Source organism: Brachybacterium sp. GCM10030267 (assembly GCF_042666875.1).
GTDB lineage: Bacteria > Actinomycetota > Actinomycetes > Actinomycetales > Dermabacteraceae > Brachybacterium.
Window position 1 is genome coordinate 168,753 of the sequence record NZ_JBHTCX010000010.1, and the last position, 56,177, is coordinate 224,929.

Genomic DNA, 56,177 nt, shown 5'->3' on the forward strand with positions numbered 1-56,177 from the left:
GAGCAGGCCGGCGGGGCACCCGATGTGCTCGGGATGGCCCTGGTCTCCATCCTCGTCGCCACGCTCAGCTGGGAGATCATCACGTGGTGGTACGGGATGCCGTCCTCGACCTGGCACTCGTTCTACGGCGGCACCATCGGGGCCTCGCTCGCGATCGGCGCGGCCGCCGCCTGGGACCGGCTGGCGGCGATCCTCGTCGTCTCCGTGGTGGGCCCCGCGGTCGCCGCTCTCGCCGCCTATCTGCTGATGCACGGGATCCTCGCCCTGGGCAGGGGCGAGCGGCTGCGGATCGAGCACCTCCGCTTCGCCCAGACCGTCTCCGCCGGTGCGGTGGCCACCGGCCACGGGCTCAGCGACGCGCGCCTCCCCCTGGCCGTGGTCGTCGTCGCGACCTCCAGCGCCGGCCTGCACATCGGAGACTCCCTGGCCCTCATGCTGCCCGTGGCCGTCGCCGTGGCAGCCGGCACGCTCATGGGCGGCCATCGGATCATCCGCACCATCGGCCGGCGCCTGACCGATCTCTCCACCGCCCAGGGCCTGGCCGCGGAATCCTCGGCCGTGGCCTTCATGACGCTGGGCGTCTTCGGCCTGGAGTCCCCGATCTCCAGCTCCCAGAGCCTCGCCTCCAGCGTGGTCGGGGCGGGCGTGGCCATGGGCCCGCGCCACGTCCGGTGGGCGGTCGCCCGCTCCATCGTCGTGACCTGGCTGACCACGCCGGTGGTGACGGGCGTGTTCGCGGCCGCCCTGTCCGGGGTGATGCTCGAGCTGCAGATCGGCTGAGCCCGCCGGCGGCCGCGGCTGCCGGCGCCGGGGCTCCTCGGAGAAACGGCGGCTATCCTGGGCGGCGTCCGAATCGCGAAGGAGTCCAGATGTCCGACGGCGAGTCCTCGACGCCCAGCCCGCGGAAGCGTCCGACCTATGGGCTACCGGGCCCGGCCCCGTCCGGTCCGGCTCCCGGCCAGGGACCGCGCAGCGGGTCGGATGCTCCCGGCTCCGGCAACAGCTGGGGCGCATCGAGCCCGTCGGCCGGACCCTTCGACCGTGACGGTGGCGATCCGGGGGCTCCCGACGGATCGGCGCCGAGGACGGGGCCGCTGCCCCCGCAGCCGCCGCAGCCGGAACGGCCCACGAAGCGCCGCGGGCTGTGGCCGCTGATCATCGGGCTCGTCCTGCTGGTGATCGTCGGCCCCGTGGCCACCGTCGGCGGCATCGTGTGGTCCGTCGGATCCATCGTCGCCGATACCGACGAGGGGCCGGCTGTGATCGAGGGCGGCACCGGAGAGATCGACGTCGCCGCCAACGAGATGGTCATCGTCTATGTCCCCGCGGAGGATGCGGCGAACGCGCGGTGCACCGCCGAGGGCTCGGACGCCGTCACGTCGGTGCCCACCTCCGGCCGTACCAGGTTCGGCGATGGAACGGAGTACGAGCAGGTGCTGGGCGTCGTCGCGACCGAGGACACTGCGGTGACGATCTCTTGCACCGGCACCGACGCCCCGGCGTATCTCGGCCCGTACAGCCTGCTCGGCATGGCCGGACCGCTGCTGATCGGACCGATCATCGGCGTGCTCGCCGGGCTGGCCGGCCTCGTGCTGGTCATCGTGGGCATCGTGCTGCTGGTGCGCACCCGGCGCGGCTGAACCTGCCGCGCCACAACCCCGGTGCTCCCTGTCCCGGCGCCACCTGCCCCGGTGCCGCTTGTCCCGGCGCCCCTCGTGGCGGCGCCTCCGTCGCCGGTGCCGTCCCGTCAGCGCGCGTCTCAGGGAACGACCCGTGCCGGGTCCTCCGGCGCCGCGCTGACCTAGAGTGACCTCAGACCCCGCAACCGTGGATGGAGTGGTGAGCATGCACCCCCGTGCCGGCCAGAAGGCCCTTCCCGAGGATCTCGTCGACGTCGATGCGCTCCTGGACGCGTACTACGACCTCCATCCGGATCCCGCCGATCCTGCTCAGGCAGTCAGCTTCGGCACCTCCGGTCATCGCGGCTCCTCCCTCGACACCGCGTTCAACGAGGACCACATCGCCGCCACCACCCAGGCGATCGTCGAGTACCGCGCCGGGCAGGGCATCCGCGGTCCGCTGTTCATCGGCCGGGACACCCACGCTCTCTCGCGACCCGCCTTCGACACGGCGCTGGAGGTGCTGGCCGGCAACGACCTCGTCGCCCAGGTCGACACAATGGACGGGTACACCCCCACCCCCGCCGTCTCCCACGCGATCCTCGTCCACAACCGCGACCGCTCCGCGAGCGACCCGGGTCGGGCCGACGGGATCGTCGTCACCCCCAGCCACAACCCGCCGCGCGACGGCGGATTCAAGTACAACCCGCCGCACGGCGGCCCCGCCGACTCCGAGGCCACCGGCTGGATCGCGGACCGCGCCAACGAGTTGCTGGCGGACCGGCTGCGCGGAGTACGGCGCCACGGGCGCCAGAAGGCCCTGCAGGATGCGGGCCGCTACGACTACCTCCACACCTACGTCCAGGACCTTTCCAGCGTGGTGGATCTCGACGCCATCCGCCGGGCCGGGGTGCGCATCGGTGCGGATCCCCTCGGCGGCGCGGCGGTGGACTACTGGGCCGAGATCGGCGAGCTGCACGACCTGGACCTCACCGTGGTCAACCCCGAGGTCGACCCGCAGTGGTCCTTCATGACGCTGGACCGGGACGGGAAGATCCGCATGGACTGCTCGAGCCCGTGGGCGATGGCATCCCTGCTCGAGAAGCGCTCCGAGTTCGACATCGCCACCGGCAACGACGCCGACTCCGATCGGCACGGCATCGTCACCCCCGACGCCGGCCTGATGAACCCCAACCACTACCTGGCGACCGCGATCAACTACCTCTACGCGCACCGCCCGAATTGGCCTGCCGGGGCGAAGGTCGGCAAGACCCTCGTCTCCTCCGGCCTGATCGACCGCGTCACCGCGTCCCTCGGCCGCGAGCTGTTCGAGGTGCCCGTCGGTTTCAAGTGGTTCGTTCCCGGACTGATCGACTCCTCCGTCGGCTTCGGCGGGGAGGAGAGCGCGGGCGCCTCGTTCCTGCGCCGCGACGGGTCGGTATGGACGACCGACAAGGACGGCATCATCCTCGCCCTGCTGGCCTCGGAGATCCTCGCGGTCACCGGCCGCTCCCCCAGTGCGCTGCACGCCGAGCTGGTCGAGGAGTTCGGCGCCAGCGCCTACGCGCGGGTCGACGCCCCGGCCGACCGGGAGCAGAAGGCGAAGCTGAAAGCGCTCAGCGCCGACCAGGTCACCGCGACCGAGCTGGCCGGCGAGCCCATCGTCTCCGCGATCACCGAGGCCCCGTCGGGCGGAGCCATCGGCGGGCTGAAGGTCTCCACCGAGTCCGCGTGGTTCGCCGCGCGCCCGTCCGGCACCGAGGACATCTACAAGATCTATGCCGAGTCCTTCCGCGGCGAGGAGCATCTCGCGCAGGTCCAGGACGCGGCGAAGGCGCTCGTGGACGACGCGCTCGCCGAGTGACGTCTCGCCCTGTGACGCCGTGCCCTGGGAGCATGCGCGGTCGGTCTCAGCATTTCCGCAGGTGACCAGTCAAGGATACGTAAAGCCACGGTCAATATTGCGCCCATCACCCTAGGGTGGCGCCATCCACAAGCCCTTGCGCGCCCCGCCCCTCGGCTTGGAGGATGATCCGGGAAGGTAAAAGTTCGGTAGGGTAATATGCTCGGCCGGACCCACCGAAGATGACGTCGAACGCGCCCACGGGGCAGCGACCAGGAGAGGGGGGACCGCGCTGATGCGACTGCGAACACGCCTTTGTGCATGTTCCGCTGCCCTCGCCATCGCGCTCCCCACCGCGACGCTCCCGGCCATGGCGGACGACGGCGATTCTGCCGAGAACCCTCTGCGAACGGTCGACATCGACGATCCGATCGCCCCTGGCTCGGAGACTGCCGATCCCGGCGACACCGAGCTCACGCCACCCGACACCGCCACGGACGACGCTGACCCGGTGCCGGACGAATCCGGTGACCAGCCGCCCGGTGATTCCGGGAACCAGACGCCCGGCGAGGAGGACTCCGTTCCGGACGGGGACTCGGGTCTCGTCGATGGCCTGTGCGAAGCCGCCGACGAGCTCGTGGACTGCGATGGCGATGGCAGCTCCGAGGATGCAGGCGACGGAAGCTCCGCCGACCAGGGCGACGCAACGGACGGCGACGGCACTGCCGACGGCGACGACTCGAACACTGACGGCACAGGCGGCGACACAGACCCCGCGACCGGCGCCGGCACCACCGATGACGGCACCGCCGATGGTGGTGCCGACACCGACCAGAACACCCCCGGCGGCACCACCGATGACGGCACCGCCGACCAGAACAATCCCGATGGCACCGACGGTGACGGCACCGCCGACCCGGACGGCGACGCCGGCGGCGATAGCGACTCGAACACCGGCAATACCGACACCGGGGGCGGCGATAGTACGCCAGACGTCCCGGAACGGACCAGGACCAGCGCTTCGACAGGGACGGAGTCTCCGACCGCCGAGACGACGCCGATCGAGGAGCCGACGTCCGAGGAACCCTCGGGCGACGAGTCCGCGTCCGGGGAACCGAGCAGCGACGCACCGACATCCGGGGAACCGAGCAGCGGCACGCCGACCCCGGAGGAGTCTTCGAGCGTGACCCCGTCCCCCGAGCCCACGGACGAGACACCGTCGGAGCGCCCCGGCACGCCCGTGAAGACCCCGACCCCCTCCGAGAGCGAGGACGCCGAAAGCCCTTCGCCCGAGGACGAGACCCCGTCGGCCGAGGAGGAGAGTGCCGAGGACGCACAGGAGCGGACTCAGCCGGCCAGACCTGACGATGAGGAGCCGGTGGAGCCAGCTCCGGCCGTGCCCAGCGAGGAGCCATCCAGCTCCGACACCCAGGACACCAGGGAGACCACCGACACCACGGACACCGAATCCACCTCGTCGGGCACCACCGAGGTCGAAGACCCGTCGGAGGAACCGGAGACGTCCGAGGTGAATGGCGGCAACGGCGATCAGAGCCCTCCGCCACCACCCGAGCCGCAGCCGGCGTCGGCCGCGCAAGAGGGTGGGCCGGTCGTCCAGCTGCTCAACGCCATCTCCTCGAATGATGAGAACTCGGCGTTCGGCCGGATGCGGCAGGTGCTGATCATCGCACTCGGCATCGGTTTCCTGACCACGGCCGGCTTCGTCGGCGCCACGTGGCAGAGCCGGCGCGCGGCCTCCGTCAGCGGAACCAAGCGCGCGGGACGCTGAGACCCTGGGGCGAACGCCTCGCCGGGGCAGCCGTTCCCTGCGTACCCCGGACCCGACGGCTCAGCGCTGGGCGAGAACCTCCCGTACGTGCGCGATGATCTCGGGCACGCTGCGTTCCATCTCCACGATCGTGCGGTCGAAGGCCGCCTGGCCCTCGTACCACGGGTCCGGGACGGGAATATCCGTCTCGAGCAGCTCGGGAGCCACCGACGGATCGAAGCGCCGCCACAGCACGATCTCCGGCGCCGCCCTGTCCTCGGGCAGCTGGTCCGCCATGCGGCGCAGCGCCTGCGCCTGCTCGGCCGTCATCGGCAGCACGACATCCCAGGCCATCATCTCGGTGAGATGGATGGTGCGCGCGGTGTGCTCGAAGGGACGGGTGTACCCGGCATGTTCGAGCGCCAGCTCGGTGCGGTCGTCCATCGGCATCCCCTCCGCCTCCCAACTGGTGCCGGCGGAGCCCACCTCGACGCTGTCCTCGAGCCCCTCGGCCCGGATCGCCTCCCGCAGCATCACGGCAGCGGCCGGGGATCGGCAGACATTGCCGGTGCACACGGTCAGGACTCGGAGGGACGTCATGAGCGCCATTGTGTCAACGATCAGCGGCTGTGAGCGCCGATTCGCCATGGCCTCTACAATGCTCGAGGGAGTGCTTGCGGTGCCACGGGCCCGCGCCGGCGTATTCGCCAGGGCATGATCACCAGGGCACGATGGCCCGTGACGACGCAACGACGGCTCAGGAGGACAGCGATGGCCGACATCATCCGCGCCCAAGACGACGACTGGCCGCTGGTGCGCGAGATCCGGCTCCGGTCTCTCAGCACCGACCCGGCCGCCTTCGGCCAGAGCTGGGACACGGAGTCGACGTACGAGGACTCCGTGTGGGAGCAGCGCGTGCGCGATGCGGCCTGGTTCCTCGCCGTCGAGGACGGGCAGCCGGTCGCTGTCGTGGCCGCGCGCCACGAGGAGGACTCCCCCGACAACGAGCGCGAGCTGCAGGCGATGTGGGTGACCCCCAACTCCCGCAAATCCGGCATCGCCCAGAATCTCGCCGAAGCCGTCTTCGACTGGGCCCGCCAGGACGGGGCGGACACGGTCACGCTGTACGTCGGCCCCGGCAACGAGGTCGCCCAGTCGCTGTACGAGAGCCTCGGCTTCGTCGACACCGGTGATCGGTGGGAGGTCGTCGAGGACGATCCCGATGGTGCCTGGCTGAAGATGTCCCGCGCCCTCTGAGGCCCGGTGTCCCTCTCGCGGCGCGTGGTCTCCCGCGTTCCCTCCCCGCGCGCCGTGCTGCGCACCGTCGGGGCGAGATCGGACCGGGGCCGCCCCCACTGGGCCGCCCGGCTCGAGGACGCCAAGAACGTCACGGTCGGCAGCGCCCTGCGTCGGCTCGGCTGGGATCTGCGACTGCAGCCCTTCCATGGATACGGAACCTCCGGCCGGGTGAGGGTGCTGGCCAAGGTCCTCTACGCCTCCCCCGGCACCCCGGCGGACTTCCACGACCAACCTGTCCATGACATGCGGACCATGGCGGTGCGCGGTTGGCGCAACTTCGCCGGCCAGGTGGCGCCGAACCGCACCGTCCACGTCCTGATCGGTGACCGTCAGTTCCGCGTGCGGGCGGACCGCACCGGCATCGTCGACGCGGAGTTCGACGTCGCGCTGGAGCCGGGCACCCACCGCGCAGTGCTGTGGACGGTCCCGGGCAACGAGGTCACCGCCGACATCACCGTGTTCTCCCCGGAGGCGCGCGTGGGTCTGGTCAGCGACATCGATGACACCGTGATGGTGACCTGGCTGCCGCGGCCGCTGCTGGCGTTCTGGAATGCCTTCGTCGTCCACCAGTCCACACGGCAGGTCGTGCCGGGCATGCCGATGCTGTACCAGCGCATCGCCCGGCGCCATCCCTCCCTGCCGGTCGTCTACCTCTCCACCGGCGCCTGGAACGTGTTCCCCGTGCTCAAACGATTCCTGTACAAGAACGGCTACCCCGACGGGCCGCTGCTGCTGACCGATTGGGGCCCGACGAACACCGGCCTGTTCCGCTCCGGCCGCGATCACAAGGTCCAGGCCCTCGAGCGACTTGCCGAGTCCTTCCCGCACATGCGGTGGATCCTCGTCGGCGACGACGGCCAGCACGACCCGTCGATCTACGCCTCCTTCTCCGCCCGCCGCCCCGAGCTGGTGGAGGCGATCGCGATCCGCCGCCTGACCGAGTCCGAGCAGCTGCTGGCCCACGGAAGCCTGCGGCCGCTGGAGCAGTATCGCCACGCGGGTGAGGCGCCGCTGACGGTCCAGGCACCCGACGGGCACGGCCTGCTGGCCGAGCTGGACCGCCATGGAGTGCTCTGATGAACGCTCAGCAATCTCGAACCCGCAACAGCGCCTGGCAGGGGCGGGCTGACGCGCCCCGAGCGCCGGGGCCGCAGGCAGGCACCGTTCCCGGTGCTGCCCTGGAGATCCGCGACGCCCGCACGGGCGATGTCCCGGCGATCGTGGACGTCGTCCAGGCGGCCTACCGAGGTGAGGGCGGTTGGACGACCGAGGCCCACCTCGTCCGCGGAGCGCGCGCAGACGAGGCCGAGGTGCGCACAATGCTGTCCGATCCCGCCGTGACCTTGCTGGTGGCCGAGGCCGACGGGCAGCTAGTGGGCTGCTGCTACACCCGCACGGAGAACGGATCAGCCACCGGCAGCGAACAGCTCTCACGTGCTGAACTGGGCTTGTTCGCCGTCCACCCCTCCGCGCAGGGTCAGGGCCTCGGCGGCAGGCTCCTCGAGGCGCAGGCGGCGCTGCTCGCGAACGCGGGCGTGGCGGTCCTGGTGATCCAGGTGCTTCAGGAGCGCCCGGAGCTGCACGCCTGGTACGAGCGGCACGGATTCGTCCGCACCGGCACCGCCGTCCCCTTCCCCGGGGATCCGGACGACCTGGCGGTGCAGGACCTCGAGATGGACGTCATGGAGCGCCCGCTGCCGAAGCGCTGAACGACCTCGGCAGTCGCGAACCCGCGGGATCTCGAGGCGACGGAGAGCTTCGGCGGCCGCCTGAGTGAGCGGCCGCCGAAGGCTCAGCCCGTGTTCTTCAGGCCGGCGGCCACACCATTGATGGTGGTCAGCAGCGCCCGCTGCAGGTCCGGGTCGAGCTCCTCGCCGCGCGCGGTGACGGCCCGGGCCCGCTGGAGCATCGCGACCTGCATGTAGGAGATCGGGTCGAGGTAGCGGTCACGCACGGCGAGCGTGCGCTTGAGGACCGGCTGGTTGTCCAGCAGGCCCAGCACCCCGGTCAGCCGCTCGATCTCGGCGACCGACAGCTCGTACTCCTCGCGGATCCGATCGAACAGGTGCCACAGCCGCTCCGGCACCAGCGAATGCACGTAGTGGGCGGCGATCTGCATGTCCGTCTTCGCCAGCGTCATCTCCACGTTGCTGATCACGGTGCGGAAGAAGTGCCAGTTGCGCAGCATGTCGTGCAGGTCCGGCTCCAGGCCGGCCTCGCGCGCCGCCTTCAGACCGGAGCCGGCGCCGAACCAGCCCGGCACGATCTGGCGTGACTGCGTCCAGCCGAACACCCACGGAATCGCCCGCAGTCCATCCAGTCCCTTGTCGGAGGTGGCGCGCTTGGACGGCCGGGACCCGATGTTGAGTTCGCCCAGCTGCTCGACCGGTGTGGAGGTCACGAAGTACTCGGGCAGGTCCGGATCATCCGCCAGAGTGCGATAGCGCGCATAGGCCGCGTCCGAGACGGTCTGCATGGTGTCGCCGAAGCGCTCCAGCTGCTCGGGAGTGGTGCGCGGCTCCGTGTGCAGCGCCGAGCCCTCCAGCACCGCGGCCAGTGACAGGTCCAGGTTCTCCCGGGCCAGCGTGGGCAGCGTGTACTTGTCGGAGATGACCTCGCCCTGCTCGGTGAACTTGATCTCGCCCTCGAGCACGCCGTACGGCTGGGCCAGGATCGCGTCGTACGTCGGGCCGCCGCCACGGCCGACGGAACCGCCGCGACCGTGGAACAGACGCAGGGTGACCCCGTGCCGGGCCGAGACGTCGCGCAGGCGGCGCTGGGCCTGGTGGATCTCCCACTGGCTGGTCATCACGCCGGAGTCCTTGTTGGAGTCCGAGTAGCCGAGCATGACCTCCTGGCGGTCCCCCCGCAGGCGCACGATCTCGCGGTAGGAGGGATCGCTGAGCAGCTCGTCGAGGATCTCGCCGGCGGCGCGGAGCTCGCCCACCTCCTCCAGCAGCGGCACGAAGCCGATGTCGGCGCGGTTCTCGTCCCCGCCAGGGATGCTGATCAGCCCGGCCTCGCGGGCCAGCAGTGCGACGGCCAGGATGTCGTCGGCCCCGTGGGTCATCGAGACGATGTAGGTCTCGATCACGGAGGTCCCGTACAGCCGGTGGGCACCGCGGATCTCGCGGAACACGTTGTAGGTGGTGCGCGTGGCGTCGTCGAGGATCGTCTCGTCCTCGGTGATCGCCGATCCCACCAGCGGTCGCCGGCTGGCGAGCTCCGCGGCGAGCACCGTGGTGCGCTCGGCACGGCTGAGCTCCGCATAGGGGCGGTCCAGCTCGCCGACGCGGTCGAACAGCCGGGCGAGGACCTCGTGGTGCTTCTCGGAGTGCTCGCGCACGTCCAGCGCCGCCAGGTTCAGGCCCGAGCCGGCTAGCACGTGCTGGGTGATGGCCAGGGCGCCGTCGGAGGCGCGCACCCCACGGTGGCGGTGCAGGGCCTCGCGCAGGACGCGGAAGTCGGCCTGGAGATCCTCGCTGTCGCCGTAGTCCTTGCCGGGCACGTGCGGCGCCCCGGAGCGGATCCGCTCGCGGGTCGCGCGCAGCTTGGCCCGCATGGTGCCGAGCTTGAGCCGGTAGGGCTCCTCGTCGTACATCTCCTGCTGGATCTCGTCGACGTCGACATCGCCGCCGTGCGAGAGGTCCTCGGCCAGGCTCGCGCGCAGCTGCTCGTCCTCGCCCGTCAGGGCGCTGGAGACGGACAGATCGAGGATCAGATCGGAGATGGCCTCGATGGCGATGTCGATCGCGGTCTCCGCCTGCAGCGCGAGGACCTCGCGGGTGACCTCGGCGGTGACGTACGGATTGCCGTCGCGATCGCCGCCGATCCAGGAGCCGAAGCGCAGGGGCACCTGACCGTCACGCAGCTCGGCGCCGTGGGCGCGCAGCTCGTCGCGGAGGTCATCGAGCATCTCCGGCATCGTCTGGCGGTAGATCTGGCGCAGGTAATACAGGGCGTTGCGGGCCTCGTCCTGCGGGGTGGGCCGCTGGCGGCGCAGCTCGTCCGTCTGCCACAGCGATTCGATCAGCTCGGCGAGATCCCGATCCTGGCGCCGGCGCTCGGGAGTGTCCTCCTCGGTCTCCTCCTCGAGGAGGTCGGAGATGCGGCGCAGCTTGGTCAGCACGGCGCGGCGGGAGGCCTCGGTGGGGTGCGCGGTGAAGACCAGGCGCACATCGAGGGAGTCGACCGCCTGCTGGAGACCGTCGGCCCCCAGCTCGTCGTGGACGGCGCGGACGGTGCGCGGGACCCAGGAGTCCGCGGCGGGGCGCTCCTGCAGGGCGCGGACCCGGTAGACCTGCTCGGCCGCGTTGGCGAGCAGGAAGTACTGCGTGAAGGCGCGGGTCAGAGCCGTGGCCTGCTCCAGGGGCAGCTCCGCCAGGCGCTTCTGGACGTCGCGGGCGTCGGCCTCGACGTCGGAGGCCTTGGCATCCTTGGTCAGCTTGCGCACCTGCTCGACGAGGTCCAGCAGCTCCTGTCCATGCTGGTCGGCGAGAGTGCGCCCCAGCAGCGTGGACAGACGCCGCACGGTGGCGCGCAGCGGCGCATCGATATGCGGATCATCGCCGACGACGGGGAACTCGCTCGTCAACGTCGGGACGGCAATGGCGTCAGATTCGGGCACGGGGCCTCCTGAGGTCGGCGGCGCGTGGGAACGGCCGCCGGCAGTTGGGGCGACCGCCTCGGCGCGGAACGAACGGGCACAGACTACCGCGAGCGTCCCAGCAGCACGGCACGGGCCGATCGGCGGACGGTGCGGGTCAGAGCACGGCGCGCAGGAAGTCCTGCGTACGCTGGTTCTCCGGCTCGCTGAAGATCTTCTCCGGGTGACCCTCCTCGACGACGGATCCCTGGTCGAACATCATCACGCGGTTGGAGACGTCCTTGGCGAACTGCATCTCGTGGGTCACGATCAGCATCGAGATGTCCGTCTCCGCGGCGATGTCCTTGAGCACCGCGAGCACGTCGCCGACCAGCTCCGGGTCCAGCGCGGAGGTCACCTCGTCCAGCAACAGGATCTCGGGATCCATGGCCAGCGCACGCGCGATCGCGACGCGCTGCTGCTGGCCACCGGAGAGCTGCGAGGGCCGGGCGTTCTTCTTGTCGGCCAGGCCGACCTTGTCCAGCAGCCCCTCCGCCTTCGAGGCGGCCTCGGCCTTCGACAGCCCCATCACGTGGATCGGGGCCTCCGTGATGTTCTCCAGCACCGTCATGTTGGGGAAGAGGTTGAAGTGCTGGAAGACCATGCCGATGTGCTGGGTGATGCGGCGCCGCTGACGGTCGGGGATCCGCACGCGCTTGCCGCCGGACTCCTCGTACTGCAGAGGCTGCCCGCCCACGTGGATGTAGCCGCCGCTGAGCTCCTCGAGCGTCATCACCAGACGCAGGATCGTCGTCTTGCCGGACCCCGAGGGCCCGATCAGTGTGACGCGCTCGCCCTGCGAGACGGTGAAGTTCAGGTCGTCCAGCACGGTGTTGTCCCCGAACCGCTTGACCACGTCGCGGAACTCGATGTGCGGGGCGCCCGGAGCGGACCCCGCCGCCAGGGCGCCGTCGGGTACGCCCTGCTGGAGGCCGCCGCTGTGGGCGCCGGGGTGCTGGTTGTTCTCAGGCAAGTTTCTTCTCCAGTCGTCGGATCAGGAGCGAGGTCGGGTAGCTCGCGGCCAGGAAGATCAGGGCCGCCAGCGTCAGCGGCTCCGTGTACCGGAAGTTGTTGCCGCCGTACTGCTGCGCCTCGCGCACCATCTCCCCGATGAAGATGACGGTCAGGAACGGCGTCTCCTTGAACATGGAGATCGCGTAGTTGCCCAGGGCCGGCAGCGTGTTGCGGATCGCCTGCGGAATGATCACCGCTCGCCAGGTGCGGGCGCGCGGCAGCGACAGCGCGGTCGCCGCCTCCCACTGGCCCTTGGCCACCGAGTCGATCCCCGCGCGGTACACCTCCGCCATGTAGGTCATGTAGTGGATGCCCAGCACGCAGATGCCGATGGTCAGTGTGTCGAAGTACTGCGACAGCACCAGGTTCGCGAAGACCAGCTGCACCACCAGCGGCGTCATCCGGATGAACTCGACCACGGCGACCACCGGGGCGCGCCCGATCGCCGGCAGGCTGCGGCGCAGGATAGCGACCACCAGGCCCAGCACCGCGGCGATGAGCGTGCCCAGCACAGTGGCCAGCAGGGTGATCTTGAAGCCGTCCAGCAGCGCAGGCAGGGATGCCCACGCGTGTCCCCAGTCCCAGAAGGTCATGCTGCACCCCCTCCCGTCGCGCTGCGCGCATTGGACCTGAACAGCGACCCCAGCGAGTGGGTGAGGCTCGGCCCGCGGCCGATGCGGTGCTTGGCGTCGATCTCCAGGGCATTCATGATCATCACCAGCACCCACGCGATGACGAAGTAGGCCAGCAGCGCGAAGCCGAAGGCGTACCAGGTGCCCGTCGTCTGCCGCAGCCGATCGACCTGGTAGTAGAGGTCGTACAGGGTGATCGCGTAGACGATCGCGGTTCCCTTGAGGAGTTGGATCCAGAGGTTCGACAGCGAGGGGATCATCAGAGCCCACGCCTGCGGGATGATGACGCGGAACATGCCGCGCACCGGGCTCAGGCTGAGCGCGCTGATCGCCTCGTACTGCCCCTTGGGGACGGAGCCGACCGAGCCGCGGACCACCTCGGCACCATAGGCACCGTAGTTCAGGGCCAGGGCGAGCACGCCGCAGAACAGGGGCGTCAGCTCCCAGCCCAGCTGGGGCAGCACGAAGAACCACCAGAAGAGCTGGACCACGAGCGAGGTGCCGCGGAAGAACTCGATGAATACCCGCGCGATCCCGCGCACGACGGCGTACTTGACCGTCTGAGCCAGGCCGAAGGTCAGGGCGACCAGCAGGGCGCCGAGCGCCCCGAGCACCGTGAGCTGGACGGTGACCCAGATGCCGTCGAGGATCTGGGGCCAGCGGGAGATCATGAACTCGGTGTTGGCCCCGAAGTTCTCGAAGAAGTCGTTCATGGGTGCATCACTTCCGGCGCGCAGCATGGACGGGCCCGGGGGCGGTCATGAGGGGAACCGCGCCCGGACCCAGGCAGTCGCACCGGTCCCGCCGCGGGGCCTCGGGCGCCGCGGCTCACCGGAAGAAGCCTCACTGGAGGGCGGAGAGATCGCCGTCGCAGAGCATCTCGGTCGTCATCTCCTCGGGCGGCAGCTCGCCCTCGGTGAACCCGTACTCGCCCACGATGGAGAGGTAGCGCTCCGGATCCGAGACGATCTCCGCCAGCTTCTCGTTGTAGGCCTCCAGAAGGGACGTGTCGTCCTTGCGGAACACGGTCGCACCAGCGCCGTACTGCTTCTCGCCGTCGATGTCCGCAACGAAGCTGTCGGTGACCTCGACGTCGATGTTGGAGTTCTCGGCCAGCCAGTTCAGGGAGATGGCGGTCAGTGCGAAGGCGTCGGCGTTGCCGCTGTTGACGGCGTCCACGCCGTCCTGCGGGCCGCCCACCTCGAGACCGTTCAGCCCCAGCGACTCGACGTAGCCGGCCTCGACCGCGCCGGACATGGTGGCGACCGTGAGATCGGTGTCCACGAAGGACTGCATGTTCTCGAGCCCCTCGGGGTTGCCGTCCGGGACCATGAGTGCCGTCGTGTACTGGAACTCAGGGTCGCCGAAGGCGGCCTCGGCGCAGCGCTCGGGCAGGATCGACATGCCGGCGCTGATGATGTCGAAGCGGCCGGCGTTCAGGCCCGGGATCAGCGAGCTCCACTCGGTCTGGACACCCTCGACGGTGTCGATACCGAGCTCCCCGAAGATCTCGCGGTGCATGGCGACGGTGGCGCCCTGCAGGTCGCCGCCCTCCTCGAAGCTGTAGGGGGCCTCGCCGGCGAAGCCGACCGTGATCGTGCCGGCATCCTGCAGCTGCTTGAGCAGGTCGCCGCCGCTCTCGCTGCCGCCGCCGGAACCGCCGTCCCCGCTGCCTCCGGTGTCGGTGCGGCTGCAGGCGGCGAGGCCGCCGAGGGCCGCGGCCGACACGACGAGACCGCTCCCCTGGAAGAAAGTACGGCGATTGTGCATGAAGTGCTCCCTCTCACTGCGCCCACGGCGTCGCGAGCGCTCAGATTGTCGGACAACCTGCTGTTTGGATATCGGATCGCAGTCCACGCTAAGGGGTGAGGGAGGGACGTTCGCGGGTCAGGCCACGTATCGTGATGGTGTCGTGACCCGAGGGACGGGCCGCGTCCGCGCCGGATCGCGAGGTGCGGACCCGCTCAGCGGGGGCATCGCGCGAGCACCGGGGCAGTGCCTGGGGCGCGCTCCGACCAGGCCCGACGGGCGAATACGATGTCCATCGCGGAAGTGACCATGCGTAGTTCAGGAGGATGGCGATGACCACTCGGCACGAGGGGGTCCGGCTGCCGATGATGCAGCCGCTGCGCCGGCCCTCGATCATCGATCAGGCGGAGCTGGAACTGCGCAATGCCATCTACTACGGCGATCTGCGGCCGGGCGATGGGGTCCCGGAGGTGCAGGTCTCGCGGCAGATGGGCATCTCCCGCTCCTCGCTGCGAGAGGCGTGCCAGCGCCTGGTGCGCGACGGGCTGCTCACCCAGATCCCGGGGCGGGGTCTGTTCGTCACGCACATGGACGCCGAGACCATGTCGGACTTCATCGACTACCGCCTCGGCATCGAGATGCAGGCCGCCACGATCGTCGCCGATCGGGTCGCCGGTCTGCGGGAGGCCGGGAAGCCGGAGGCGGCCGACGCGCTCCTGTCGCCGTTGCGGGTCTCGATGGAGCGGAGCCGGGCCGCCCTGGCCGCCGAGGAGGTCATCGAGGCCGGCAACGCGGACCTCGACCTGCACCAGCAGATCGCCGAGATCGCCCGCAACCGCTTCCTGAGCACCGCGATGAACACCATCGTGATCCTCACGCGGATGGGCAGCTTCTCCGATCCCCTGGGCTTCGGCGTGCGCGCGGATCTGACCGCCACGCACGAGGCCCTGCTGGACGCGCTCTCCTCGGGAGACGGTTCGCGAGCCCGCGCCCTGCTGCGCGAATCGCTGCAGGAGCTCGCCGGTCGGCTGCGTGCCGGCGCCGACGAGGACCTGGTGCGCGACCCGGACCTGCTCGAGAGCTCCGGCCCGGAGTGGACCACGATCGGCGAGGGCGGGCCGGCCTGACAGGGGACGGAGGCATGAGAAGGGCCCTTCCCGGCGGAGAAACCCGCAGGTGAAGGGCCCTTTTCTTGGGCGGAGACGAGAGGATTTGAACCTCCGAGGCGATTTTAGTCGCCTACTCCCTTAGCAGGGGAGCGCATTCGGCCGCTCTGCCACGTCTCCTGGTGCGCACGCTCGCGGCGTGGCACGCCGATACAGCATACGGGAGCACGTGGAGTGCGCCAAAGCGACAGCGCACCGATCACGTCACACCGGCGCACGGACGATCCCTGTCACGTCGACGTCGGTAGCGCACCGATCCCGCTGGGCCGCGTACGTGCCGCACGAATCCTGTGCTGCCGGTTCACAGCTGCTCTACCGGTTCACAGCCCGAGCTTCTCCCGCAGCAGCGTGATGTGCTTGGGCGTGCCGACGCGGTACTTCACGAACGTGAGGATCCCGTCGGCATCGATCGCGAAGCTCGAGCGGATCGTCCCTTCGACGAGCCTGCCGTACATGTTCTTCTCGCCCCAGGCGCCGTAGGCCTCCATCACCTCGTGGGTCTCGTCCGAGGCCAAGGTGTACGGCAGGTCCTGCTCGGCGACGAAGCGGTCCAGTTCCGGCACCGGGTCCGGAGAGATGCCCACGACGCGGTATCCGGCGTCGAGGAACAGCTGATGGTTGTCGCGCAGGTCGCAGGCCTGGGTCGTGCACAGCGAGGTGTTCGCCGCGGGGTAGAACCAGATCAGCGCCGGGGCCCCGCGCAGCTCGGCCAGGCTGACTCGGCCTCCCCCGGCTGTCGGCAGGTCGAAGTCGGGAGCGGCGTCGCCGACGGCGAGCTTCACGGGTGCGGTAGGCATGTCTCTCCTGGGAGGTGGTCGGGGCGGCGTCAGCGGCGCGGACCGGCCGGCCCGTCGCGTCCGCTCCCGCGGGAGCGGCGCCGCCCGAGGTACGTCTCGCGGAAGCGACGCTCGGCGTGGCGGTCTCCGAGCAGCAGCAGTTTGCCGGGCGCCGAGGGGATGGACTCGGTGTCGTAGCTCAGGGTGCCGTCCTCGTCGGCCACGGCGACGATCAGACAGCCGGTGCGGCGGTGGACCTCGGAGTTGCGCACCGAGCGCCGCACCAGCGAGGACGGCCGCGGCACGAGGAACAGCTCGTTGCCCTCGGCCACCAGCACGCGGTGGCTGAGCCCGGCGTGGTTCCACAGGTCGGTGGCGCCGATGGTCGCGTAGGACAGCACCCCGTCGGCGCCGGCGCGATAGAGGGTGGCGACGTTGCGCTCGTAGGTGGCGCGGGAGACGACCTGCAGCTCGGGCCGCAGCCGCCGGCAGAACAGGGTGAGATAGACGTTCAGGTCGTCGTCGCGAGCGGTGACCAGCACGGCGGAGGCCTTGTCGAGCCCGGCCCGGCGCAGGATCCGCACGTCGGCGGCGTCGCCCTCGACGACGTCGTAGCTGGCCGTGCCCTCCAGGGCGGAGTACGAGTTCTGCACGCGGCCCGGGAGCTGTTCGACGATGGTGTTGGGCACGCCTTCGTCGGTGAGTCCGCGGGAGGCGGCACGGCCGACGCGGCCGCCGCCGATGATGATGACGGGATCCTCGGACTGCTCCTGGACCTGGAACTGCTCGTCGTAGGCGGCCAGCTCGTCCTTCTCGCCGGCGAGGATCAGCACGGTGGTGTCGGTGATCTTCAGCTCGGGCTTCAGGGGGCGCAGCCGGCCCTTGCGCATGATCGCGAGGATGCGCACGCACGAGCGCAGCTCGGAGATCGCCTCTCCGAGCGTCTTGCCGACCAGCGCGGTGCCGCGCGCGGCGGCTTCGGCGACGATCGTGTCCCCGAAGCTGCCGATGCGGTGGACGCGCCCGGTGGAGCCGAGCACACGGCCGGCCATCTCCTGACCCAGCACGGCTCCGAGCTCGAGGACGTGGTCGGCGCCGGCCAGACCCAGCACGTCCACGGAGACGGGCTTGCTAGCGGTGACCGCGATCGGCACGTCGCCGGCGCACTGACGGACGGTGAAGGCGACGTTCGTGTTCGCGGTGTCCGAGAGCGTCGAGACCACCAGCCGTGCCCGGTCGGCACCGGCGTTGCGGTACGTCAGGGCGGAGTCGAGGGGGCCGACGACGACGTGGCGGCCCTGGTCGTGCAGCTGCCCTGCCTCGATCGGGTCCTCGAGCACGACGACGGCGGGCACCTCGGAGCGCTCGGCGCGAGCGGCGAAGGCCTGGGTGACGGCGTCGGAGCCGACCAGGAGGACATGGCCGTGCAGCTGCGGCGGCACCTTGCGCGGGGTGCGCGAGGTGCGGCGACGGTCCAGCCACGGGGTGACGATGTACTGGATGACGAAGAACGGGACGAGGACCAGGAGATAGACGACACCGCTCAGCAGGACGCCCAGGGAGAACAGGCGCCCGAGGTCCGTGTCGAAGGTGATGTCGCCGTAGCCGAGCGTCGACATGGTCGTGATCGCCCAGTACACGGCGCTGACCCAGGAGTGCTCCTGCCCCTCGATGTGCATGAGGCCCTTGAACAGGGCGGCGTAGCCGACCACCATCGCGAGCCCGATGGCCACGATCACCACACCGGCGCGAGATCGCCGACGGGCGATCGGGACACGGTCCCCGCGCCTGCGCTCCGCCTTCCACGCGCCCATGCGATTCCTCTCGAGAACAGTTCGGCTCCGACGCTGCGGGGCCTCTCCCCGCACCAGGCGAAAGCGTAGGCCCGCTGCGACGGCGGCACATAACGCTTGGTCGGACGATGAGCCCAAGACCACCAGCTTCACCCCGGTGGAGGTCATTTCCGTGTCGTGATCGTGATGATCGCAGCCGCACGGAGCCCCGGGCCGGGGCGTGCGACTCGGGATCAGCCGGGGATCAGGAGCCCCCGGGCCCGCTCTGCCAGGCGTGCGCGACCAGCTCACGAAGCACGTCGGTGTCCACGTCCTCGAGCTTCCTCACCCACACGCACCCGGCCCCTCGGCGGTGCGTGCCCAGCCGGTCCAACAGCTCACCAGCGCGCGGGCCGTTCTGCAGTCCGTACAGGGCGAGATCCGCCGCGCGCGGGCTGAAACCGACGCGGAAGCTGTCTCCCTCCCGACCGGTGGCATAGACGTAGTGGTACTGCCCGAAGCCGATCATGCTGGGGCCCCACATCCTCGCCTGCTCCCCGGTGACACCGGTGAACAGCTCCAGCAGCTCTGCCCCCTCCCGTCGGCGACGGTCCCCGAGGCCCTCCAGGAACTGCTGCGGGGAGATGTCGGTGGGGCGCGTGGATCCCGAAGCGCGCGTGCCGGTGGTCCGCCGACCGCCCGTGGCCGCAGGGGCGCCTGCATCGGTCACGGTGAAGGTGGCGGTGCGCTGCTGCGGGGTCGGGGGCTCGCGCATGCTCAAGCCGTGCTCCTCGAGCGCCGACTGCAGCCGTCTGCCGGCGGCGGGCCCGACGCCGTGCAGCTGCGCCAGATCGGGCCAGTCCGCCCCTGCGAGTGATCGGAGCGTCGTCAGTCCCTGCTCGGCGAGCGCGCGAGCAGCCGGCCGCCCCACTCCCGGGATGTCACCGATCAGGCCGTCCGGACCGCTCATGGAGCTCACCGTAGTGCTCGGCCGCAGTTGCCGTCGATCCTCGCGGCACGAACCGGGTGGGCAGGCCGATCCGTGCGGGCCCGTCGGACGTGCCGCCATCCCGTCGCAGCAGGTCGACCGCTTGGACGCCCATCTCGTAGCGCGGGACGCGCACCGTGCTGAGGCCGGGAGTCACCAGCGCGGCGAACTCGATGTCGTCCCAGCCCACGACGCTGATCTGGCCGGGCACCGCCACGCCGAACCCGCGCAGTCGTTCCATCAGCGCCAGAGCCATCAGGTCGTTGTAGACCAGCACCGCGGTGACATCCGTCTGCAGGACGGCCTCGGCCCCCTGTCTTCCGCCCTCGACCGTCGGGGCGAACGAGCCCAGGTCGGTCCACTCGGTACCGATCTCGGCGCAGATCTCCTCGATCACGGCGCGCCGGACGGTGTCGGAGCGGCTGACCCCGGGGCCGCCGACGTAGCCGAGGCGGCGGTGGCCCATCCGGCGCAGGTGCCGGATCGCGGCGGGGATGCCCGGGGTCACGTCGGCGAACACGCCTGGCAGGTCCGGGGAGACGCGGTTGACGAGACTGAGCGGCGTCATGGAGGCAGCCTCCTCCAGCGCGCTCTCGTCCATCCGGCTGGAGCAGAGCACGATGCCGTCGACCTGGCCGGCCAAGGTGCGCACCAGCGGCAGCTCCCCCTCCGGGCTCTCGCCCGCGTCGGTGATCAGCAGCTGCGCTCCCACGTGGTGCGCACGCGCCTGGGCGCCCTTGAGCACGGCCGGGAAGAACGGGTTCTCCAGGTCCGGGACGATCACCCCGTAGACGCCGTACCGGCCGGTGATCAGCGCACGCGCAGTGCGATTGGGGCTGTATCCGAGGTCGGCCGCGGCGGCGCGGACCCGTTCGCGAGTGCGCTCGCCGACCATCTCGGGGCGCTGGAACACCCGGGAGACGGTCGCGATCGAGACCCCGGCGCGGGCCGCCACGTCCCTCAGCGTGATCGCCATCCGGTGCCTCCGTCTCCTCCGCCCGGGCACGTCGACCCGATCTGCAAAGTTTGCAGTCTCACCGCATCCTACGTCGCGGAATGCCCTGTCGCGCAGGCCCGGGATATGCAATCGTTTACGGTGTGAGGGTTCGGAACGCTGACGTCCGCAGACCTCGCCACGCGTTCCCTGCTGACGCCTCGGCAGACCTCGCCCACCCTCGACCCGTGCTCGATCGGAGACACCCATGACGCTGCGCACCGATTCCCTCGAGGCCGGCATCCGCTACGACGGATCTGCCCGCCACCTGTACCTGACAGCTCGCTCCGCGGACGCCCTCACCCCCTTCGAGGGCGAGACCACGGCCGCCGGGGACGTGCACGAGCTGACCGGCCCGCTGTCCACCACCAACGCGAAGGCCCTGCAGGCCGCATTCCCCGTGCTGCGCCCGCAGCTGATCTCCGGGCATCGCACGTCCGTGGGAACCGGCGACCGCACCGGCCTGGCGACTCCGGGCCAGGCGCGCGCCTTCGGTGCCGCCGGCGGAGACGTGATGCCCGTGCTCGCCCAGCAGTCGATCCGCGAGATGGACCGCCTGGGCCGCAGCGCCCAGTCCGTCATGGACGAAGCGGTCTTCGGACTGCTCGAGGCCGGCTGGGACCGCGGCTTCGGGGCCGACTGCGACCACATCAAGAGCACCGACGGCATCGACCGCGGGCTCGCAGCCGGCTTCACGATGTTCACCCTCGATCCGGGGGACCTCGTCGCCGACGTGACCGGCGGCGTCAGCGAGGCCGACGCCGCCGCCCTCCCCTGGGACCAGCTCGAGGACTCCCTGGCCGCCGTGAAGACGCGGTACGTCGGGATGACCGTGGACGTCGGCCACTCCCAGATCGAGGTCACCGAGGAGGACGTGCTGACGGCCGCGGTGAAGTACGGCCGCGCGGTGGTGGAGGCGATCCGCCTGTACCGCCACGCCACCGAGAACGCCCAGCACGAGATCGAGATCGAGTTCGCCGTCGACGAGACCGCGTGGCTGACCACGTTCTTCGAGCACTACTACCTGGCCTCGGAGCTGAAGCGCCTGGGGGCCTCATGGTTCAGCTTCGCCCCGCGCTACGTCGACGGCTTCGAGAAGGGGCTGGACTTCCTGGGCGACACCGAGGAACTGCGCACCAACCTCGAGGCCCACCACGCGATCTCCGAGCAGTTCGGCGGCTACAAGATCTCGCTGCACTCGGGCTCGGACAAGTTCTCGATCTACCCGCTGTGCGTCGAGGCCACCGACAGACACGTGCACCTGAAGACCTCGGGCACCAGCTACCTGTGCGGACTCGAGATCGTCGCCGCGCACGATCCGGAGCTGTTCGCGGCGATCTGGGACATCTCCCGCGCCTCCTACGTCAAGGCCCGCGCGAGCTACCAGGTCTCCGCCCAGGAGGACCGCACCCCGACCTCGCTGGACGGCGTGGACCTCGTGGAGCTAATCCGCTCGGACGACGCCCGCCAGATCCTCCACGTCGGCTACGGTGACTCGCTCAACGGGACCGACGCCGCCGGCGCCTCGATCCACGACCGCTTCCTCGAGGTGGTCACCGCGCACCAGGAGCAGCACACCGACATCGTCGCCGAGCACATCGGCAGGCACCTCGCCCCGTTCGCCGCGGGGAGGTCGGGGCGCTGATCCCGAGCCACCGGCTGCCGGTTGCTGGGCTGGCTGCTGGCTGCTGGCTGCTGGCTGCTGGCTGCTGGCTGCTGGCTGCTGAGGGAGGGTGGCACGAACTTGTAGCTGAGCGGCACGCGCCCTCCCCTCACAGGGGTCGCGGGCCGCTCAGCTACACCTTTTTGCCACCGGCCCGCGGCGCCGTGCCGTCGAGCAGGACCGGCCCCACGCTGTGCACCGCGCAGGGTGGGCTGCGCAGGTCAGGCCACGCAGGTCAGGAGATCGACCGCTTGGGCATCGTCCACGGCACCACGACCAGGAGGATGACCAGCAGCGTCGCCAGCAGCGCCCCGATGACGGCGGCCTCCACGCGGCCCAGGACCACGTCGACGACGAATACAGCGACGCCCGTCAGCAACAGCGCCAGCAGCACGATCGCCGCCATCAGCAGCCGGTTGGCGATGCGCACCATCTCGTCCTTGACGCGCTGGCGGAACAGGCGCCGGTGGATCCCGACCGGGGTGAGCAGCAGGGCGACGATCACCAGCGCCAACAGCAGCAGTCCGAGGTACAGGTAGATCTGGAACTGATCGAGCTGGTCGAAGCGGGACTGGAAGGGCAGCACGATAAGGAAGGCGGCGAGGATCTGCGACCCCGTCTGGAGCACGCGGATCTCCTGGAGCAGCTCGTTCCAGTTCCGATCGAGCTTCTGGGCCTCGGTCTCGTCACGGCTGTATCCCCAGCCGACCTCGGATGACTCCTGCTCCGCGCGCATGGCCGTCAGTGTAGGGACGGTGGTCATGGAGCGCGAGGCCGAGCGGTAGGTGCCAGGATGAGGGTACGAGCGTCGGAAGGAGACGGTGGTGCTGGGATCGTTGATCTGGACGGCGTTCTGGTGGGCGGTGTACCTGCTGGTGTTCCGGCAGGACCGTCGGCGGGTGCGCAACGGGGTGCTGCTGCTGATCGCCCTGAACGCGAGCGTCTCGCTGGTGACTCGGCTCGTCTCCACGCTGCCTCTGGGCAATCTGTTCGCCCTCGCCGTGGGGATCGTCTCGCTGCTGGGCGTGCTCGCCCTCGGCGTGTTCATGGTCGCCAACGGGCTGACGATGGTGCGCAAGGAGGGGCGCTCGCTGGGCAACCTGCTGTCGGGTCTGGCCGGGGCTGCTCTGCTCGCCGCTCCCTGGGTCGCGGCCGCCCTGGTGCTGACGATGGCGCCGCTCGCGATCGGTGCTGGTGCCCTGCTGGCGCTGGTCTCGCTGCACGTGGGCATCGCGTTCCTGGTTTTCCTGTGCGCCTCGGTGCCCTACCAGCTCTTTCCTCGGCAGCTGGAGACCACCGGCATCATCGTCCACGGCTCGGGGCTGATCAACGGGAAGGTCAGCAAGCTGCTGCGGGGACGCCTTGATCGTGCGGTCGCCGAGCGGGACCGGCTGCTGGCGGCGGGTCTCGACCCGTTGCTGGTCCCCTCCGGCGGCAAGGGCGAGGACGAGCTTCGCCCGGAGGGCGAGGCGATGGCCGAATACCTGATCGACGAGGTCGGGATCCCCGCCGATCGGGTGCACGCCGAGACCGAATCCCGCACCACCGAGGAGAACGTGATCCTCTCCCACCGGATCCTCGACGAGGCCGGCCACCAGGGGCCGTACATCGTCGCGACCTCTCGGTACCACGCCTTCCGCGCCGCCCTGCTGGCGCGACGGCTGGGCTTCGCCGATGAAGCCGTCGGCGGGCGCACTGCCTTCTACTACGTACCCAGCGCCACCCTGCGCGAGTTCATCGCAGTGATGTCGTACCACAAGGTGTGGAACGCGGTGCTGCTGCTCCCGTCTCTGGCGTTCGTGGCCCTACTGGTCAGAGCAGCTTTCCTGGCGCCCTGAGGAGAGCACGGTCCCGCTGCAGGCCGAAGCCCTGCGGCGGGCCGAACGCTCCCTCACGGCAACTGGTCGGACCCGACAGTCGTTCAGCCGCGCTCGTCCAGGGCGCGCACGCCCCGCCACGCGGCGGGGATCAGCAGGGCGGCGAGCAGCGCCTTGACCACGCCGCCGGGGATGAACGGCCACACTCCCGCGGCCAGGATGCCCCCGAGGCCGAGCTCCGCGCCCATCACGGCGTTGAGGATCATCGCCAGGTAGGGCACGCCGATCAGGAACGGGACGGCGCTGGCGGCGACGAAGCCGGCCATGGCCCCGAGCGGCCTGCGGTCCCAGGCACGCTCGGCGAACCAGCCGGCCACGAAGGCCGCGGGCACGAAGCCGAGGATGAACCCGAAGCTGGGCGAGAGCACCGCGGCGGGGCCGCCGGTGAACTCCGCGAAGATCGGGGCTCCGGCGAGGCCGGCGAGCAGGTAGGTGAGCATCGCGGCCGCACCGCGGCGAGAGCCCAGGGCGGCACCGACTAGGATCACCCCGAGGGTCTGCCCTGTGATCGGGACCAGGGGCAGCGGGATCGTGACCTGCGCGAGGAGTGCGACCACGGCGGTTCCCGCCAGGACCAGGACGGCATCGCGCAGGCGGGTGCGGTGCGGGGTCAGGGCATCGGCCAGGACGGGACGGCGGGCCGGGACGGCGATCGCGGACATCGGGCTCCTCAGGGTGATGGTCGGCGGAAGAGGACAGCCTAGAACACGCGGGGCCTCACCGGCTTCTCACGCTCACCTGCCCGCAGTACGCCGCGGATCCCTCGCCCGCGCAGTTCGCGTGGCGTGATCACAGTCGCGCGATGACGCCGAGTTCGGTGCGGGTCCACCAGTTCCCCGTCTCCCGCCGTTCGGCGGCGGTGGCGTAGCGGTACTCGTAGTACTTCACGCGCAGGGCGGTCGGTGCGGCGCCGTCGAAGGGGTCGGTGCGCAGCAGCCGGCGGATCGCGGGGTCGCCCTCGCGCAGCTTCTCCAGCAGCGCCACGAACCAGGCCTGGGCGCCGGGGCGCAGCGCGAGGAACCACATCTGCCAGTCCAAGCGCAAGTGATATGGCGCGAACTGGCGCGAGCGCCGTCGCACGTCGCCGGGCTTGCCCTTGAACTCGTAGGGCCGCCAGGCCTCGTCGTCGGCCGATTCGGGGTCCTCGGCCAGGGTGCCCTCGATGACCACTTCGAAGCGGCGCTCGGTCATGGAGCCGAAGGCACCGTAGGCATTGACCAGATGGAAGCGGTTGAAGCTGGCGTTCATCAGCTGGTAGCGGGAGAAGAGGTTCTTCAGCGGCTTCCAGCTCAGCACCGCGAGGAACACGAACACGGCGATGATCAGGAGGTGCCACCACAGCGGCGAGGCCTCGCCGCCTTCCGTGCCCGTCGTGCCGTCGGGCCCGATCGGGAGGTTCTGCCAGCCCCAGCCGGGCCAGGGGCCGCCGACGATCCAGCGCAGGAAGGAATCGCTGATCGCGGAGAAGGCGACGATGATCGTCAGCCAGTTCAGCCAGGCATAGTTGCCGGTGACCACCAGGAACAGCTGGCTGAGGATGACCAGGACGGCCGCGATCGAGGCGATGGGCTGGGGCAGGAGCACCAGCCAGATCACGCCCAGCTGGATCGCGTGGCTGCCCAGTACCTCGAGGCGGTGCCACCAGTGGGGTGTCAGATGCGCCCGGCGGCTGAGCGGGTTGGGCATCGGCTGGGTCTGGTGGTGATGGTCCATCGCGGTCAGGTCGCGCCAGGACTGATCCCCGCGCATCTTGATCATCCCGGCACCGAACTCGAGCCGGATCAGCATCCAACGCAGGAACCACAGGATCAGCAGCGGCGGCGCGACCTGGTGCGAGCCCAGGAAACCGACGATGAAGCCGCACTCCAGCAGCATCGACTCCCAGCCGAAGCTGTAGAACGTCTGGCCGACGGAGTGGATCGAGAGGTAGAGACCCCACATGATCAGGAACACCGGGATCGTGGTCCACGCCGGCCCCAGCTGGGCGATGCCGAGCACGACGGACAGGCCCAGCACGATGCCCGCCACGCACATGATCCGCAGCAGCCGGTCGCTGTAGGGGGTGCGCCGCCAGTGGAACAGGCTCGGCGCGTGACGCGCGCCGGGCCGCTCGAAATACTCCGGCACGGGCAGCAGGCCCCGCTCCCCCAGCAGCGCCGGGAACTGGTTCAGGGTGGAGAGGAAGGCGAGCACGAACACGGCGGCGACGCCGCGCAGGATGACCTCGCGGGCGATCGTGTAGTCGTGCCCGTCCAGCAGTGCCAGCCAGTTCGTCCACTCCACGGTGCTCACCTCCGGGTCTCGGATGCTCTTTGATTGTGCCGCGGTCGGCGGCCGACGTCAGCTGACCCGTCCGACCGGTTCCACGGTGCCGGATCAGCCTCGGCGCCGCTCCGGCCCGGACAGCGCGAAGGCCTCGGCCCAGTGCGCGGGGTCCACGTCCCGGGGAAGGGCGCGAGGGTGATAGCCGAAGCGGTCGCAGAAGGTACGGGCCTGCCGGGCGGTCAGTCCCCCGCTGCGACGAAGGATCTGTTCGATCCCGCGGCCGGGCCCGGTGAAGACGTCCCGTACCAGCCGGTGGTATGCCCGACGGTCCGCAGCCGGGACGAGCGGCTCCCGCCGTCGGCGGATGATCAGCAGGCCGGAGTCGACGCTGGGCCGGGGCCTGAAGGCTGTCGCGGGGATCCGGCGGTCCAGGGAGACCTCGAACCACGGCCACCACTGCGCGGTCATCATGGTCACCCCGCCCACGCCGGCGCGCTTGCGCGCGACCTCCCATTGCGTGATGAGCAGGGCGTCGCTCCAGCCGCCGGCGCGGAACAGATGCCGCAGGGCGGGAGTGGTGAGGTGATAGGGCAGGTTGGCCACGAGCGTGGACCCCGCCGGCGGGGCATGGCGCAGGATGTCGCCGCACCGGACCGTGACGTGTGCCGGGACTCGCCGGGACAGCGCGTGTGCGGTGCGCTCGTCGATCTCCACCGCCTCGAGCGGTCGGCCCAGACGGGACAGCGGCAGGGTCAGGGCGCCGTCGCCGGCGCCCCACTCGACGATGGCGCCGTCGGTGGCGGCGACGAGCTCGACGATGCGGCCGATGACACGGCGGTCGCGCAGGAAGTTCTGGCCCAGTTCATGGGCTCCGGGATGGTGACGATGCACGGTGGCTCCTCGGGGAAAGGCAGGAGCCGGGCAGCATGAAGCGCCGCCCGGCGGTGGACCGGGGGCGGCGCGGAATCGTCAGAGGGTAGTCGGGATCCGCGCCGTCAGCGGCGGCGGATCCGAACGAATATCGAGGCACTCATGAAGACGACGGTACGAACGAGTGCGGAGGGGAGCAATGGAATTTCTGGTCGGCGGTCCCTGCGCATGGGCACCCCGACCGCACTCGGCTCGCCACGGTCGCGGCCGTCATCTGCGGCAGCGCGGTGATCTGCGGCCGTCCGCTATCCGGTCAGGCCGGGCAATGACGGCACAGACAGATGCGGGGACACCGCCGTCCAGGCCCACCAGGTGGCGGCGGCCAGGACGAGGACGAACGTGAGGTTCCACAGCCAGGCCGGCAGCGGCGAGAGCTGGGCGAGCTGGGCCGGGTCATCCGAACGGCCGCCTGAGCTCATCACGGCGCCCAGGTGGCGCCACGCGCCGATCAGCAGGAACGCGCCTGCGGCGAGGGTGATCAGGGCATTCAGCGCCGCGCCGCCCCACCACCAGGCGGCACCGACGCCGGCGGCCGTGGCGAGCACCGCCAGCAGCGTGTGGCCTGAGCGGGTGAACACGAGCGAGAGGACCAGCACCACGAAAGCGGCGAACAGGGCGGTGCGAGCCCATCCGTGCAGAGCGATCTGGATCAGCAGCGTCCCGAGGATGGCGGGGGCCGGATAGCCGGCCCAGGTCGAGGCGAGGCGGCCCAGGCCGCGACGGGGGCCGACGGTCACGGCGTGGCCGGACATGTCGGCGCTGACGACGAAGCCGGTGAAGCGGCGGCCGACCAGGATGCCGATGGCGGCATGGCCGAGCTCGTGGACGATGGTCACTGCGAGCCGCGCGAGTCGCCACACGGACGGCAGCACCACGGCGGCGAGCGCCGCGGCGAGGGAGAGCATGATCCACCAGCCCGGCTCGGGTGCCGTGCCGGGGGCGACGCGCTCCCAGATCTCACCGGCAAGGTTCTGCAGATCCATCCGGCCATGGTGCCAGTCGCGCCGAGGGGGTACCTGGGAGTGGAACCCGACTGTCCGGGGGCAGGTCACGGAGGTTCGGTGGACGACGTGTGAAATCTCTTCGGCCGGCGCATCCGCGCCGTACGGTGACGCCCATGGGAACCCGCGCCGTTGTGCCCGCACGCGTCTCGCTGACGATTCTCGCTGCAGGCGCGGTTCTGCTGCTTCCCGCACTGCCCCGCGAATCACACCTGACCGGACAGATGTATCCGGAGGTCTCGCACCTCGTGATCCCCTATGCGGTCGCCGCTGATCTCACGGTTCTCAGCGGCCTCGTGGTCCTCCTGGCGCTCTGGCGACTCCTCGCACTCGCTGCCGGCGATCGAGCGTTCACGAGCGCGTCGCTGACATGGCTGCACGTGCTCAGGCTCGCGATCGCTCTGATGGCCGCGTTCCCCGTCATCGTGGCGCTGCATCTGCTGGTGGTCGTCTCGCTCGGCGGGCCGGGTGTGGTGCTCGCCCTGGGCGCCGGGGTGGCAGGGGGCGCAGCGGGCTTCTTCGTGGTGACCGTGATGCGCGAGGTCGTACGCGCCGAGGTGGTCGCCCGCCGCCCGTGAAGAGCACACGTGCCGCCCCGTCCGCGCGGCACCATGGCACACTGTGCCGATCCGTCGACGCCGACCGATCGGCGCCCATCCCAGGAACCAGGTGGCCCCCGCGATGCCGGATCTCGACCCCGCTCTCGCCCGCTGGATCACGGCACCGGGCGAGGATCCGCAGAATCCTCTGCTCCGTACCGTGTTCGACCTGCCCGCGCCGCCGGTCTCTGCCCGTCTGCTGGTCACGGGGCTCGGTACGTTCCGTGCCTATCTCAACGGTGCTCCGACCTCCGGGGCCCGCCTGGATCCGGGCCTGACGGACCCGCGACGCCGGGTGCAGGTGTGTGACCTCGATGTCACCACGCTGCTGGCAGCGGGCCCCAACGCGCTGGGCATCGAGCTCGGGCGCGGCTTCCACGGGATGCGCACGCCGAACGTCTGGCGCTGGGAGCAGGCGCCCTGGCGCGGTCCGGTGCGGGCCTGGGCGCATCTGGAGATCGGGCTCGCCGACGGCAGCTCCCGCTCCATCGCCACCGACGAGGGGTGGCGGACCCGGCCGGGGCCCATCGTCGAGGACTCGATGTACGAGGGCGAGACGTTCGCCCCCGAGGAGGCGCCCGAGGCGTGGCGGCTGCCGGACTACGACGATTCCGCGTGGCACCCGGTGCTCGTGGATTCGCCCGGCACGGGTTCCCGGATCGGGACGGCCGCGCCGGCTCCGCTCCTGCAGGTCCAGGAGCAGGAGCCGGTGGTCGTCCAGGGCGAGTTCACCCCGGCCGTGGTCTCCTCGAGCCCCGAGCGCATCGTCCTGGACATGGGCCGCGTGCTCGCCGGCTGGAGCCGGTACCAGCTCGCAGCTGAGGTGGGCCTCGACGCGGAACCGGTCGAGTTCGTGGCCCGGCACGGAGAGAAGCTGCGCGATGACGGCACGGTCGACGACGACAACGAGCACATCTACACCGACCGGTTCCAGGAGGACCGGGTGCGCCTGGAACCGGCCTTCGCCCGGTCTTTCGAGCCACAGCACAGCTACAAGGGATTCCGGTTCGTCCAGCTGGAGCCGCTTCGCGGTGACCTCGGCGGTCTCGAAGTCACCGGCGTGCTCGCCCACGCGGACCTCGCCCCCGCCAGCACGCTGAGCTCCTCCGACACCTACCTGGAGCGGTTCGATACGGCGATGAGGGCCTCGCTGGCCAACAACATGCACCATGTGCCCACCGACACCCCGATGCACGAGAAGAACGGGTGGACCGGGGACGCACTGACCTCCCTGGCGGCGATGGTCACGAGCTTCGACATGCATCGGATGCTGCGGAAATGGGCCAGAGACCAGGCAGACACGCAACGCGCCGACGGGTCGCTGGCCGTGATCGCGCCGACCCCCGGATGGGGCTACGAGGAGCTCTCCCCCGCCCCGGAGTGGACCACACTGCTGCCCGTGCTGCTCGAAGAGCTGGCCGTCGAGTACGGGGACACGGAGGCGGTGCGCGAGCACGGGCAGGCGGCCGCGGCGTATCTGGACTACGAGCTCTCACGCCGCGACGAGGACGGTCTCATCTCCGGTGTGCTCGGTGACTACCTCACGCCCGGCAGTTCCGGTCCGGCACCGGAGGACAAGCGGCTGACGGCGACCCTGTTCGTCGCGAGGGCACTGCGGTCCCTCGCCCACGCCCTCGAGCTCGCGCGCGCCGCCGACGGCAGCGGGGCAACCGGGGACGAGGGTGCGGCGGCCGGCACACTGCACACGCCCGATCGTCTGCGCCGGCATGCCGCACAGCTCGAGGCCGCGGTCAACGCGGCCTTCCTCGACACTGCTCATGGCATCTACCGCGATCCGAGCTCGAGCGAATACCACCAGACCAGCAATCTGCTGCCCCTGGCCTTCGGGATCGTGCCCGAGGAGCACGTACAGCACGTGGTGGCGGGCCTGGTCGCGGACATCGAGGCGCGCGGGGGCCATCACGACTGCGGACACATCGGGGTGCGGTATCTGCTGCCGGTACTCTCCGCACACGGGCACGGTGACCTGGCATATCGAGTGCTGTGCGCCCCGACCGCGCCGGGATGGCGAGCCTGGCTGGAGGCGGGCAACTCGACCTTCATGGAGATGTGGGAGAACCCGCGCTCGTGCTCGCACTACTTCATGGGCACGCCGGTGACCTGGATCCACGAGCACGTGGCCGGGCTGCGGCGCGGGCGCGATGGCTGGCGGGAGTTCCTGGTCGCCCCCGATCCCGATGTCCCCGTCGGCCGCATCGCACTGACCCGCCGCACCCGCCATGGCGAGATCGCGGTGGAGGTGGATCGCGAGGCCGCGACGGTGACCGTGACCGTGCCCGCCGGGACCCGCGCCCGAGTGGTGCTGCCAGGGATCGAGCAGGTCCTCGAGGCCGGTCGGCATACCATCGGGCGCCCGGCACCGTGACACGGACGACGCCCGCCGGTGCCGGCATGTGCCGGACCCGACGGGCGTCGTGGTCGTGACCGAGATCCGCGAGGCGGACCCGCCGGTCGTCAGGGCCGGTCAGTGACCGGCCGGAGCGCTCAGATGGAGCGGATGTTCACTGCCTGCATGCCCTTGGGGCCCTGCTCGGTCTCGAACTCCACTCGCTGGTTCTCCTCGAGGTCGCGGCGGCCGGTGCCGGCGATCGCGCTGAAGTGCGCGAACACATCGGCGGAGCCGTCCTCGGGGGCGATGAACCCGTAGCCCTTGTCGGAGTTGAACCAGGTGACGATGCCAGTAGCCATGGCGATATTCCTTCGTTGTCGTGAGCCACGTTCGTGACCCGTGTATCCGTGGCGACGGCGCCGCCGCGGATGGGTGGCACCCCGGGCGTCGCGCCGACCGATGCGGTCGGCGCTGCCCGTGCGGGGTGCAGGTGCGGCCTCCAGGGCCGCCTGAGCCGCGGCCAGCGACAGAAAGTCGCCGATGCGGCCGAACTGGGGCCCGTAGGCCGTGTGGACCGGCGCGTCAGCGCTGCTGACGACGTGGCCGGCGTACTCTCCGGCGAGCGTGGCGACATGGGTGTCGTGATCGGCTCGGAGCCAGGAGAGGGTGGGGTGCGCTGCAACGGTCGCGGAGGCGGCCGTCGGCGCGGACGTGAGGGGTGACGTGGGGACGTCGACGTGCGGGGAAAGTGCGGAGGAGGTGATGAAGTACCAATTTCGTAGATAGTGCGACGCGACCGTCGTCGGTCCGCCTCGAGAACGAGACGTCACGCGCCGTGCGATCATCCGCTCCCGGAGCACCCGATCTCCGCGACCCGGAGGTGCGGCGCGTGCTTCCCCCGCCGTGAGGCGGGATCGTGCGAACAACTGCATTGAGCCTACGGCATGGACGGGGATGCTCGTGCACGCGTGTGATCCATCGGACGGAGGACACCTGGACCCCCTGGTCAGGCGGGAACGCGGCGCTGGGTCTCACTCCTCCCAGCGCACCTCGTCGGCGTCCTTGTCGGGCCGGAACCCTCGCCAGACGGGGTGGCGCAGCCGGCCGTCCCCGGTCCGCTCGGTGTACTGCACCTCGCCGACGAGATCCGCGCGCACCCACTGGACGTCGCGGCTGTCCGCCGCGGGCACGTCGTCCGCGGGTGGAGTCTTGCGGGTGCGGGAGCGGAGTGTGCCGGCGGCCTTCTCGAGATCGCGTTCGGTGAAACCGGTGCCGACGCGCCCGGCGTAGCTCAGCTCGCCGTCGGCGTCCGGCACGGCGATCAGCAGCGATCCGATGGTGCCCGAGCGGGCCCCTTTCCCCTCCCGCCAGCCGATGACGACCACCTCCTGGTGGCGCTCGTTCTTGATCTTGATCCAGGTGCGGCTGCGTTTTCCGGCCCGGTAGGTGCCGTCCTCCTTCTTCGCCATCACGCCTTCGAGCTGCAGCTGCTTGGACAGCTGGATCGCGTGGTCCACGTCGCCGTGGTCGGCGTGGGGCAGCTGGACGTGCTCGGCGGGTTCGGCGACCTCGTACAGCGCGTCGCGGCGCTCGCGGTACGGGGCACGCAGCAGGGATTCGCCGCCGCGCACCAGCAGGTCGAACAGCATCACGTGGGCCTCGACCTCCTGCCGGGCGCGTTCGACGTCCCGTTCGCGCGTGAGCCCGAGCCGCTGCTGCAGGCGGGAGAAGGAGGGGCGGTCCTGGGCGTCCAGGGCCACGATCTCGCCGTCGAAGACGGTCTCGCCCGCGGCGAGGACATCGGGGTCGACGACCCCGCGCAGCTCCTGGAGCTCGGGGAAGGCATCGGTCGTGTCGTGCCCGTTGCGGCTGGTCAGGCGCACGGCGTCCTCGGTGACGGTGGCGATCACGCGGACGCCGTCCCACTTCATCTCGAAGGCCCACTCGTCCTCGTCGCGGATGTCGTCGCGGCTTCCCAGGGTGGCGAGCATGGGCGAGATCGGCTCGCTCATCTCCGTCACGGTCGAGGAGCGGCCCCGGGAGGCACCCTTCGTCGACGAGCCCTTGGCCGCGTCGCCCTCCTCGGCCTTCCTCGTGCGCTTACCCTTACTCGTGCTCGTGCTCGTGCTCGTGCTCGTGCTCGTGCTCTCGCGATCGTCCTTGTTCTTGCTCTTGCTCTTGCTCTTGCTCCCGGGCTTGTCGGTGCTCTTGCCCTTGTCCTTGCCCTTGCTCGTGGACGCTCGCTTCGAGCCCGCCGCGTCGTCCTCGTCGGGCTGGTCCTTCATCAGATGCAGCAGCCAGTTGGAGTCGGCCTCCTCCTTCGCGGCCGGCGTCTTCTTCTTCCCGCCCATGCCGCCGGTCTGGATGAACGCGTAGCGCCGGGGCACCCCGCCGAGACCACCGTCCTCACGGCCGTGGCAGATCGCGATGACCTCCTTGCCCTCGCGCCACTTCTCGATCTCGATGGTGCCGGCATCCCAGATCGTGACCTCTCCCCCGCCGTACTCGTCCTTCGGGATCGTGCCCTCGAAGGTGCCGTACTCCAGGGGGTGGTCCTCCGTCTGGACGGCGAGACGGTTCACGTCGACCTCGAGCGGCGGACCCTTGGGCACCGCCCAGGAGACCAGCACGCCCTCGTGCTGAAGACGGAAGTCCCAGTGCAGGCGGGAGGCGTGATGCTCCTGGATGACGAACATCGGCTCGTCGGCATCCAGAGCGTCCTGGGCATCCTCGGAGGCGCCCGGACTCGCCTCGGGCACGGGCTCGGGCGTCTTGTCCGGGTCCCGCTTGGAGCGGTAGACCTCCAGCCGGTCCCGGGCGCGATCGGCCGACGGGGAGTCGTCCTCGCCGGACCCGTCGTCGCCGGCGTCCTCGCCGTAGCCCAGCGGGGCGATCGGGTCGAGGCCGTCCTCGACGCGCTCGAGCACCTCCTCGAACTCGAGGTGGTCGAGGTCCGGGTCCTCGATCTCCTCCCAGGTGCGCGGCGCGGCGACCGTCGGCCGCAGTCGCCCGCGCAGGGAGTAGGGGCACACGGTGGTCTTCTTGCCGTTGTTCTGGGACCAGTCCACCAGCACCTTGCCCTCGCGCAGGGACTTCTTCATGTCGCTGACGACGTGGTCGGGATGATCCGCCTCCAGGGCGCGGGCCAGCTGGTGGGCGACGTCGGAGACCTCCTCGGAGGTGCTGGCGCCATCCAGGGGCGCGTACAGGTGGATGCCCTTGGACCCGGAGGTGACCGGGAAGGCGTCCAGGCCCATGTCGGTGAGGATCTCGCGGCACCACTGGGCCACCCGCGCGCAGTCGGCCAGCTCCGCGCCCTTGCCGGGATCGAGGTCGAGCACCAGGCGGTCGGGGTTTGCCGGTTCGAGGTCGTCGTCGAAGCGCCACTGCGGGGTGTGGATCTCCAGGGCGGCCAGCTGGGCGAGCCAGACCAGCACCGCGGTCTCGTCGACCAAGGGGTAGGTCGAGGGCCCGTCGCTGTGCTCGATATCCGCCCGCGGCATCCAGTCGGGCGCGAAGTCCTCCAGGTCCTTGCGGAAGAAGACCTTGCCGGGATCGTCCTCGGTGCCGACCCCGTCGACCCATCGCTTGCGGGTCGCCGGACGCCGCGTGGCCTGCGGGATCAGCACCGGGGCGACGCGCCGGTAGTAGTCGATCACCTCGCCCTTGGTGGTGCCCGTGGAGGGATAGAAGACCTTGTCGAGATTGGACAGGCGCAGCTCGCGCCCCTCGACCTCGACCCGCTGTTCTCCGGTAGCCATGGGGACACTGTGCCGCAGGTCATGCGATCCGTCACGAAGATCCCCGGCGAACTGCCCGCTCACGAGTCCGCGTCGGCCGGCTCCTCGGGCCCGGGCTCCCATCGCAGCAGATCCCCGGGCTGGCACTGAAGCACCTCGCACAGCGCCTCCAGCGTGGAGAAGCGCACCGCCTTGGCGCGGCCGTTCTTGAGCACGGCGAGATTGGCGGGGGTGATGCCGATGCGCTCGGCGAGGTGCCCGACGGACATCTTGCGGCGCGCGAGCATCACGTCGATGTCGACGACGATCGCCATCAGATGACCTCGTCGAGCTCGGACTGCAGATTCCGCGCCCTGGCGAGGGTCTCGGTGGCCTGGGCCAGCAGCTGGCGCTGGACGTAGACCACCAGCGCGACCCCGGCGATCACCAGGGACGCGCCGCACAGGAGGCCCACGAGGCCGGGAGCCACCTCGTCCCCGGGCGTGGTGCGGTTGGCGACGGCGGCGATCACCGCGATCGCGAACGGGAAGAGTGCCTCGACGGCGATGGCGCCGATGATGAGGTCGACGTAGCGGAACGAGCGGCGGGAGAAGACCCGGCCGCGGCGCACCAGTGTCAGCAGCCGCAGGATGCTCACGCCTACGACCTGCAGCGCGAGCACGGCCAGCACGGCGATCCCGGTCAGGAGCGTCGCCGTGAGCGCGGAGACCCCCGATCCGGTCATGTCCCGCCACAGCAGCGGCACGATGACGAACTGGACCGCGAGCGCTCCGGCGAGCGCGAGCCAGATGATGACCCGTAGGACCTGGACGCTGATCGTGCCCATGACACCTCCCTTATCGGACGACGGCAACAATCTATCGTTTATCGATGGGCCTGGCAAGCGATCGTCGGGCAGCAGGCAGCGGCAAGCAGCCGCTGGGCGAGGCAGACGCCCCGGGCGGAGGACTGATGGCCTCGGCCGACCTACCGACCGTCACTGGTCCGGTGCGCCGACGTCGTGGTGTGATGGAGTATGCGCGCGATATGGAGCGGTGAGATCACGTTCGGGCTCGTGAACGTGCCGGTGAAGCTGTATGGAGCGACCCGGTCGCACGACGTCTCCCTGCACCAGGTTCACGATGAGGACCACGGCCGGATCCGCTACAAGCGGGTGTGCGAGGTGTGCGGCCGCGAGATCGACTACGACCACATCGAGAAGGCCTACGACGACGGCGACAAGACCGTGATCCTCACCGACGAGGAGCTGGATTCCCTGCCGGCCGAGGACAACGACGAGATCGACGTGGTCCAGTTCGTGCCCGACGAGCAGATCGATCCCATCCTGCTGGGCACCTCCTACTTCCTCGAGCCCGTCGGCCGCTCATCGAAGGCCTACGTGCTGCTGCACAGCACGCTCGAGGACACCGAGCGCACCGCGGTGGTGACGTTCACGCTGCGCACCCGGACGCGCCTGGGAGTGCTGCGTATTCGCGATGACCTGCTGGTGCTGCAGACGCTGCGCTGGCCGGAGGACCTGCGCGAGGCGGATTTCGGCCCCTCGAAGTCGAAGGTCAGCAAGAAGGAGAAGACGATGTCCGCCGCGTTGGTCGAGCAGTTCAGCGGCGACTTCGAGCCCGAGCAGTTCACCGACGAGTACCAGGCTCAGCTGCAGGAGCTGGTGGACGCCAAGCTCGAGGAGGGCGACACCGTCGATACTGACGAGACCTTCGGTGAGGAGCGCGCGCAGCAGGAGGAGAAGGAGGACGGGAAGGTCCTCTCCCTCATGGACGCTCTGGAGCGCAGCGTGCAGAAGCGACGCGGCGGCGGGACGGCCGGCGAGGACTCGGGTGATGAGGCCGGAGACGATAAGGACGGCGCCGACTCCGACGAGAGCAAGGGCTCCTCCAGCCGGGGCCGGAAGCGCTCGAGCAGCAAGAGCTCTGGGAGCAAGAGCTCTGGGGACAAGAGCTCGAGCAGCAAGAGTTCGGGATCCAAGAGTTCCGGCAGCAGGAAGTCCGGATCTAACAGCTCCAGCTCCAGCTCGAAGAAGTCGGACTCGAGCTCGACGTCCAAGAAGTCCACATCGAAGAGCTCCGGCTCCAAGAGTTCCGGCTCCAAGGGCTCGTCGAAGAGTTCGAAGAAGAAGGCTTCCTGACTCAGCGCAGGGTCTCGGCGAGCTGTGCCGCCGTCAGCTCGCGGTCGGCCAGCACGAGGCGGATAGCGTCCGGATCCGGGTTCCCGGCGTCCGGCGCACGATGGCGCAGCGTGAGGCCGACGTTCTCGGCCACCCGGCGCGAGGCCGTGTTGTGCTCGAGCAGGTATGCCACCACCGGGATCTCGGGGCGATGCGCCCTCGCCGCCTCCAGCGCTGCCCGCGATACCTCCGTGGCGTACCCATGTCCATGGGCCTCCGGCGCGAAGCGATAGCCGAGGTTCCAGAAGGCACCCGCGGCAGGCGCGCCCAGCAGGCGGCAGCCGGCGTGCCCGAGGAAGGTGCGGCTCTCCGCCTCCCGCACCATCCACGGACCAAGGCCGTCGCTTTCCCACGCTGTGATCCAGCGACCCAGCATCGCGCCCGTCGTGGACGGTTCCGTATGGCGCAGGGAGGGGAAGTGCGTCCACACGCGCGGGTCCGCGTAGATCTCATGCAGGGGCTCGATGTCCTCCATGGTGGGGACGTCGAGGAGGAGACGATCGGTGCGCTGCGACCGATCGTCACGGGATAGCAGGCGACGCGGAGACGACGGATGCCCCTGGTGGGAGCGGTCCTTCGGGGATGGATGCTGCGAGTTCACGGACCCATCCTCTCGCCCAGGGCCGTCCCCCGACGAACTCGGGGGACATCCCCCTGGCCATCCGGTCGGGTCCGCCCCAGCCTGGACGCATGCCAGCACCCAGCACTGGATCCCCGTCGGACCATCTCGAACACCGCGACGCGCTGACGGGTCGGCCGTCGCGCCGGCGAGCACTGGGCGGCGCGCTGGCGGCGGTCATCGCGGCAGGACTTCTCGCGAGCGTCGCCGTCATCGCCGTAGCGCCGCGGCCCCGGCTGCCCGAGCCCACCGGTCCCTATGACGTCGGGACCACGACCCGCACGTGGAGTGACTCCTCCCGGCCCGAACCGTTCACCAGTGATCCCGACGACCACCGGTCCGTCATCGCCCAGATCTGGTATCCGGCTCGACCGGCACCGGATGCTCCCACAGCGCCGTACATGAATCGCGGAACCGCGGTCGGGCTCGCTGACGTCCTCGGCGTGCCCGCTGCGCTTCTGACCCGCGTTCCCGGTGCCACGACCCATGCGCACCCGGATGCGTCGGCAGCCGACGGGCGATTCCCCGTCCTGATCCATCTCTCCGGTTTCCAGAGCTTCCGTGGCGAGGCGCAGGCCTGGTTCGAGGACCTCGCCTCCCACGGCTACGTGGTGATCAGCCTCGATCAGCCCGGCACCGCCGCCCGCACGATTCTGCCGAGCGGCGATGCCGTCACGGCCATCTCCCGGGACGAGCTGGGCCCGCTGATGCCGGAGTCCGTGACGGAGGATGACCCCGCACCGGTGGTCAACGGTGAGGAGCTGCCCGGCGGCATCGTGCCCTTCCTCGCCCGGGACGCGCGGTTCGCCCTCGATCGGGCGGAGGCACTCGATGCGGGCGACGGCCCCCTGGCCGGCCACCTGGCGACGGACCGAGCCGGGGTGTTCGGGTTGTCACTGGGCGGATACACGGCCCCGGAGACCTGCCGCCAGGACACCCGCTTCCGCGCCTGCCTGGAGGCCGACGCCGGCCAGACGGCTCCCGTCGCCACCGACGGCATCGAGCAGCCGCTGATGGTCATGACGCGGGAGGCGTCGTCGATGCGGCGCGAGCGCGACCGTGCCGGCGGCTGGCCGGAGGCGGAGATCCGACAGACCGTGACAGCTCAGCGCGGCCTGTTCGCGAACTCGACCGGCCCGGCGTGGTACCTCACGCTCAACGACTTCCACCACCTCAACTGGTCCGACCTGCCCTTGTGGTCGCCGCTGTTCCGGTGGCGAGGACTGGCCGGGCCCATCGACCCCGAACGCGGCGCGGCGCTCGTGACCACGTGGAGCCGGGCCTTCTTCGACCGCACCCTGAAGGATGAGGCGGCGCCTCTGCTGGATGGGCCGTCGGATGCCTGGCCCGAGGTGGGCGTGGAGACACGGTGAATCCCAAGGCACTCCCCGCCTGAGTACGTGTCAGCGCTGCCCGGCATTGGCCGCGGCGGCGTCGGGAGCCGGATCGACCCCATGCCCGGGAGACCGCAGCAAGAGCACTCCGAGCACCACGAAGCCGCCGTGGATAGCGATGTCCGTCCACAGCGGGACCTGCCCGCCGGTCATGATCACCGTCATGTCCGCCGTGGCATGGATGAACACCAGAGGGAGCAACCAGCGGAACCGCAGCTGGGACGCGGCGAGCGCGAAGCCGTACGTGGCAGAGGCCAGCACGTTCAGCAGTACGTCATCAGTGGCGCGCCCCGGCGTGGTCACCAGCAGCGAGAGGTGCGCCAGCCCGAACAGCGCGCCGGAGAGCACCGCGGAGGGCACTGGTGAGAAGGCCCGTCGCAGAGTGCCGAGGACGGCGACGCGATTGACGAGCTCCTCGTTGACGCCCACGAACAGCCGAGTGAGCGACCACAGGAGAATGCCCGGCGGCTGCATCGAGAAGCCGCCGGGGTGGACCAGCCAGATCAGTGCCTCGACCACGAATGGCAACAGCCACAGCGCCGCCCACGGCGACCGCCACAGCCGTAGCACGCCCTGGTCGCGCCACAGGCCCAGCACGCTGACGATCACGATCGCGTAGACCACGCACAGGACGTTGGCGAACAGGCCCATGTACCAGCCGGTGATCCCGAACAACGGCGCGATCGCCAGAGCTGCGAGGATGACGAGGAAGCGCAGCACCTCCAAGGAAATGCAGAGTCCGAGGGCACCGGGTCGCGTGGAAGCTCTCACGCCCCCAGCGTCACCGCTCGCTCACGGTGCAGCCGCCGGGATATCCCCTGAGTTTCGTCCTCCACTACGCGGCCGAGAGGTCGAGCCCTGCTCAGTCGCCGCCTGCGCCCCCGGCGCAACGAGGCGAGGGATTGTGTCTCCGCGGGGCATGAGCCGTCACCAGCCGACCGCGATCACACCTCGCCGCACACGGGCATGCTCGGCCTCGTCGCACGCGGCGAGCGCGAAATCCTCCATCGAGATCCTCGACGTCCCATCGGCCCCGATCACGAGGTCCGGCACGCTCCTGCTTCCTGCGTCGTGGCGATACGTGCCCCGGGCCTCGCGGGGGGCGAAGTCAGCGGCAGGAGCGAGGTAGGTCCACGCGACCTCTGCCGGTGCCTCGCGAAGGATCGCGAGCTGACGCGTGCTGGCCGCCGCGAACGGACGAATCGCTGTCGGCACCCACTGCGGATCGTCCAGGACCGTCTGCCCGGTTGCGGGGGACCGCAGAGGGGCGGCACCACCGACGACCAGCAGGCGAGTATCTGCGGCTGCCGCGGCGAAGGCCAGCGCTCGGGTCACGGCGGAGACGTCCTCCTCCGTGCCGATCGCGGGGCGGGTGGCGGAGAGGAGCACGTCGGCCTCGACCGCGTACGCCGCGACCGCCTCGGGATCCGCGGCGTCGACACGCACGCTCCCCGTCGGCGCGTGCCCTGCACGGGGGGACCCGGCGTCGAAGGGGTCACGGCGATCGCCCAGCGCGACACGCTCGCGTTCGACAGCAGGGTTGCGAGAAGCGACAGTGACCACATGTCCGCGACGCCGCGCCTCGGCGGCGATCCGCGAACCAGCCGCCCCGGTTCCTCCGATGACGAGGATCCTCATGCCACGCCGTCCCGCCGGCCGGGATGCTGTGCCGCTACGACGGCGACGAGTGCCAGAGCGAAGCCCAGCACTTGGAGCGCCGTGAATCGCTCACCGACGGCGAGTCCGATGAGTGCGGCCACCAGCGGCGACAGCACCGGCAGGAACGCAGCGACACCGGCGGGCATGCGCCCGAGTCCGCGGAACCACAGCACGTAAGCGAGCAGTCCGCCTACGAGAGCGAGCCAGAAATATCCGAGCAGGGCGGACCCGTCGAGAGACGGTGGGGATCCCTCCGTGGCCAGTGCGAGCGGCACCATGAGCACGCCACCCGCAGTGAGCTGCCAGCCGGCGAACGCGACGGGGCCGACGGGCGGGCTCCACCGCTTGCTCAGCACGGTGCCCAGCGCCATCGAGCCGGCGCCGCCGGCGGCGGCCAGGACGCCCAGGGGGTTCAGTGCATCCTCGGGTCCGAGCACCATACCGGCGACTCCGATGACAGCGAGGACGCCCCAGACCACCCGCTTCGCCGACAGCCGCTCGCCGAGCACCAGCGCCGCGAGAACCGCGACCAGCAGCGGCCCCGTGGCGCCGAAGACCCCTGCCACCCCTCCCGGCAGGAGGTAGGCGGCCAGGAACAGCAGCGGGAAGAACGCTCCGATGTTGAGTGTGCCGAGCACGAGCGCGCGCCACCACCACCTGCCTCCGGGAAGCGCCCGGCCGATGGCGAGCGCGACCAGGCCCGCCGGGAGAGCTCGCAGCACGCCCGACCACACGGGGTGGCCGGGCGGCAGCAGTTCCGTGGTGACGACGTAGGTGGTGCCCCACGTGATCGGTGCGATCGCTGTCAGCAGGGAGGTCATGGCGGGAGACGGGGAGGAGGAGCTGGTCCTCGGCCGTCCGCTCGGGGCGCCGGCTTCGGCCGGGTTCTGCGGCGAGGGGGCCGGAGCGGGCCGAGCGCCGGGAGCCCCGGTCGTTTCGACGTCTAACTGTTTCACGCTTACGACTGTAGATGCGCACTACCCTGGCGTCAAACAGTTGGACGTCGAAACATTACGGTCCCGGTCCTTCTCGGACGGTGGCCGATGCGGAGTTCTCACCTCAGGAGGCGATGGACGTGGACGATCGAGTGAGCGACTTCCTGGCCCAGTGGCAGTGCGAGCGACCCGACCTCGATGTCAGGCCGATGGGCGTCTTCGGCCGGATCTCGCGTGTCCAGGAGCTCGTCTCGGGTCCGCTGCACGCGAACTTTCGCCAGCACGGTCTTAACAACGGCGAGTTCGATACGCTCGCCACGCTGCGTCGGGCCGGTGCACCGTACACGCTCACACCCGGCGAACTTGCGGCGTCGAGCATGGTCACCGGTGCCGCGATGACCAATCGTCTCCAGCGCCTGGAGGACAAAGGAATGCTGGAGCGCACGATGGACCCCAGCAGCCGCCGACGGGTGCTCGTGTCTCTGACCGCGGCCGGGCTGTCGACCGTGGATGAGGTGGTCGTCGATCACCTCCGCACCGAGCAGGAGCTGCTGGACCGAGGCCTCTCGCCGGCCGAGCAGGAACAGCTCGCCTCGTTGCTGGCCACCTTCCTGCAACGATCCGGCGACGCCTCGCACGATCACCGGTGAGCGGCCGTGCCGACGGCAGCGTGGGCGCCGCGGTCATTTGATCCCGGTGCTCGAGATCCCCTGGACGAACTGCCGCTGGAAGACGAGGAACACCGCCAGGATCGGCAGCACCGTGATGGTCGCGACCGCCATCACCGCTCCCCACGGCGAGGCGAAGGCCGGATTGTTCGTCAGGGTCGACAGCGCCACCGGGACCGTGAAGCTCTCGTTGCCCTGCAGCACGACCATCGGCCACAGGAAGTCGTTCCAGCGGGTCATGAACGCGAGGATCACCAGCACACCTACCAGCGGCCCCGAGGTCGGCAGCACGACGGAGAAGAACGCCCGGAACTCCCCGGCACCATCGACCCTGGCCGCCTCGATCAGAGCGTCGGGCACACCGAGCATGAACTGGCGGGCGATGAAGATCCCGACCACGTCGAAGGCGGTGGGCAGGATGACCGCCCACGGCGAGTCGACCAGTCCCAGCCGGGCGACGACCAGGAAGGACGGCACGAGCGTGACCTGGATCGGGATCATGATGGTCACCATGAACGCGGCATAGAGGATGCCCTTGCCGGTGAAGCGGAACTTGGCCAGGGCATACCCGGCCCCCAGCGAGACGACGACCGAGAGCGCCGTGGTCACGCACGAGATCAGCAGGGAGTTGCCGATCCACCTCCACACCGGCTGGGTCGAGAACACCTCGGTGTAGTTCGACAGCGTGGGCTGATCGGGCCAGAGGTAGAACTCGGCGCTCTGGGACTGGCCCCCCGGGGTCAGTGCGGAGACCACCATCCAGTACAGCGGGAAGACCATGAGCGCGGCGAGGATCGCGAGGACTGCGAACAGCAGCCAGTGCCGCCGCGGGCGGGTGCTCCTCAGCCCGGACCGGTCACCCTCCCCCGGCGAGACGGCACGGGGCCTCGGCGTGGTCATCGTGCTCATAGGAAGCTCTCCGCTCGCTTGGTGGCTCGCTGGCGCAACAGCGTGAAGATCAGCAGGATCGCGACCAGGACGAGGCCCAGCGCCGCGGCGTAGCCCATCCGGGCGTCCTGGAACGCAGAACGGAACACGTACTGGATCAGCACGGTGGTGGAGAAGCCGGGCCCTCCCCCGGTCATCACGTAGATGATGTCGAAGGCCTGCAGGGAGAACACGACGTTGAGGATCAGCAGGATCGACGTGGTCGGCGTGAGCATCGGGATCGTGACCGATCGCAGCCGCGCCCACTTGCCCGCGCCGTCGATCGAGGCTGCCTCCTTGACCTCTCGGGGGATGGACTGCAGCGCACCGAGGTAGATCACCATGCAGAACCCGATACGGGTCCACACCACCACGATGATCAGCGTGAACATGGCCATGCTGGGTGAGGTCAGCCAGGGCATCCTGCCCAGGCCCAGCAGCTCCAGGAAGTTGTTGGCGACGCCGTAATCGGTGTTGAAGATCCACGACATCACCACGCCCACGACCACTCCGGCCGCGACCATCGGCACGAAGAACATCGCGCGCAGCACTCCCCTGCCGACGAGCGGCCGATTCAGCGCGATGGCGAGCGCCAGTCCGATGATCATCGCCGTGGGCACGGTGCCGACGGTGAAGATCACGGTGTTCACCAGGGCTGTGCGGAACAGGGCGTCCGAGCCCATCTGGGCGAAGTTGTCCACGCCGACCCATTCGCCATCGCCGAGGGTCTGGGTGTCCTGGAAGCTCAACGTGATCGCGATGATGATCGGGATCAACGAGAAGGCGGCGAACAGCAGCGCCGCCGGGCCGACGAACACATAGGGGGCCAGGCGGCCCCGCCGGCGGCCCCGGTCGGGCCGGGGCCGCTCCGCCGCAGGCCCGGGGGCGGTCACGGCAGACGGTTCGACCGCGGTGTCGATCGTGGAGTCAGCGGGATGTGACACTGCGCATCGCCTCCATCATCTGTGCGGAGGTCTCCTGCGGCGTGAGCTCGCCGAGCAGACACAGGTCCAGGTAGTCGGCGAACACGGTGTTCAGAGAGCTGAAGAACTCTCCGGACTGCGCCTTGACCATGGACAGCGGGATGGTGGTGCCCTGGTCGATGAACCGCTGCATGACCTCGGAGTGGTCGGCGTAGTCGATCGCGGCCGCATCCAGTGAGGTCCGCGAGGGGATCCAGTTGCCTTCGTGGCAGAACTCGCGGATGTTCTCCCGGCTGGTCATGTACGCCACCAGCTCGGCGGCGAGCTCCGGGTTCTTCGAGGACCGCGTCACGGCGAGCGCGTTGCCGCCGAGGTCCGAGGCCTCCCCGACGTTCCTGATCATCGGGGCGGTCCCCCACTGGCCCGGTTTCGCCTCGTCGAAGGGGGCGATGGCCTCCGGGTTCGTGAGCACCATGCCGATCTGCCCGGTGCTGAAGAGGTCGTGGGCGACCGGCCCACCCCCGGATTTGCTCATGTTGCTGGGGCTGACGAGCCCGTCGGCGTACCAGCGCCTGCCGAACTCGAGGGCGCCGATGGCTTCCTCGGTGTCCATGGACGGGGTGAGCCCGTCCTCTCCGAGGAAGGCACCGCCGTTCTGATAGATCAGCGGCATCCAGCGGTACGCCGTCTCCGATCCGCTCCAGCCGTAGCCGAAGGCATAGCTGCCGGTCACCTGCTTCACCTCGGCCGCGATCTCGAGGAACTCGTCCCAGTTCCAGGCGTCCTCCAGTGCGGTCGGGGGCTGCACGCCGATCTGGTCCATGACGTCCCGGTCATAGAAGGTGATGAAGTTGTCGGTGTGCTGGAAGATCCCGAAGATGCCGTTCTCCCGCTCCCCGATCGCCCAGAACGGGTCCGACCAGTCCTCGCGGTAGTCGGCCGGGATCGCACCGGAGAGATCGACCAGGCTGCCGTTGGCGGCGTACCGGCCGATCTGCTGCGGGGTGATCCGGATGATGTCGGGGGCCAGATCTGCGGCCAGGCGCGTGATGAACCACTGGTGGAAGGCACCGGTGGTCACCTCCACCGCCACCGAGGTGCCCGGATGGTCTGCGACGAAGCGGTCGGCGATGCTCTGGTACGTCTCCAGATCCGTGGGAATGTTCCAGGACGACAGCCGCAGGTGCTGCGTACCGGTGTCGGCGCCGCCGCAGGCGGCGAGCGCACCGGCCATGGTGATGCCGGCGACCGCCAGGATCTGGCGCCGACCGGGTCGGATTCTGTTCACGCTGTCACTCTCCTTTGAGTCGCGGACCCTCACGTGCGGCGGGCGCTCACCTCACCCCGTGCTCCCCTGCCCCTCGGCGCAGCGGCTCCGGCAACAGCTCTTCATGCGCGGCCAGCAGCTCCTCGGTCATCGCGCGGGCCTGGTCGAGGGTCACCTGCGCGGCGGTCAGCGGGTCCAGCGCCACGGCGTGGTGGACGTGCTCGACGTCGCCGTCCAGGGCGGCGCGCACCGCGAGGGTCTGCACATTGACGTTGGTGCGGTTGACCGCGGCGAGCTGCGGGGGCAGCTGCCCGATCGCGGTGGGCTGGACCCCGCGCGCATCGACCAGGCAGGGCACCTCGACGCAGGTATCGGCGGGGAGGTTCTCGATCAGTGCGCCGTGGTTGGGCACGTTGCCGTGGATGACGCTCGGCGTGCCGGTGACGATCGAGTTGATGATCTGGGCGCCGTACTCGAGAGAGGGGGCGAGCTCGGCCTTGAGCTTGGTGAGCTGGCCGTCGATGTCGCCCTGGTCGTCATGGGCGGCGCAGATCTCGTAGTAGTCCCAGCGCTCGGGGATGAACTCCTCGGTCAGCTCGGGGTTCTTGCGGAAGTAGGGCAGGTATTCGGAGGCGTGGTGGCTGGATTCGGTCTGGAAGTAGCCGAAGGCCTCCATGATCGCGGTGCGGACCTGCTCGTTGCCGCCCTCGTAGGTGCTGGCGGTCTCGGCGGCCTCGCTGTGGTCGCCGTCGTCTCCGGCGAGCTCGGCGGCAGCGCGGCCGCGCTGGTGTCGCGCTGCCATCACCTCGCGCAGCCTCGGGTAGAGGTCCTCCTGGCCGTGCATGAACTCGAGGATCCAGGCCTGATGGTTGATGCCGGCGCAGCGGTAGGAGATCTCCTCGTAGGGCACCTCGAGAGTGCGCGCCAGCATGCGGGTGGTGCCCTGGACGCTGTGGCAGAGGCCGACGGTACGCAGCCCCTTGGAGTTCAGGAACGCCGTCGCCATCGCCATCGGGTTGGCGTAGTTGATGAACGTCGCCTGCGGGCACACCTCGAGGGCGTCGGCGGCGATCGCCTCATAGGCGGGCACGGATCGCAGGAAGCGGAACACACCGCCGGGGCCGACGGTGTCGCCGACGGTCTGGTCGATGCCGTACTTACGCGGGATCTCGACGTCGTGCCGGTAGGACTCCACGCCTCCCACCTGGAAGGTGACGATGACGATGTCGGCCCCCTCCAGGGCGGCGCGACGGTCGGTGGTCTCCTCGATGGTGGTCGGGAAGCCGTGGTGATTGACGAGTTCGCGCGCGGCGCGGGCGACCGGACCGAGCTTGTCGGGGTTGATGTCCATCAGGCACAGCGTCGCCTCGCGCAGCGCCGGGAAGCTGAGGATGTCCCCGATCAGGCGGAAGGGGAACACGAAGCCACCGGCACCGATGATCGTGATCTTCGGGGCGGGCAGGAACGTCCGGTCGGCCGACGGGCCGGCCCCGGGCTGCGCGGCCGGCGACGTGGAGGAAGCGGATGAGGGGGCGGGCGCGGAGGACGGCACTGTCGAAGTCATGCGTTCACGCTAGGCAGTGGGCTCCCGGAGTTCTCGCGTCATCCTGCGCGGAACTTCCAGGATCCTTCGATCCCGGGCGTACAGTGCGGCCATGACGACGCAGTCATTCACGCCCGATCCGGTCATCACGCAGGAACCGGCCCTGTGGTGCCGACGCGGCACCCCGCCGCGCATGGAATCCATGCACCGCCACAACGACATCGAGCTCAATGTGGTCCTCAGCGGACAGCTGCGGTATCTGATCTCCGGCCGCCAGCTGGTCGTCCCGGCGGGGCACATCGCGATGTTCTGGGCCGCACAGCCGCACGGCCTGGTCGGGTCGTGCCCGGGTGACGTGTGCTGGGTGCACGTGCCGCTGTCCACGGCGCTGTCGTGGAACCTTCCCCAGCAGGAGTTCGCCGAGCTGGCCCGTATGGAGCCGCTGGTGATCGAGGCGGGGGCACTGGGCCGCCGGCTGGAGCAGATGGTCTCCACCTGGCTCGAGGAGTACCGCGATCCGGAGCAGGCGGAGATCGCCCTGCTCGAGATCCAGGCCATGATCCGCCGGGTCGTGCGCTCCGGCGCCGCCACGCCGGGGCATGCCGGCCAGGGTGCCGCCGAGCAGGAACACGCCGACCGCGATCCGACGGGCCACAGCAGTCGCCACGGCCTGGCAGACGCGGCCGATGAGGCCGCACCGTCTGAGCCCGCGCCGTCTGAGCCCGCACCGTCGCCTCGCGCCCGGCAGGTCATGGAGATGGCGCAGTTCGTGGTCGCCTCCTTCCGGGAGGAGCTGACCGTGGGCGAGATCGCGGCGGCGGTGCATCTGACGCCCTCGCATGCGATGACGGTCTTCCGCCGCGCGGTGGGGGTGACGCTCGGGGACTACGTGACCATGTGCCGGGTCGCGGAGGCGCAGCGGCTGCTGCTGACCACGTCGATGACGTCGGCCCAGATCGCCGCGGCCTCCGGGTTCGGTTCACTCAGCAGCTACTACGCGCACGTCACCGCCGCCTGCGGGATGCCGCCGCGGGAATACCGCCGCCTCGCGGGATAGGCCGCGACGGCTTCGCGCGCGGAGCCGTCGGCGCCTCCGGCATGTGCAGTGAGTCGCGCCCTCAGCTCTCCTCGAGGCTGCTGGCGGACCGCTGCTCCTCGCGCACCTCGCGCAGCATCTCCAGAGCGTCCGTAAGATCCGCCTGCAGCGTCGAGACCTGAGCTCGCAGCTCGGTCAGCTCGTGATGTGCCGGTGCGGGGCGCTCCTCATGCGCGGCGACGCTCTCCTCATGCGCCGGCGCCGTGCCCGCCTCGTGTGCCGGGGCGGGGCCCGACTCGTGCGCGGCGACCTGCTCGGGCCAGGCCTCGGGGTTGTCGCGCAGGTGCTGCATGGAATCGACGATGACGGCGACGAACAGGTTCAGCACCGTGAAGGCGGCCAGCAGGATGAACGGGATGAAGAAGGCCCATGCCCACGGATGGGTCTCCATCACCGGGCGTACGATCCCCATCGACCAGCTCTCCAGCGTGAGCACCTGGAAGAGGGTGTACGCGGAATCGCCCATGCTGCCGAACCACTGCGGGTGGGTCTGGCCGAACATGGAGGTGGCCATCACCGAGCCGATGTAGAAGATCAGCCCCAGCAGCGCACCGATCGAGGCGAGGCCCGGGATGGCGCCGGCCAGCGCCTCGATGACGAACCGCAGCCGCTTCACGAGCGAGATCAGACGCAGTACCCGCAGCGTGCGCAGCACCGAGAGCCCGCCGGATTCCGGGATCAGCGCGATCGCGACCACGATCAGGTCGAAGACGTTCCAGCCGGAGCGGAAGAAGCGCCCACCCTTGGCGACGAGCTTGAGGGCGAGCTCGATGACGAACACCGTCAGGCACACCGAGTCCAGCACCGTGAGCAGGGCGTCGCCGCGGCCGTGCCCCCAGGGCGTGGTCTGCAGGCCGAGGATCGCCGCGTTGGCGAGGATGACACCGACGACCAGACGCTGCACGGACGCGTGCTCGACGAAGCCGTCGACGCGTTCGCGCCATCCGACCCCCGATGACTCTGATGACGTCATCACCTGTTCCGACCCCTCCTGCTGGGAGGCCTCGACACGGCCCCGCCCGGTTCGTCGTCCCCCGGGGCTCACCGTCACCCGCGAGGAGCATTCACCGCGTCAGGGTACTGGGCGAGGTCCGGCATGTCCTGGGTGCCTCCGGCCCGTCGCAGCGCCTCGTCCGCATGCTCGTCAGGGCGAACGCTCCCAGCACACCGGCTGATAGATTCGCCGCCACGATCTGCCATCGGCCGAAGGAGCCCTCATGACCGTCGTCGTCACCGCCGTGTTCTACCCCAAGCCCGACAGGAAGCAGGATCTCGCCGACGCCATGCAGCGCGGGATCGCCGCCGTGCACGAGGAGAAGGGCTGCGAGCTCTACGCCATCCACGACGCCGAGGACGGCACGATCACCATGATCGAGAAGTGGACGAGCGCGGAGGATCTCGGCACGCACGCCGGCGGAGAGGCCGTGACGCTGCTGAACGAGGACATCGCCGACCTCATCGAGAAGCCGACGCTGGTGACCCGCATGACCCCGATCGCCGCCGGCACGGAGACCCAGGGCCGGCTCTGAGGCCGGCTCTTCCCTCAGCAGCAGTCGTGCGGGTCCTCGTGCGGCTCGATCTCCCCGGTCAGCGCCGCGACCGGCTGCTTGCACGCGTCACCGCGCCAGGCTTCCAGCCCCTCGCGCACGGCGAAGGCGGCGATCACGAACGCGGCGACCGCGTCGGCCCAGCCCCAGCCCAGCACGCTGTTGAGCACCAGCCCGATCAGCACCGCCGCCGAGAGGTACGCGCAGATCAGGGTCTGCTTGGAGTCGGAGACGGCCGACGGTGAGCCCAGCTCCATGCCGGTGCGGCGCTCGAACCAGGAGAAGGCCGGCATGATGATCACGCTGACCGCGGCGAGTGCGATGCCGACGCTCGAATGCTCCGCCGCGTCCGCACTCAGCAGTGACCTGGTCGCATCGACCGTCACGAACGCGGCCAGCGCGAAGAAGGACACGGCGATCACGCGCAGCGCCACCTGTTCACGCTTGTCAGGATCGGGCCCGGCGAACTGCCACGCCACGGCCGCGGCGGAGAGCACCTCGACGATCGAGTCGAGCCCGAACCCCACCAAGGCGGCCGACGAGGCGATCCGCCCGGCGGTCAGGGCCACGACGGCCTCGATGACGTTGTAGGTGATCGTCGCCGCGACGATCCAGCGGATCCGGCGCTGCAGGACGACGCGGCGCGCGGCATCCGGGCCGGTCGTGGTCACAGGCATCGGCACTCCTCTCCCGTGCAGCACTCGGGGTCCAGGGCGAGGCACGCACGCAGCATCTCGCTGAGCGCGCCGGCCAGGCGGGGATCGGCGAGCCGGTACCAGACCCGTCGGCCCTCGCGCTCCCGCTCGACGAGCCCGCATCCGCGCAGGCACGCGAGCTGGTTCGACATCACCTGGCGGGAGACGCCCAGGGCGTCGGCCAGGTCACTGGGCAGGGCCGGGGCCTCCCGCAGCGCCAGCAGGATGCGGGCGCGGGTGTCGTCGGCCAGCGCATATCCCAGCCGGGCCAGCGAGGCGGTGTGGGTTCGGTCAGCGGTCTCGATCACGCGAGAGACAATACACGATTCTCTGTACTGTGAGGTTCTGCTCGTCTCGCGGCCGCTCGTGCCCGGCGCCGCGGAACGTGCCGGTGAGGCGGTGCGTCCAGGGGCGATGGACGGCATAGACTCGGCGGCACCGGTAGGTTCCCTCCCGTGATTCCCCGCGGATCATCGCTCCGCCTCGGGCACCCCTGCCGCCCGGCACGCCGACCGGCGCGCCGCACGTCCCACCGTGGCGACGCCGCGTCGCCACCGCTGTCTACGAGGACATGTGATGACCACAGCTACCGAGGCGCCCCGCAGTTTCTCCCCGCGCGTGGCCCTGCAGAAGGTCGGCACCTCCCTGTCGAACATGGTGATGCCGAACATCCCCGCCCTGATCGCCTGGGGCATCCTCACCGCGTTCTTCATCCCCGAGGGCTGGACGCCGAACGAGCCGCTGGCCAGCGTCGTCGGCCCGATGATCCACTACCTGCTGCCGCTGCTGATCGCCAACACCGGTGGCCGGATGATCTACGAGGCGCGCGGTGCCGTGGTCGGCGTCATCGCCACCATGGGCGTCATCGCCGGCTCGGATTGGCTGATCGACCAGGAGAACGCCCGCGCGCTGGAGCAGTGGCTCGCGGGTGGCAACCCTGAGTCCGAGTTCCAGGCCCTGGGTCAGGTGCACATGTTCATCGGCGCCATGATCATGGCGCCGCTGGCCGCATGGGTGATGAAGAAGCTCGACCAGCTGTGGCAGGAGCGCATCCCCGCGGGCTTCGAGATGCTCGTGAACATGTTCTCCGCCGGCATCGTCGGCTTCCTCCTGCTGGTCGCCGGCTTCTTCGGCCTCGCCCCGCTGGTCAACGGCCTGATGAACCTGCTCTCAGCCGGCGTGGAGTCCCTGGTCAACGCCCACCTGCTGCCGCTGGTCTCGATCCTCATCGAACCCGCCAAGGTCTTCTTCCTCAACAACGCCATCAATCACGGCGTCCTCACCCCGCTGGGCCTCAGCGAAGTCGGACAGAACGGGAAGTCCGTCCTGTTCCTGCTGGAGGCGAACCCCGGCCCGGGCGTCGGCATCCTGCTGGCCTACACCTTCTTCGGCCGCGGGGCCGCCCGCGCCTCCGCTCCCGGCGCCGCCATCATCCAGTTCTTCGGCGGCATCCACGAGATCTACTTCCCCTATGTGCTCATGAAGCCCGCCCTGATCCTCGCCGCGATCGGCGGCGGCATGGCAGGCGTGGCGGTCAACGTCGCCTTCAGCACCGGTCTCATCGCCCCCGCCGCCCCGGGCTCGATCATCGCGATCTTCGGCGTCGCCGCGCGCGATTCGTATCTCGGCGTCGCCCTGGCGGTGCTCGCCGCAGCGGTCGTGAGCTTCGTGCTCTCGGCGCTGCTGCTGCGCATCGGCAAGCAGGACGATGGCGACATCGCCGGCGCCACCGCGAAGATGGAGCAGATGAAGGGCAAGAAGTCCTCGGTCTCGGGCGCCCTCACCGGTGCCGGAGCGGGGACCGCCGCCGTCGCAGGCGCAACCGACGCCTCCGGCCACACGGGTCCCATCCAGCGGATCGTCTTCGCCTGCGACGCCGGCATGGGCTCCTCCGCCATGGGCGCGACCGTGCTGCGCAAGAAGGTGCGTGCCGCCGGCTTCGACGACGTGGAGGTCACCAACAAGGCGATCTCCAGCCTGTCCGACGAATGGGACGTGGTGGTCACCCAGAAGGAGCTGACCGACCGCGCTCGCCAGCGCACCGGCTCCGCCGTGCACGTCAGCGTCGACCAGTTCATGAACTCCCCGCGCTACGACGAGGTGGTCGAGTTGGTCGAGCAGCGCAACAACCCCGATGCCGCGCCTGAGAGCGGCACTGCGGCAGCCTCGGCCCCGGAGACGGACGCATCCGATGTCGCCCCTGACGCCCATGCCGCCGAACCGGAGATCCTCTCCCCCGCCAGCATCGTCCTCTCCGGCAGCGCGACGGACTCCGCCTCCGGCATCGACGAGGCCGGTGGCCTGCTGGTCACCGCAGGGGCCGTGGACGAGGGATACATCGCCGCAATGCATGACCGGGAGGCATCGGTCTCGACGTTCATGGGCAACGGCCTGGCCATCCCCCACGGCACCAACGAGGCGAAGTCCACCATCAAGCGCTCGGCCATGTCGTTCGTGCGCTACCCCGGCGGCATCGACTGGAACGGCAACGAGACGAAGTTCGTCATCGGGATCGCCGGGGTCGGCGACGAGCACCTCACCCTGCTCCAGAAGGTCGCCATGACCTTCTCCGACCCCGCCCAGGTCACCCGCCTGGAAGAGGCCACCACGGCCGAGGAGATCCTGGCCATCTTCAGCGACGACGAGGAGTGAACCGACCATGAAGGCAGTGCATTTCGGAGCAGGGAACATCGGCCGCGGGTTCGTGGGACTGCTGCTGCACGAGGCAGGGTACGAGGTGGTCTTCGCCGACGTCGCCGACGAGCTCATCGCTTCGCTGCAGGAGGCGGATTCATACACGGTCCGCACCGTCGGCCAGAGCCCGGACGAGACCGTGGTCGACGGCTTCCGAGCGATCAACTCCACGAAGGATGCCGACGCGCTGACGGCGGAGATCGCCTCGGCCGACGTCGTCACCACGGCCGTGGGCGCGCACATCCTGCGCTTCGTCGCCCCGGCGATCGCCGCCGGTATCGCGGCCCGCCCCGACGGGGCACCCCGGGTCGCGGTGATGGCGTGCGAGAACGCGCTGAACGCCACCGATCTGCTGGAGCAGGAGATCCGCGCCGGCTACCAGGGTGAGGATCTCGAGGACAAGGCTCTGTTCGCGAACACGGCCGTGGACCGGATCGTCCCGGTCCAGCCCGCGGGGACGGGCCTGGACGTGATCGTCGAGGACTTCCATGAGTGGGCGGTGGACCGCCGTCCCTTCGATGGCCACGAGCCGGACATCCCCGGCATCAACTGGGTCGAGGATCTGGGCCCCTACATCGAGCGCAAGCTCTTCACCGTCAACACCGGCCACGCCACCGCCGCCTGGCACGGCTGGGCGGCGGGGCACGCGCGGATCGCCGATGCCGTCTCCGACAGCCGGGTCCACGGCCGCGTCAAGGCCGTGCTCTCCGAGACCTCCGCACTGCTGGTGGCCAAGCACGGTTTCGACGAGGACACGCAGGCCGAGTACGCGGCCAAGGCCATGAATCGCTTCGCCAACCCGCACCTGCCGGACCCCGTCGAGCGGGTGGGACGAGCGCCGCTGCGCAAACTCTCCCGGCACGAACGGATCATCGGCCCGGCCGCGGAGCTCGCCGAGCTGGGCCTGGGCACCGATGGGCTCCTGGCCTCGTTCTCCGCCGCCCTCGCCTTCACACCGGACGGAGACGACGAGGCCGACCGGCTGCAGGAGATCCTCCGCTCCCAGGGTCCCGAGAGCGCCGCCACCGCGATCACGGGACTCGAGGAGTCGCATCCGCTGTTCGCACAGGTGCGGGACGCCATCGCGGCCCGGCAGTCCGCGCTCTGAGCGGATATATTCCACACCGCACCCATACGCACCGGCGCGGGACCTCGCGCCGAGAGACCGTCGCGACCCCGCGGCGGCCCATCGAAAGGCAGAGAACATGGCAGAGCGCACCGTCACGATCGCCAGCGCCTCCGGGCTCCACGCACGTCCCGCAGGGATCTTCGCGCAGGCCGCCGGCGAACAGCCTGCGACCGTGACCATCGAGAAGGTCGGCGGCAATGCCGTGCAGGCCTCCAGCATGCTGATGCTGATGACCCTGGGTGCTGCGCAGGGCGACGAGGTCACGCTGCGCGCCGAGGGCGAGGGTGCCGAGGAGTCGGTCAACGCGCTGGCGGATCTGCTCGAGAAGGACCTCGACGCGCAGGAGTGAGGCGCGGTCCACGGCAGCCTTGGCCTGCCGCCAGACCCGGTCGGCCCCGGCCAGGCAAGCAGGCCCGGTAGGCAGGTAGGCCAGCCCGGTAGGCCGCGCCCCGGCAGCCTGCCCCGGTAGGCCCCGGCCAGGCAGGCCGGCCCGGTAGGCCACGGCCGGCACCGGCACCGGTAGGCCCCGGCCAGGCAGGCCGGCCCGGTAGGCCACGACCGGCACCGGCACCGGCACAACTAATTGGCCGTCAGCGCAGGAGCACCACCCGTATCGGGGGTGACTCGACGCTGACGGCCAATTTTTGTCGAAGCCCGGGAGCCGGTGCCCGGGCATGGAGGCTGGTGCCCGGGCGCTGGTACCCGGGCATGGAGGCTGGTGCCCGCGCCCGGGCGCTGGGTCTCAGCCCGTCACAGCCCCAGCTCGCCGAGGATCGGCAGGCCGGCACGGACAGCGTGCTGGGCCTCCTCGGCGGTGCGGGCGGCCACCGCCTTCGCGGCCAGCTCCTTGGCCTGAGCCAGGTCCACCGTCGAGAGCACTCTGGCGACGGCCGGCAGGGAGCGCGGGGTCATCGACAGGCTGTTGACGCCCAGGCCCACGAGCACCACAGCCAGCCCCGGGTCGCCGGCGGCCTCGCCGCAGACGCCGACGGGCTTGTTCGCGCTCTCCCCGAAGGCGTCCGGGTCCCCTCCGGCGGCGCGTGCCCCGTCGCAGGTGGCCTTGACCAGGGACAGGACCGCGGGCTGCCACGGGTTGTTCAGATGCGCGAGGGAGCCCAGCTGGCGGTCCGCCGCCATCGTGTACTGGGTGAGGTCGTTGGTGCCGATCGAGACGAAGTCGCAGGCGCCCAGATGGCGGTCCGCGGTGATCGCGGCGGACGGCGTCTCGACCATGATCCCGGCCGGGCTCAGGCCGCGCTCGGCGCACAGGGCCGCGAAGTCCTCGGTCTCGTCGACAGTGGCGATCATCGGTGCCATCACCCAGGGCTTCGCGTCGGTCTCCTTCGCCGCGGCAGCGATCGCGTCGAGCTGGTTGGTCAGCACGGAACGCTTCGTCCAGGAGGTGCGGTAGGCGCGCACGCCCAGGGCCGGGTTCGGCTCGTCGGCCTCGGTGAGGAACGGCAGCGGCTTGTCGGCGCCCGCATCGATCGTGCGCACCACGACCTTCTTGCCGGGCAGGTGGGCGAAAGCCTCCGCGTAGGCGCCGGTCTGCTCGGCGACCGAGGGCTCGTCCTCGCGGTCCAGGAACAGGAACTCGGTGCGGAACAGGCCGACGCCGTCGGCGTTGGCGGCGGCGGCCTTCTCGGCGTCGGCGGCGCCGCCGATGTTGGCCAGCAGCTGGACGCGGGTGCCATCGGTCAGCACTGCCCCGCCGCCTTCGTAGGTCAGCGGGTTCTTCTGCAGCTCGCTCCAGGCGGCGGCGAAGCGGTGGTGCTCTTCGGTGACGTCGTCGGTGATGGTGCCGAATCCGGCGTCGACGAACACCTCGGTGCCGTCGGCGATGTCGTGGATGCCCTGGGCGGCGACGATCGCCGGCAGTCCGAGCTGGCGGGCGAGGATCGCGGTGTGGGACTGCGGACCGCCGTCCGAGGTGATCAGGGCCAGGACGCGCTCGGGGTCGAGGGTCGCGGTGTCGGCCGGGGCGAGATCGACAGCGGTCAGCACGAACGGCTCCTCGGCGTCAGGGATGCCGGGAGCCTGTTCGCCGCGCAGCTCGGCGACGATGCGGGCCCGCACGTCGCGCACGTCCGTGGCGCGCTCTGCCATATAACCGCCGAGGCCCTCGAGCATGGTGGCCACCTGGTCACCGGCCTCCCACACGGCGCGGGCCGGGGACTTGCCGCCGGAGATCACGAAGCCCTGGGCGGTCTGGGAC

The 56,177-nt window shown here is 70.1% G+C and carries 51 protein-coding genes and 1 tRNA gene (2 of these 52 cut by a window edge); 20 read left to right on the plus strand and 32 right to left on the minus strand.

Annotated elements, in window-relative coordinates; all coding sequences use genetic code 11:
• From ACFQS2_RS08995 to ACFQS2_RS09010, 4 genes are all read left to right on the plus strand, one after another.
• Positions 1-780: the 3' portion of an anion permease gene (locus ACFQS2_RS08995; RefSeq protein WP_377793436.1), read on the plus strand. The gene continues 237 nt to the left of window position 1, outside the view; the window shows 780 of its 1,017 coding nt (coding positions 238-1,017); the start codon falls outside the window, past its left edge; it ends in the stop codon at positions 778-780.
• Between the two features lie 89 nt (positions 781-869).
• Positions 870-1,640, plus strand: a complete 771-nt coding sequence (locus ACFQS2_RS09000) for a hypothetical protein (protein WP_377793437.1) — start codon at positions 870-872, stop codon at positions 1,638-1,640.
• Positions 1,641-1,845: 205 nt separating this feature from the next.
• The gene (gene pgm, locus ACFQS2_RS09005) at positions 1,846-3,483 is read left to right on the plus strand and encodes a phosphoglucomutase (alpha-D-glucose-1,6-bisphosphate-dependent) (RefSeq protein ID WP_377793467.1); all 1,638 of its coding nucleotides are present in this window, start codon (positions 1,846-1,848) and stop codon (positions 3,481-3,483) included.
• A 349-nt stretch (positions 3,484-3,832) separates the two neighbouring features.
• Positions 3,833-5,251 carry a hypothetical protein gene (locus ACFQS2_RS09010; RefSeq protein WP_377793438.1) on the plus strand — a complete coding sequence of 473 codons (1,419 nt, stop codon included), beginning with the start codon at positions 3,833-3,835 and terminating at the stop codon, positions 5,249-5,251.
• Positions 5,252-5,311: 60 nt separating this feature from the next.
• Here ACFQS2_RS09010 and ACFQS2_RS09015 read toward each other — a convergent pair whose 3' ends face one another.
• The gene (locus tag ACFQS2_RS09015; protein ID WP_377793439.1) at positions 5,312-5,830 is read right to left on the minus strand and encodes a protein tyrosine phosphatase; all 519 of its coding nucleotides are present in this window, start codon (positions 5,828-5,830) and stop codon (positions 5,312-5,314) included.
• 171 nt (positions 5,831-6,001) lie between these two features.
• On the opposite strand from ACFQS2_RS09015, the gene ACFQS2_RS09020 reads away from it, so the two are divergent.
• From ACFQS2_RS09020 to ACFQS2_RS09030, 3 genes are read left to right on the plus strand one after another with little or no spacing between them, the layout of a single operon-like run.
• Complete coding sequence (locus tag ACFQS2_RS09020; protein ID WP_377016073.1) at positions 6,002-6,487, plus strand: GNAT family N-acetyltransferase; 486 nt, start codon at positions 6,002-6,004, stop codon at positions 6,485-6,487.
• A 6-nt stretch (positions 6,488-6,493) separates the two neighbouring features.
• Entirely contained in the window at positions 6,494-7,606 is a 1,113-nt protein-coding gene (locus ACFQS2_RS09025; protein ID WP_377016071.1) for an App1 family protein, read from the plus strand.
• Positions 7,606-8,238, plus strand: a complete 633-nt coding sequence (locus tag ACFQS2_RS09030) for a GNAT family N-acetyltransferase (RefSeq protein ID WP_377793440.1) — start codon at positions 7,606-7,608, stop codon at positions 8,236-8,238. Before ACFQS2_RS09025 ends, ACFQS2_RS09030 begins: the two co-directional genes overlap by 1 nt.
• An 83-nt stretch (positions 8,239-8,321) precedes the next feature.
• Here the strand turns inward: ACFQS2_RS09030 and ppc are convergent, their stop codons facing one another.
• The 5 genes from ppc to ACFQS2_RS09055 all read right to left on the minus strand — a co-directional run bounded on the left by ppc (position 8,322) and on the right by ACFQS2_RS09055 (position 14,590).
• Positions 8,322-11,156, minus strand: coding sequence for a phosphoenolpyruvate carboxylase (gene ppc / locus ACFQS2_RS09035; protein ID WP_377016069.1), 2,835 nt, complete (start codon positions 11,154-11,156; stop codon positions 8,322-8,324).
• Positions 11,157-11,292: 136 nt separating this feature from the next.
• Positions 11,293-12,030, minus strand: coding sequence for an ectoine/hydroxyectoine ABC transporter ATP-binding protein EhuA (ehuA, locus tag ACFQS2_RS09040; protein WP_377793468.1), 738 nt, complete (start codon positions 12,028-12,030; stop codon positions 11,293-11,295).
• Positions 12,031-12,139: 109 nt separating this feature from the next.
• Positions 12,140-12,781, minus strand: a complete 642-nt coding sequence (ehuD, locus tag ACFQS2_RS09045; protein WP_377016067.1) for an ectoine/hydroxyectoine ABC transporter permease subunit EhuD — start codon at positions 12,779-12,781, stop codon at positions 12,140-12,142.
• Complete coding sequence (gene ehuC / locus ACFQS2_RS09050; protein ID WP_377793441.1) at positions 12,778-13,533, minus strand: ectoine/hydroxyectoine ABC transporter permease subunit EhuC; 756 nt, start codon at positions 13,531-13,533, stop codon at positions 12,778-12,780. Before ehuC ends, ehuD begins: the two co-directional genes overlap by 4 nt.
• Before the next feature lie 130 nt (positions 13,534-13,663).
• Positions 13,664-14,590, minus strand: a complete 927-nt coding sequence (locus ACFQS2_RS09055; protein ID WP_377016063.1) for a transporter substrate-binding domain-containing protein — start codon at positions 14,588-14,590, stop codon at positions 13,664-13,666.
• 311 nt (positions 14,591-14,901) lie between these two features.
• Here ACFQS2_RS09055 and ACFQS2_RS09060 point away from each other — a divergent pair, with 311 nt between their 5' ends.
• The gene (locus ACFQS2_RS09060) at positions 14,902-15,696 is read left to right on the plus strand and encodes a GntR family transcriptional regulator (RefSeq protein WP_377016061.1); all 795 of its coding nucleotides are present in this window, start codon (positions 14,902-14,904) and stop codon (positions 15,694-15,696) included.
• A gap of 70 nt (positions 15,697-15,766) precedes the next feature.
• On the opposite strand, the gene ACFQS2_RS09065 is transcribed toward ACFQS2_RS09060, so the two are convergent.
• The 5 genes from ACFQS2_RS09065 to ACFQS2_RS09085 all read right to left on the minus strand — a co-directional run bounded on the left by ACFQS2_RS09065 (position 15,767) and on the right by ACFQS2_RS09085 (position 20,247).
• Positions 15,767-15,855, minus strand: a tRNA-Ser gene (locus ACFQS2_RS09065).
• Between the two features lie 200 nt (positions 15,856-16,055).
• Positions 16,056-16,532, minus strand: a complete 477-nt coding sequence (locus ACFQS2_RS09070; RefSeq protein WP_377793442.1) for a peroxiredoxin — start codon at positions 16,530-16,532, stop codon at positions 16,056-16,058.
• A gap of 29 nt (positions 16,533-16,561) precedes the next feature.
• Positions 16,562-18,325, minus strand: coding sequence for a potassium channel family protein (locus ACFQS2_RS09075; protein WP_377793443.1), 1,764 nt, complete (start codon positions 18,323-18,325; stop codon positions 16,562-16,564).
• Positions 18,326-18,548: 223 nt separating this feature from the next.
• Entirely contained in the window at positions 18,549-19,253 is a 705-nt protein-coding gene (locus ACFQS2_RS09080; RefSeq protein ID WP_377793444.1) for a helix-hairpin-helix domain-containing protein, read from the minus strand.
• Positions 19,225-20,247, minus strand: a complete 1,023-nt coding sequence (locus ACFQS2_RS09085; RefSeq protein WP_377793445.1) for a LacI family DNA-binding transcriptional regulator — start codon at positions 20,245-20,247, stop codon at positions 19,225-19,227. Before ACFQS2_RS09085 ends, ACFQS2_RS09080 begins: the two co-directional genes overlap by 29 nt.
• 226 nt (positions 20,248-20,473) lie before the next feature.
• Between ACFQS2_RS09085 and ACFQS2_RS09090 the strand changes: the two genes are divergently transcribed.
• A complete protein-coding gene (locus ACFQS2_RS09090) occupies positions 20,474-21,910 on the plus strand; it encodes a tagaturonate epimerase family protein (protein WP_377793446.1) in 1,437 nt (478 codons plus the stop codon).
• Positions 21,911-22,163: 253 nt separating this feature from the next.
• On the opposite strand, the gene ACFQS2_RS09095 is transcribed toward ACFQS2_RS09090, so the two are convergent.
• Positions 22,164-22,664 carry a DUF6328 family protein gene (locus tag ACFQS2_RS09095; RefSeq protein WP_377016049.1) on the minus strand — a complete coding sequence of 167 codons (501 nt, stop codon included), beginning with the start codon at positions 22,662-22,664 and terminating at the stop codon, positions 22,164-22,166.
• A gap of 88 nt (positions 22,665-22,752) precedes the next feature.
• Between ACFQS2_RS09095 and ACFQS2_RS09100 the strand changes: the two genes are divergently transcribed.
• Entirely contained in the window at positions 22,753-23,766 is a 1,014-nt protein-coding gene (locus tag ACFQS2_RS09100; protein ID WP_377793447.1) for a YdcF family protein, read from the plus strand.
• A gap of 83 nt (positions 23,767-23,849) precedes the next feature.
• Here the strand turns inward: ACFQS2_RS09100 and ACFQS2_RS09105 are convergent, their stop codons facing one another.
• The 4 genes from ACFQS2_RS09105 to ACFQS2_RS09120 all read right to left on the minus strand — a co-directional run bounded on the left by ACFQS2_RS09105 (position 23,850) and on the right by ACFQS2_RS09120 (position 27,983).
• Positions 23,850-24,467: a biotin transporter BioY gene (locus ACFQS2_RS09105; RefSeq protein ID WP_377793448.1), complete on the minus strand. Its 618-nt coding sequence runs from the start codon at positions 24,465-24,467 to the stop codon at positions 23,850-23,852.
• A gap of 127 nt (positions 24,468-24,594) precedes the next feature.
• The gene (locus ACFQS2_RS09110) at positions 24,595-26,088 is read right to left on the minus strand and encodes a lipase maturation factor family protein (protein WP_377793449.1); all 1,494 of its coding nucleotides are present in this window, start codon (positions 26,086-26,088) and stop codon (positions 24,595-24,597) included.
• 93 nt (positions 26,089-26,181) lie between these two features.
• Positions 26,182-26,961: a 23S ribosomal RNA methyltransferase Erm gene (erm, locus tag ACFQS2_RS09115; RefSeq protein WP_377793450.1), complete on the minus strand. Its 780-nt coding sequence runs from the start codon at positions 26,959-26,961 to the stop codon at positions 26,182-26,184.
• 284 nt (positions 26,962-27,245) lie between these two features.
• Complete coding sequence (locus tag ACFQS2_RS09120; RefSeq protein ID WP_377793451.1) at positions 27,246-27,983, minus strand: M50 family metallopeptidase; 738 nt, start codon at positions 27,981-27,983, stop codon at positions 27,246-27,248.
• Positions 27,984-28,117: 134 nt separating this feature from the next.
• On the opposite strand from ACFQS2_RS09120, the gene ACFQS2_RS09125 reads away from it, so the two are divergent.
• A complete protein-coding gene (locus ACFQS2_RS09125) occupies positions 28,118-28,579 on the plus strand; it encodes a DUF2975 domain-containing protein (protein ID WP_377793452.1) in 462 nt (153 codons plus the stop codon).
• A gap of 103 nt (positions 28,580-28,682) precedes the next feature.
• Positions 28,683-30,986, plus strand: coding sequence for a family 78 glycoside hydrolase catalytic domain (locus tag ACFQS2_RS09130; protein WP_377016037.1), 2,304 nt, complete (start codon positions 28,683-28,685; stop codon positions 30,984-30,986).
• Between the two features lie 119 nt (positions 30,987-31,105).
• On the opposite strand, the gene ACFQS2_RS09135 is transcribed toward ACFQS2_RS09130, so the two are convergent.
• From ACFQS2_RS09135 to ACFQS2_RS09150, 4 genes are all read right to left on the minus strand, one after another.
• Positions 31,106-31,309 (minus strand): cold-shock protein, encoded by a 204-nt coding sequence (locus ACFQS2_RS09135; protein WP_377016035.1) that lies wholly within the window; start codon positions 31,307-31,309, stop codon positions 31,106-31,108.
• A 672-nt stretch (positions 31,310-31,981) separates the two neighbouring features.
• Complete coding sequence (locus tag ACFQS2_RS09140) at positions 31,982-34,711, minus strand: ATP-dependent DNA ligase (RefSeq protein ID WP_377793453.1); 2,730 nt, start codon at positions 34,709-34,711, stop codon at positions 31,982-31,984.
• A 59-nt stretch (positions 34,712-34,770) separates the two neighbouring features.
• The gene (locus tag ACFQS2_RS09145; RefSeq protein ID WP_377016031.1) at positions 34,771-35,004 is read right to left on the minus strand and encodes a helix-turn-helix domain-containing protein; all 234 of its coding nucleotides are present in this window, start codon (positions 35,002-35,004) and stop codon (positions 34,771-34,773) included.
• Complete coding sequence (locus tag ACFQS2_RS09150) at positions 35,004-35,516, minus strand: DUF2975 domain-containing protein (protein ID WP_377016029.1); 513 nt, start codon at positions 35,514-35,516, stop codon at positions 35,004-35,006. The genes ACFQS2_RS09145 and ACFQS2_RS09150 overlap by 1 nt, the downstream gene beginning before the upstream one ends.
• Before the next feature lie 189 nt (positions 35,517-35,705).
• Between ACFQS2_RS09150 and ACFQS2_RS09155 the strand changes: the two genes are divergently transcribed.
• On the plus strand, positions 35,706-36,827 hold the full coding sequence (locus ACFQS2_RS09155) for a Ku protein (RefSeq protein ID WP_377016027.1): 1,122 nt from the start codon (positions 35,706-35,708) through the stop codon (positions 36,825-36,827).
• A gap of 1 nt (position 36,828) precedes the next feature.
• On the opposite strand, the gene ACFQS2_RS09160 is transcribed toward ACFQS2_RS09155, so the two are convergent.
• Positions 36,829-37,467 carry a GNAT family N-acetyltransferase gene (locus tag ACFQS2_RS09160; protein WP_377016025.1) on the minus strand — a complete coding sequence of 213 codons (639 nt, stop codon included), beginning with the start codon at positions 37,465-37,467 and terminating at the stop codon, positions 36,829-36,831.
• Between the two features lie 89 nt (positions 37,468-37,556).
• Between ACFQS2_RS09160 and ACFQS2_RS09165 the strand changes: the two genes are divergently transcribed.
• The gene (locus ACFQS2_RS09165) at positions 37,557-38,858 is read left to right on the plus strand and encodes an alpha/beta hydrolase family protein (protein ID WP_377016023.1); all 1,302 of its coding nucleotides are present in this window, start codon (positions 37,557-37,559) and stop codon (positions 38,856-38,858) included.
• A gap of 30 nt (positions 38,859-38,888) precedes the next feature.
• Here ACFQS2_RS09165 and ACFQS2_RS09170 read toward each other — a convergent pair whose 3' ends face one another.
• The 3 genes from ACFQS2_RS09170 to ACFQS2_RS09180 form a co-directional block, all read right to left on the minus strand.
• Positions 38,889-39,650: a CPBP family intramembrane glutamic endopeptidase gene (locus ACFQS2_RS09170; protein WP_377016021.1), complete on the minus strand. Its 762-nt coding sequence runs from the start codon at positions 39,648-39,650 to the stop codon at positions 38,889-38,891.
• A gap of 156 nt (positions 39,651-39,806) precedes the next feature.
• Entirely contained in the window at positions 39,807-40,517 is a 711-nt protein-coding gene (locus tag ACFQS2_RS09175) for an NAD(P)-dependent oxidoreductase (RefSeq protein ID WP_377016019.1), read from the minus strand.
• Positions 40,514-41,359, minus strand: coding sequence for an EamA family transporter (locus ACFQS2_RS09180; protein WP_377793454.1), 846 nt, complete (start codon positions 41,357-41,359; stop codon positions 40,514-40,516). The genes ACFQS2_RS09175 and ACFQS2_RS09180 overlap by 4 nt, the downstream gene beginning before the upstream one ends.
• Positions 41,360-41,613: 254 nt before the next feature.
• Here ACFQS2_RS09180 and ACFQS2_RS09185 point away from each other — a divergent pair, with 254 nt between their 5' ends.
• Complete coding sequence (locus ACFQS2_RS09185) at positions 41,614-42,123, plus strand: MarR family winged helix-turn-helix transcriptional regulator (protein ID WP_377016015.1); 510 nt, start codon at positions 41,614-41,616, stop codon at positions 42,121-42,123.
• Positions 42,124-42,156: 33 nt separating this feature from the next.
• Here the strand turns inward: ACFQS2_RS09185 and ACFQS2_RS09190 are convergent, their stop codons facing one another.
• The 4 genes from ACFQS2_RS09190 to ACFQS2_RS09205 are packed head-to-tail and all read right to left on the minus strand — an operon-like array spanning position 42,157 to position 46,822.
• Positions 42,157-43,050 (minus strand): carbohydrate ABC transporter permease, encoded by an 894-nt coding sequence (locus tag ACFQS2_RS09190; RefSeq protein ID WP_377793455.1) that lies wholly within the window; start codon positions 43,048-43,050, stop codon positions 42,157-42,159.
• Positions 43,047-44,012 carry a carbohydrate ABC transporter permease gene (locus ACFQS2_RS09195; protein WP_377016011.1) on the minus strand — a complete coding sequence of 322 codons (966 nt, stop codon included), beginning with the start codon at positions 44,010-44,012 and terminating at the stop codon, positions 43,047-43,049. The genes ACFQS2_RS09190 and ACFQS2_RS09195 overlap by 4 nt, the downstream gene beginning before the upstream one ends.
• Positions 43,996-45,279: an ABC transporter substrate-binding protein gene (locus ACFQS2_RS09200; protein ID WP_377793456.1), complete on the minus strand. Its 1,284-nt coding sequence runs from the start codon at positions 45,277-45,279 to the stop codon at positions 43,996-43,998. The genes ACFQS2_RS09195 and ACFQS2_RS09200 overlap by 17 nt, the downstream gene beginning before the upstream one ends.
• A 46-nt stretch (positions 45,280-45,325) precedes the next feature.
• Entirely contained in the window at positions 45,326-46,822 is a 1,497-nt protein-coding gene (locus ACFQS2_RS09205) for an alpha-glucosidase/alpha-galactosidase (RefSeq protein ID WP_377793457.1), read from the minus strand.
• A 91-nt stretch (positions 46,823-46,913) separates the two neighbouring features.
• Between ACFQS2_RS09205 and ACFQS2_RS09210 the strand changes: the two genes are divergently transcribed.
• Entirely contained in the window at positions 46,914-47,858 is a 945-nt protein-coding gene (locus tag ACFQS2_RS09210; protein WP_377793458.1) for a helix-turn-helix domain-containing protein, read from the plus strand.
• Positions 47,859-47,919: 61 nt separating this feature from the next.
• On the opposite strand, the gene ACFQS2_RS09215 is transcribed toward ACFQS2_RS09210, so the two are convergent.
• Entirely contained in the window at positions 47,920-48,870 is a 951-nt protein-coding gene (locus ACFQS2_RS09215) for an ion transporter (protein ID WP_377793459.1), read from the minus strand.
• A gap of 244 nt (positions 48,871-49,114) precedes the next feature.
• On the opposite strand from ACFQS2_RS09215, the gene ACFQS2_RS09220 reads away from it, so the two are divergent.
• Complete coding sequence (locus ACFQS2_RS09220) at positions 49,115-49,426, plus strand: putative quinol monooxygenase (RefSeq protein ID WP_377016001.1); 312 nt, start codon at positions 49,115-49,117, stop codon at positions 49,424-49,426.
• 14 nt (positions 49,427-49,440) lie between these two features.
• Here the strand turns inward: ACFQS2_RS09220 and ACFQS2_RS09225 are convergent, their stop codons facing one another.
• Positions 49,441-50,121, minus strand: a complete 681-nt coding sequence (locus ACFQS2_RS09225) for a cation transporter (protein ID WP_377793460.1) — start codon at positions 50,119-50,121, stop codon at positions 49,441-49,443.
• Positions 50,112-50,444: an ArsR/SmtB family transcription factor gene (locus ACFQS2_RS09230; protein WP_377016371.1), complete on the minus strand. Its 333-nt coding sequence runs from the start codon at positions 50,442-50,444 to the stop codon at positions 50,112-50,114. The genes ACFQS2_RS09225 and ACFQS2_RS09230 overlap by 10 nt, the downstream gene beginning before the upstream one ends.
• Before the next feature lie 271 nt (positions 50,445-50,715).
• Here ACFQS2_RS09230 and ACFQS2_RS09235 point away from each other — a divergent pair, with 271 nt between their 5' ends.
• From ACFQS2_RS09235 to ACFQS2_RS09245, 3 genes are all read left to right on the plus strand, one after another.
• Positions 50,716-52,791 (plus strand): PTS sugar transporter subunit IIA, encoded by a 2,076-nt coding sequence (locus ACFQS2_RS09235; protein ID WP_377015998.1) that lies wholly within the window; start codon positions 50,716-50,718, stop codon positions 52,789-52,791.
• A gap of 7 nt (positions 52,792-52,798) precedes the next feature.
• Positions 52,799-53,941, plus strand: a complete 1,143-nt coding sequence (locus ACFQS2_RS09240) for a mannitol-1-phosphate 5-dehydrogenase (RefSeq protein WP_377793461.1) — start codon at positions 52,799-52,801, stop codon at positions 53,939-53,941.
• Between the two features lie 97 nt (positions 53,942-54,038).
• Positions 54,039-54,311, plus strand: a complete 273-nt coding sequence (locus ACFQS2_RS09245) for an HPr family phosphocarrier protein (protein WP_377015994.1) — start codon at positions 54,039-54,041, stop codon at positions 54,309-54,311.
• Between the two features lie 401 nt (positions 54,312-54,712).
• Here the strand turns inward: ACFQS2_RS09245 and ptsP are convergent, their stop codons facing one another.
• Positions 54,713-56,177: the 3' portion of a phosphoenolpyruvate--protein phosphotransferase gene (ptsP, locus tag ACFQS2_RS09250; RefSeq protein ID WP_377793462.1), read on the minus strand. Its footprint extends 254 nt past the window's final position; only the last 1,465 of its 1,719 coding nucleotides appear in the window; the start codon falls outside the window, past its right edge; it ends in the stop codon at positions 54,713-54,715.

Bases quoted from the DNA above. Each gene is read 5' to 3' on its own strand.
- ACFQS2_RS09000 (WP_377793437.1), top strand. From the start codon at position 870: ATGTCCGACGGCGAGTCCTCGACGCCCAGCCCGCGGAAGCGTCCGACC.
- pgm (WP_377793467.1), top strand. From the start codon at position 1,846: ATGCACCCCCGTGCCGGCCAGAAGGCCCTTCCCGAGGATCTCGTCGAC.
- ACFQS2_RS09010 (WP_377793438.1), top strand. From the start codon at position 3,833: ATGGCGGACGACGGCGATTCTGCCGAGAACCCTCTGCGAACGGTCGAC.
- ACFQS2_RS09015 (WP_377793439.1), bottom strand. From the start codon at position 5,830: ATGACGTCCCTCCGAGTCCTGACCGTGTGCACCGGCAATGTCTGCCGA.
- ACFQS2_RS09020 (WP_377016073.1), top strand. From the start codon at position 6,002: ATGGCCGACATCATCCGCGCCCAAGACGACGACTGGCCGCTGGTGCGC.
- ACFQS2_RS09030 (WP_377793440.1), top strand. From the start codon at position 7,606: ATGAACGCTCAGCAATCTCGAACCCGCAACAGCGCCTGGCAGGGGCGG.
- ehuD (WP_377016067.1), bottom strand. From the start codon at position 12,781: ATGACCTTCTGGGACTGGGGACACGCGTGGGCATCCCTGCCTGCGCTG.
- ehuC (WP_377793441.1), bottom strand. From the start codon at position 13,533: ATGAACGACTTCTTCGAGAACTTCGGGGCCAACACCGAGTTCATGATC.
- ACFQS2_RS09055 (WP_377016063.1), bottom strand. From the start codon at position 14,590: ATGCACAATCGCCGTACTTTCTTCCAGGGGAGCGGTCTCGTCGTGTCG.
- ACFQS2_RS09060 (WP_377016061.1), top strand. From the start codon at position 14,902: ATGACCACTCGGCACGAGGGGGTCCGGCTGCCGATGATGCAGCCGCTG.
- ACFQS2_RS09070 (WP_377793442.1), bottom strand. From the start codon at position 16,532: ATGCCTACCGCACCCGTGAAGCTCGCCGTCGGCGACGCCGCTCCCGAC.
- ACFQS2_RS09075 (WP_377793443.1), bottom strand. From the start codon at position 18,325: ATGGGCGCGTGGAAGGCGGAGCGCAGGCGCGGGGACCGTGTCCCGATC.
- ACFQS2_RS09080 (WP_377793444.1), bottom strand. From the start codon at position 19,253: ATGAGCGGTCCGGACGGCCTGATCGGTGACATCCCGGGAGTGGGGCGG.
- ACFQS2_RS09085 (WP_377793445.1), bottom strand. From the start codon at position 20,247: ATGGCGATCACGCTGAGGGACGTGGCGGCCCGCGCCGGGGTCTCGATC.
- ACFQS2_RS09090 (WP_377793446.1), top strand. From the start codon at position 20,474: ATGACGCTGCGCACCGATTCCCTCGAGGCCGGCATCCGCTACGACGGA.
- ACFQS2_RS09095 (WP_377016049.1), bottom strand. From the start codon at position 22,664: ATGCGCGCGGAGCAGGAGTCATCCGAGGTCGGCTGGGGATACAGCCGT.
- ACFQS2_RS09105 (WP_377793448.1), bottom strand. From the start codon at position 24,467: ATGTCCGCGATCGCCGTCCCGGCCCGCCGTCCCGTCCTGGCCGATGCC.
- ACFQS2_RS09120 (WP_377793451.1), bottom strand. From the start codon at position 27,983: ATGGATCTGCAGAACCTTGCCGGTGAGATCTGGGAGCGCGTCGCCCCC.
- ACFQS2_RS09125 (WP_377793452.1), top strand. From the start codon at position 28,118: ATGGGAACCCGCGCCGTTGTGCCCGCACGCGTCTCGCTGACGATTCTC.
- ACFQS2_RS09130 (WP_377016037.1), top strand. From the start codon at position 28,683: ATGCCGGATCTCGACCCCGCTCTCGCCCGCTGGATCACGGCACCGGGC.
- ACFQS2_RS09135 (WP_377016035.1), bottom strand. From the start codon at position 31,309: ATGGCTACTGGCATCGTCACCTGGTTCAACTCCGACAAGGGCTACGGG.
- ACFQS2_RS09140 (WP_377793453.1), bottom strand. From the start codon at position 34,711: ATGGCTACCGGAGAACAGCGGGTCGAGGTCGAGGGGCGCGAGCTGCGC.
- ACFQS2_RS09145 (WP_377016031.1), bottom strand. From the start codon at position 35,004: ATGGCGATCGTCGTCGACATCGACGTGATGCTCGCGCGCCGCAAGATG.
- ACFQS2_RS09150 (WP_377016029.1), bottom strand. From the start codon at position 35,516: ATGGGCACGATCAGCGTCCAGGTCCTACGGGTCATCATCTGGCTCGCG.
- ACFQS2_RS09155 (WP_377016027.1), top strand. From the start codon at position 35,706: ATGCGCGCGATATGGAGCGGTGAGATCACGTTCGGGCTCGTGAACGTG.
- ACFQS2_RS09165 (WP_377016023.1), top strand. From the start codon at position 37,557: ATGCCAGCACCCAGCACTGGATCCCCGTCGGACCATCTCGAACACCGC.
- ACFQS2_RS09175 (WP_377016019.1), bottom strand. From the start codon at position 40,517: ATGAGGATCCTCGTCATCGGAGGAACCGGGGCGGCTGGTTCGCGGATC.
- ACFQS2_RS09180 (WP_377793454.1), bottom strand. From the start codon at position 41,359: ATGACCTCCCTGCTGACAGCGATCGCACCGATCACGTGGGGCACCACC.
- ACFQS2_RS09190 (WP_377793455.1), bottom strand. From the start codon at position 43,050: ATGAGCACGATGACCACGCCGAGGCCCCGTGCCGTCTCGCCGGGGGAG.
- ACFQS2_RS09205 (WP_377793457.1), bottom strand. From the start codon at position 46,822: ATGACTTCGACAGTGCCGTCCTCCGCGCCCGCCCCCTCATCCGCTTCC.
- ACFQS2_RS09210 (WP_377793458.1), top strand. From the start codon at position 46,914: ATGACGACGCAGTCATTCACGCCCGATCCGGTCATCACGCAGGAACCG.
- ACFQS2_RS09215 (WP_377793459.1), bottom strand. From the start codon at position 48,870: ATGACGTCATCAGAGTCATCGGGGGTCGGATGGCGCGAACGCGTCGAC.
- ACFQS2_RS09220 (WP_377016001.1), top strand. From the start codon at position 49,115: ATGACCGTCGTCGTCACCGCCGTGTTCTACCCCAAGCCCGACAGGAAG.
- ACFQS2_RS09225 (WP_377793460.1), bottom strand. From the start codon at position 50,121: ATGCCTGTGACCACGACCGGCCCGGATGCCGCGCGCCGCGTCGTCCTG.
- ACFQS2_RS09235 (WP_377015998.1), top strand. From the start codon at position 50,716: ATGACCACAGCTACCGAGGCGCCCCGCAGTTTCTCCCCGCGCGTGGCC.
- ACFQS2_RS09240 (WP_377793461.1), top strand. From the start codon at position 52,799: ATGAAGGCAGTGCATTTCGGAGCAGGGAACATCGGCCGCGGGTTCGTG.
- ACFQS2_RS09245 (WP_377015994.1), top strand. From the start codon at position 54,039: ATGGCAGAGCGCACCGTCACGATCGCCAGCGCCTCCGGGCTCCACGCA.